The 54,193-nt window shown below is 61.1% G+C and carries 56 protein-coding genes, 1 other RNA gene and 1 other annotated feature (2 of these 58 only partly in view); of the genes, 28 read left to right on the top strand and 29 right to left on the bottom strand.

Annotated features, from left to right (window positions below; genetic code table 11):
- Positions 1 to 80, bottom strand: partial view of an SgrR family transcriptional regulator gene (locus PVE98_RS15025; RefSeq protein ID WP_096072700.1) — the start only. The gene continues 1,603 nt to the left of window position 1, outside the view; only the first 80 of its 1,683 coding nucleotides appear in the window; the start codon lies at positions 78 to 80; its stop codon lies beyond the left edge, outside the window.
- Positions 81 to 172: 92 nt separating this feature from the next.
- Here PVE98_RS15025 and cof point away from each other — a divergent pair, with 92 nt between their 5' ends.
- The gene (gene cof / locus PVE98_RS15020) at positions 173 to 994 is read left to right on the top strand and encodes an HMP-PP phosphatase (protein WP_313619228.1); all 822 of its coding nucleotides are present in this window, start codon (positions 173 to 175) and stop codon (positions 992 to 994) included.
- 34 nt (positions 995 to 1,028) lie between these two features.
- Here the strand turns inward: cof and PVE98_RS15015 are convergent, their stop codons facing one another.
- Positions 1,029 to 2,060: a PLP-dependent cysteine synthase family protein gene (locus PVE98_RS15015; RefSeq protein ID WP_222707485.1), complete on the bottom strand. Its 1,032-nt coding sequence runs from the start codon at positions 2,058 to 2,060 to the stop codon at positions 1,029 to 1,031.
- A gap of 115 nt (positions 2,061 to 2,175) precedes the next feature.
- On the opposite strand from PVE98_RS15015, the gene PVE98_RS15010 reads away from it, so the two are divergent.
- The 5 genes from PVE98_RS15010 to amtB all read left to right on the top strand — a co-directional run bounded on the left by PVE98_RS15010 (position 2,176) and on the right by amtB (position 8,115).
- Positions 2,176 to 2,637: an Lrp/AsnC family transcriptional regulator gene (locus PVE98_RS15010; RefSeq protein WP_033752695.1), complete on the top strand. Its 462-nt coding sequence runs from the start codon at positions 2,176 to 2,178 to the stop codon at positions 2,635 to 2,637.
- Between the two features lie 24 nt (positions 2,638 to 2,661).
- Positions 2,662 to 4,437, top strand: coding sequence for a SmdA family multidrug ABC transporter permease/ATP-binding protein (locus tag PVE98_RS15005; protein WP_096072703.1), 1,776 nt, complete (start codon positions 2,662 to 2,664; stop codon positions 4,435 to 4,437).
- Positions 4,424 to 6,199 carry a SmdB family multidrug efflux ABC transporter permease/ATP-binding protein gene (locus PVE98_RS15000; protein WP_096072704.1) on the top strand — a complete coding sequence of 592 codons (1,776 nt, stop codon included), beginning with the start codon at positions 4,424 to 4,426 and terminating at the stop codon, positions 6,197 to 6,199. Before PVE98_RS15005 ends, PVE98_RS15000 begins: the two co-directional genes overlap by 14 nt.
- A gap of 257 nt (positions 6,200 to 6,456) precedes the next feature.
- Entirely contained in the window at positions 6,457 to 6,795 is a 339-nt protein-coding gene (gene glnK, locus PVE98_RS14995; RefSeq protein WP_033752690.1) for a P-II family nitrogen regulator, read from the top strand.
- Between the two features lie 33 nt (positions 6,796 to 6,828).
- Positions 6,829 to 8,115 carry an ammonium transporter AmtB gene (gene amtB, locus PVE98_RS14990; RefSeq protein WP_096072705.1) on the top strand — a complete coding sequence of 429 codons (1,287 nt, stop codon included), beginning with the start codon at positions 6,829 to 6,831 and terminating at the stop codon, positions 8,113 to 8,115.
- Positions 8,116 to 8,210: 95 nt separating this feature from the next.
- Here the strand turns inward: amtB and tesB are convergent, their stop codons facing one another.
- Positions 8,211 to 9,074, bottom strand: coding sequence for an acyl-CoA thioesterase II (tesB, locus tag PVE98_RS14985; protein ID WP_096072706.1), 864 nt, complete (start codon positions 9,072 to 9,074; stop codon positions 8,211 to 8,213).
- 200 nt (positions 9,075 to 9,274) lie between these two features.
- Here tesB and PVE98_RS14980 point away from each other — a divergent pair, with 200 nt between their 5' ends.
- Positions 9,275 to 9,832 (top strand): YbaY family lipoprotein, encoded by a 558-nt coding sequence (locus PVE98_RS14980; protein ID WP_033788821.1) that lies wholly within the window; start codon positions 9,275 to 9,277, stop codon positions 9,830 to 9,832.
- 32 nt (positions 9,833 to 9,864) lie between these two features.
- Here the strand turns inward: PVE98_RS14980 and PVE98_RS14975 are convergent, their stop codons facing one another.
- The gene (locus PVE98_RS14975) at positions 9,865 to 10,176 is read right to left on the bottom strand and encodes an MGMT family protein (protein WP_033752684.1); all 312 of its coding nucleotides are present in this window, start codon (positions 10,174 to 10,176) and stop codon (positions 9,865 to 9,867) included.
- 166 nt (positions 10,177 to 10,342) lie between these two features.
- Here PVE98_RS14975 and ffs point away from each other — a divergent pair.
- Positions 10,343 to 10,439: signal recognition particle sRNA small type (gene ffs, locus PVE98_RS14970), an RNA gene on the top strand.
- A gap of 126 nt (positions 10,440 to 10,565) precedes the next feature.
- Here the strand turns inward: ffs and PVE98_RS14965 are convergent.
- From PVE98_RS14965 to PVE98_RS14955, 3 genes are all read right to left on the bottom strand, one after another.
- Positions 10,566 to 10,784 (bottom strand): HHA domain-containing protein, encoded by a 219-nt coding sequence (locus tag PVE98_RS14965; protein WP_033752683.1) that lies wholly within the window; start codon positions 10,782 to 10,784, stop codon positions 10,566 to 10,568.
- A gap of 23 nt (positions 10,785 to 10,807) precedes the next feature.
- The gene (tomB, locus tag PVE98_RS14960) at positions 10,808 to 11,185 is read right to left on the bottom strand and encodes an Hha toxicity modulator TomB (protein WP_033752682.1); all 378 of its coding nucleotides are present in this window, start codon (positions 11,183 to 11,185) and stop codon (positions 10,808 to 10,810) included.
- Positions 11,186 to 11,333: 148 nt separating this feature from the next.
- Entirely contained in the window at positions 11,334 to 11,687 is a 354-nt protein-coding gene (locus tag PVE98_RS14955; RefSeq protein ID WP_051905629.1) for a hypothetical protein, read from the bottom strand.
- A 348-nt stretch (positions 11,688 to 12,035) separates the two neighbouring features.
- Between PVE98_RS14955 and PVE98_RS14950 the strand changes: the two genes are divergently transcribed.
- Genes PVE98_RS14950 through PVE98_RS14940 form a run of 3 tightly spaced genes read left to right on the top strand, consistent with a single transcriptional unit; the run spans position 12,036 to position 14,431 of the window.
- Positions 12,036 to 12,704 (top strand): metal ABC transporter ATP-binding protein, encoded by a 669-nt coding sequence (locus tag PVE98_RS14950; protein ID WP_033752680.1) that lies wholly within the window; start codon positions 12,036 to 12,038, stop codon positions 12,702 to 12,704.
- Positions 12,701 to 13,540: a metal ABC transporter permease gene (locus PVE98_RS14945; protein ID WP_033752679.1), complete on the top strand. Its 840-nt coding sequence runs from the start codon at positions 12,701 to 12,703 to the stop codon at positions 13,538 to 13,540. Before PVE98_RS14950 ends, PVE98_RS14945 begins: the two co-directional genes overlap by 4 nt.
- A gap of 12 nt (positions 13,541 to 13,552) precedes the next feature.
- Positions 13,553 to 14,431, top strand: a complete 879-nt coding sequence (locus PVE98_RS14940; protein WP_333620459.1) for a metal ABC transporter substrate-binding protein — start codon at positions 13,553 to 13,555, stop codon at positions 14,429 to 14,431.
- Positions 14,432 to 14,472: 41 nt separating this feature from the next.
- Here the strand turns inward: PVE98_RS14940 and ykgO are convergent, their stop codons facing one another.
- The 4 genes from ykgO to PVE98_RS14920 form a co-directional block, all read right to left on the bottom strand.
- On the bottom strand, positions 14,473 to 14,613 hold the full coding sequence (gene ykgO / locus PVE98_RS14935) for a type B 50S ribosomal protein L36 (RefSeq protein ID WP_071997379.1): 141 nt from the start codon (positions 14,611 to 14,613) through the stop codon (positions 14,473 to 14,475).
- Positions 14,614 to 14,624: 11 nt separating this feature from the next.
- On the bottom strand, positions 14,625 to 14,876 hold the full coding sequence (locus PVE98_RS14930) for a type B 50S ribosomal protein L31 (protein WP_033752676.1): 252 nt from the start codon (positions 14,874 to 14,876) through the stop codon (positions 14,625 to 14,627).
- A 204-nt stretch (positions 14,877 to 15,080) separates the two neighbouring features.
- Positions 15,081 to 18,236, bottom strand: coding sequence for an efflux RND transporter permease subunit (locus tag PVE98_RS14925; protein ID WP_407568519.1), 3,156 nt, complete (start codon positions 18,234 to 18,236; stop codon positions 15,081 to 15,083).
- A gap of 16 nt (positions 18,237 to 18,252) precedes the next feature.
- Positions 18,253 to 19,455 carry an efflux RND transporter periplasmic adaptor subunit gene (locus PVE98_RS14920; protein ID WP_033752673.1) on the bottom strand — a complete coding sequence of 401 codons (1,203 nt, stop codon included), beginning with the start codon at positions 19,453 to 19,455 and terminating at the stop codon, positions 18,253 to 18,255.
- Positions 19,456 to 19,597: 142 nt separating this feature from the next.
- Between PVE98_RS14920 and acrR the strand changes: the two genes are divergently transcribed.
- Positions 19,598 to 20,242 (top strand): multidrug efflux transporter transcriptional repressor AcrR, encoded by a 645-nt coding sequence (gene acrR / locus PVE98_RS14915; RefSeq protein WP_407568518.1) that lies wholly within the window; start codon positions 19,598 to 19,600, stop codon positions 20,240 to 20,242.
- Here the strand turns inward: acrR and rsmS are convergent.
- The 3 genes from rsmS to priC are packed head-to-tail and all read right to left on the bottom strand — an operon-like array spanning position 20,233 to position 21,201.
- Entirely contained in the window at positions 20,233 to 20,388 is a 156-nt protein-coding gene (gene rsmS / locus PVE98_RS14910) for a pleiotropic regulatory protein RsmS (protein WP_084883987.1), read from the bottom strand. The two genes, acrR and rsmS, sit on opposite strands and share 10 nt — an antisense overlap.
- A gap of 9 nt (positions 20,389 to 20,397) precedes the next feature.
- Positions 20,398 to 20,643, bottom strand: a complete 246-nt coding sequence (locus PVE98_RS14905) for a GlsB/YeaQ/YmgE family stress response membrane protein (protein WP_096072710.1) — start codon at positions 20,641 to 20,643, stop codon at positions 20,398 to 20,400.
- A gap of 36 nt (positions 20,644 to 20,679) precedes the next feature.
- Positions 20,680 to 21,201, bottom strand: a complete 522-nt coding sequence (gene priC, locus PVE98_RS14900) for a primosomal replication protein PriC (protein WP_096072711.1) — start codon at positions 21,199 to 21,201, stop codon at positions 20,680 to 20,682.
- A 56-nt stretch (positions 21,202 to 21,257) separates the two neighbouring features.
- Between priC and PVE98_RS14895 the strand changes: the two genes are divergently transcribed.
- The 6 genes from PVE98_RS14895 (at position 21,258) to htpG (ending at position 27,434) form a co-directional block, all read left to right on the top strand.
- The gene (locus tag PVE98_RS14895) at positions 21,258 to 21,647 is read left to right on the top strand and encodes a DUF454 family protein (RefSeq protein WP_033752668.1); all 390 of its coding nucleotides are present in this window, start codon (positions 21,258 to 21,260) and stop codon (positions 21,645 to 21,647) included.
- A 141-nt stretch (positions 21,648 to 21,788) separates the two neighbouring features.
- A complete protein-coding gene (apt, locus tag PVE98_RS14890) occupies positions 21,789 to 22,340 on the top strand; it encodes an adenine phosphoribosyltransferase (RefSeq protein WP_048784550.1) in 552 nt (183 codons plus the stop codon).
- Positions 22,341 to 22,479: 139 nt separating this feature from the next.
- Positions 22,480 to 24,471 carry a DNA polymerase III subunit gamma/tau gene (gene dnaX, locus PVE98_RS14885; protein WP_096072712.1) on the top strand — a complete coding sequence of 664 codons (1,992 nt, stop codon included), beginning with the start codon at positions 22,480 to 22,482 and terminating at the stop codon, positions 24,469 to 24,471.
- Positions 23,819 to 23,880 (top strand) — a sequence feature (DnaX frameshifting element). (Overlaps the previous gene by 62 nt.)
- A 55-nt stretch (positions 24,472 to 24,526) precedes the next feature.
- Complete coding sequence (locus PVE98_RS14880; protein ID WP_033752664.1) at positions 24,527 to 24,856, top strand: YbaB/EbfC family nucleoid-associated protein; 330 nt, start codon at positions 24,527 to 24,529, stop codon at positions 24,854 to 24,856.
- Positions 24,856 to 25,461: a recombination mediator RecR gene (recR, locus tag PVE98_RS14875; protein ID WP_033752663.1), complete on the top strand. Its 606-nt coding sequence runs from the start codon at positions 24,856 to 24,858 to the stop codon at positions 25,459 to 25,461. Before PVE98_RS14880 ends, recR begins: the two co-directional genes overlap by 1 nt.
- A 98-nt stretch (positions 25,462 to 25,559) precedes the next feature.
- Positions 25,560 to 27,434 carry a molecular chaperone HtpG gene (gene htpG, locus PVE98_RS14870; protein WP_096072713.1) on the top strand — a complete coding sequence of 625 codons (1,875 nt, stop codon included), beginning with the start codon at positions 25,560 to 25,562 and terminating at the stop codon, positions 27,432 to 27,434.
- Between the two features lie 237 nt (positions 27,435 to 27,671).
- Here htpG and PVE98_RS14865 read toward each other — a convergent pair whose 3' ends face one another.
- Positions 27,672 to 28,541 (bottom strand): LysR substrate-binding domain-containing protein, encoded by an 870-nt coding sequence (locus PVE98_RS14865; RefSeq protein ID WP_048784546.1) that lies wholly within the window; start codon positions 28,539 to 28,541, stop codon positions 27,672 to 27,674.
- Positions 28,542 to 28,713: 172 nt separating this feature from the next.
- Here PVE98_RS14865 and PVE98_RS14860 point away from each other — a divergent pair, with 172 nt between their 5' ends.
- From PVE98_RS14860 to PVE98_RS14845, 4 genes are all read left to right on the top strand, one after another.
- Complete coding sequence (locus tag PVE98_RS14860; protein WP_096072714.1) at positions 28,714 to 29,559, top strand: DUF6024 family protein; 846 nt, start codon at positions 28,714 to 28,716, stop codon at positions 29,557 to 29,559.
- 143 nt (positions 29,560 to 29,702) lie between these two features.
- Complete coding sequence (gene adk, locus PVE98_RS14855) at positions 29,703 to 30,347, top strand: adenylate kinase (protein ID WP_033752657.1); 645 nt, start codon at positions 29,703 to 29,705, stop codon at positions 30,345 to 30,347.
- A 111-nt stretch (positions 30,348 to 30,458) separates the two neighbouring features.
- Positions 30,459 to 31,418, top strand: coding sequence for a ferrochelatase (gene hemH, locus PVE98_RS14850; protein ID WP_096072715.1), 960 nt, complete (start codon positions 30,459 to 30,461; stop codon positions 31,416 to 31,418).
- 56 nt (positions 31,419 to 31,474) lie between these two features.
- Positions 31,475 to 32,776 (top strand): inosine/guanosine kinase, encoded by a 1,302-nt coding sequence (locus tag PVE98_RS14845; protein WP_033752654.1) that lies wholly within the window; start codon positions 31,475 to 31,477, stop codon positions 32,774 to 32,776.
- A gap of 87 nt (positions 32,777 to 32,863) precedes the next feature.
- Here PVE98_RS14845 and ybaL read toward each other — a convergent pair whose 3' ends face one another.
- Positions 32,864 to 34,552 (bottom strand): YbaL family putative K(+) efflux transporter, encoded by a 1,689-nt coding sequence (ybaL, locus tag PVE98_RS14840; protein ID WP_096072716.1) that lies wholly within the window; start codon positions 34,550 to 34,552, stop codon positions 32,864 to 32,866.
- Between the two features lie 450 nt (positions 34,553 to 35,002).
- Here ybaL and ushA point away from each other — a divergent pair, with 450 nt between their 5' ends.
- A complete protein-coding gene (gene ushA / locus PVE98_RS14835) occupies positions 35,003 to 36,757 on the top strand; it encodes a bifunctional UDP-sugar hydrolase/5'-nucleotidase UshA (protein WP_096072717.1) in 1,755 nt (584 codons plus the stop codon).
- 82 nt (positions 36,758 to 36,839) lie between these two features.
- Here the strand turns inward: ushA and PVE98_RS14830 are convergent, their stop codons facing one another.
- The gene (locus tag PVE98_RS14830) at positions 36,840 to 37,274 is read right to left on the bottom strand and encodes a multidrug/biocide efflux PACE transporter (protein ID WP_033752650.1); all 435 of its coding nucleotides are present in this window, start codon (positions 37,272 to 37,274) and stop codon (positions 36,840 to 36,842) included.
- An 87-nt stretch (positions 37,275 to 37,361) separates the two neighbouring features.
- Between PVE98_RS14830 and PVE98_RS14825 the strand changes: the two genes are divergently transcribed.
- Entirely contained in the window at positions 37,362 to 38,231 is an 870-nt protein-coding gene (locus PVE98_RS14825; RefSeq protein ID WP_096073876.1) for a LysR family transcriptional regulator, read from the top strand.
- On the opposite strand, the gene ybaK is transcribed toward PVE98_RS14825, so the two are convergent.
- The 3 genes from ybaK to copA form a co-directional block, all read right to left on the bottom strand.
- Entirely contained in the window at positions 38,228 to 38,707 is a 480-nt protein-coding gene (gene ybaK, locus PVE98_RS14820; protein WP_033752649.1) for a Cys-tRNA(Pro)/Cys-tRNA(Cys) deacylase YbaK, read from the bottom strand. The genes PVE98_RS14825 and ybaK overlap by 4 nt on opposite strands.
- 174 nt (positions 38,708 to 38,881) lie before the next feature.
- Positions 38,882 to 39,682, bottom strand: coding sequence for a TraB/GumN family protein (locus PVE98_RS14815; RefSeq protein ID WP_096072718.1), 801 nt, complete (start codon positions 39,680 to 39,682; stop codon positions 38,882 to 38,884).
- Positions 39,683 to 39,750: 68 nt separating this feature from the next.
- Complete coding sequence (gene copA / locus PVE98_RS14810; RefSeq protein WP_096072719.1) at positions 39,751 to 42,264, bottom strand: copper-exporting P-type ATPase CopA; 2,514 nt, start codon at positions 42,262 to 42,264, stop codon at positions 39,751 to 39,753.
- Positions 42,265 to 42,399: 135 nt separating this feature from the next.
- Here copA and cueR point away from each other — a divergent pair, with 135 nt between their 5' ends.
- On the top strand, positions 42,400 to 42,810 hold the full coding sequence (gene cueR / locus PVE98_RS14805; protein WP_033752644.1) for a Cu(I)-responsive transcriptional regulator: 411 nt from the start codon (positions 42,400 to 42,402) through the stop codon (positions 42,808 to 42,810).
- Here cueR and PVE98_RS14800 read toward each other — a convergent pair.
- From PVE98_RS14800 to tesA, 5 genes are all read right to left on the bottom strand, one after another.
- Positions 42,807 to 43,253 carry an NfeD family protein gene (locus tag PVE98_RS14800; protein WP_048784536.1) on the bottom strand — a complete coding sequence of 149 codons (447 nt, stop codon included), beginning with the start codon at positions 43,251 to 43,253 and terminating at the stop codon, positions 42,807 to 42,809. The two genes, cueR and PVE98_RS14800, sit on opposite strands and share 4 nt — an antisense overlap.
- A complete protein-coding gene (locus tag PVE98_RS14795) occupies positions 43,253 to 44,167 on the bottom strand; it encodes an SPFH domain-containing protein (protein WP_033752642.1) in 915 nt (304 codons plus the stop codon). Before PVE98_RS14795 ends, PVE98_RS14800 begins: the two co-directional genes overlap by 1 nt.
- Positions 44,168 to 44,229: 62 nt before the next feature.
- Positions 44,230 to 45,087, bottom strand: coding sequence for a co-chaperone YbbN (locus tag PVE98_RS14790; RefSeq protein WP_096072720.1), 858 nt, complete (start codon positions 45,085 to 45,087; stop codon positions 44,230 to 44,232).
- Between the two features lie 68 nt (positions 45,088 to 45,155).
- Positions 45,156 to 45,929, bottom strand: coding sequence for an SDR family oxidoreductase (locus tag PVE98_RS14785; RefSeq protein WP_096073877.1), 774 nt, complete (start codon positions 45,927 to 45,929; stop codon positions 45,156 to 45,158).
- Positions 45,930 to 45,961: 32 nt separating this feature from the next.
- Positions 45,962 to 46,588: a multifunctional acyl-CoA thioesterase I/protease I/lysophospholipase L1 gene (tesA, locus tag PVE98_RS14780; RefSeq protein ID WP_147632220.1), complete on the bottom strand. Its 627-nt coding sequence runs from the start codon at positions 46,586 to 46,588 to the stop codon at positions 45,962 to 45,964.
- Here tesA and ybbA point away from each other — a divergent pair.
- Both ybbA and ybbP read left to right on the top strand, forming a co-directional pair.
- Positions 46,556 to 47,242: a putative ABC transporter ATP-binding protein YbbA gene (ybbA, locus tag PVE98_RS14775; protein WP_033788848.1), complete on the top strand. Its 687-nt coding sequence runs from the start codon at positions 46,556 to 46,558 to the stop codon at positions 47,240 to 47,242. The genes tesA and ybbA overlap by 33 nt on opposite strands.
- Positions 47,239 to 49,656, top strand: coding sequence for a putative ABC transporter permease subunit YbbP (gene ybbP, locus PVE98_RS14770; RefSeq protein WP_096072721.1), 2,418 nt, complete (start codon positions 47,239 to 47,241; stop codon positions 49,654 to 49,656). Before ybbA ends, ybbP begins: the two co-directional genes overlap by 4 nt.
- Positions 49,657 to 49,701: 45 nt before the next feature.
- Here ybbP and purK read toward each other — a convergent pair whose 3' ends face one another.
- From purK to ppiB, 4 genes are all read right to left on the bottom strand, one after another.
- A complete protein-coding gene (purK, locus tag PVE98_RS14765) occupies positions 49,702 to 50,766 on the bottom strand; it encodes a 5-(carboxyamino)imidazole ribonucleotide synthase (protein WP_033752636.1) in 1,065 nt (354 codons plus the stop codon).
- A complete protein-coding gene (gene purE / locus PVE98_RS14760) occupies positions 50,763 to 51,272 on the bottom strand; it encodes a 5-(carboxyamino)imidazole ribonucleotide mutase (RefSeq protein ID WP_096072722.1) in 510 nt (169 codons plus the stop codon). The genes purK and purE overlap by 4 nt, the downstream gene beginning before the upstream one ends.
- A 131-nt stretch (positions 51,273 to 51,403) precedes the next feature.
- Complete coding sequence (gene lpxH / locus PVE98_RS14755; protein ID WP_096072723.1) at positions 51,404 to 52,120, bottom strand: UDP-2,3-diacylglucosamine diphosphatase; 717 nt, start codon at positions 52,118 to 52,120, stop codon at positions 51,404 to 51,406.
- On the bottom strand, positions 52,120 to 52,614 hold the full coding sequence (ppiB, locus tag PVE98_RS14750) for a peptidylprolyl isomerase B (RefSeq protein ID WP_033752889.1): 495 nt from the start codon (positions 52,612 to 52,614) through the stop codon (positions 52,120 to 52,122). Before ppiB ends, lpxH begins: the two co-directional genes overlap by 1 nt.
- A 217-nt stretch (positions 52,615 to 52,831) precedes the next feature.
- Here ppiB and cysS point away from each other — a divergent pair, with 217 nt between their 5' ends.
- Positions 52,832 to 54,193, top strand: the 5' portion of a protein-coding gene (gene cysS / locus PVE98_RS14745) for a cysteine--tRNA ligase (RefSeq protein ID WP_096072724.1). It continues 24 nt past the right edge of the window; the window shows 1,362 of its 1,386 coding nt (coding positions 1–1,362); the start codon lies at positions 52,832 to 52,834; its stop codon lies off the right edge, out of view.

Raw genomic sequence — 54,193 nt, 5'->3', positions numbered from 1 at the left:
GCCACGCAGGTCTGTTGGGGGGCGCCCTGGCTCTGCTGCCACAGACGCTGAAACTGATTAAGGCGATTAAGCTGGCGCATAGAAAACCCGGAACAGTTTTCGAAAAGTATTCACTATTAGTTCCGGGATTGCCAGGCGATAGTGAATGCTGATTTATCAACGGGAGAGAGCAATGGCGCGACTTGCCGCATTCGATATGGACGGCACGCTGCTGCTGCCCAGCCATCAGCTGGGCCAGCAGACGTTAAGCATTTTGCTGGCGCTGCATCAGCGCGACGTACAGCTGGCCTTCGCCACCGGCCGTCACCTGCTGGAGATGCAGATCCTGCGGCAGCGCATCACGCTGCCCGCCTGGCTGATCACCGGCAACGGCACGCGCGTGCACGATCTGGACGGCAATCTGCTGTTCGCCAGCGATCTCTCGCCGTCGGTGGCAGAGGAGGTGCTGCACAGCCGCTGGGATAGCGCCGCCACGGTGCACGTTTTCAACGACGACGGCTGGTTTACCGACGTACCGGTGCCACAGATGCTGCAGGCGCACGCGCTGAGCGGCTTTCGCTATCAGCTGCGCGACCTGAAAAGCATTCCCGCGCACCAGGTCACCAAAATCTGCTTCGTCGAGAGTCACGACCGGCTTTGCCAGCTGAAAACGCAGCTGGAGGCGGCGCTCGGCGACCGCGCCCATATCTGTTTCTCGGCGCTCGACTGTCTGGAGGTGTTGCCGCTCAACTGCAACAAAGGCAGCGCGCTCGCCATGCTGTGTCAGCATCTTTCGCTGCCGCTGGCGGAGTGCATGGCCTTCGGCGACGCCATGAACGACCGCGAAATGCTGGGACTGGTGGGGAAAGGGTTTGTGATGGGCAACGCCATGAGCCAGCTCAAGTCCGCGCTGCCCCATTTGCCGGTTATCGGCCATTGCGAGACACAGGCGGTGTCTCACTATTTAGATCACTGGATGGCGACGCCGCACCTCGCGTATTCCCCCGAATGCTGAGGATTACAGTGAAGCGGACAGGGAGTCCGCGATTTTATTCCAGCTCGCGCTGCCAGCGGCTGATATCGCCAAACTGCCGCGTGACCCAGCTTTCATCGTAATAGCTGTCGGGATAGCGCTCGCCGCTGTCGCACATCAGCGTCACCAGCGCGCCCCGTTCGCCGTTCGCCCGCATCCGCTTCGCCACCTGCATCATGCCCCAGAAATTGGTGCCGGTTGAGGCGCCTGGCTTACGGCCGATAATGTGCGCCAGCTTCAGCATCGCCGCCAGCGTGGCGCCGTCCGGCACCTTCATCATTTCGTCAATCACGTCGGGCATAAAAGAGGGCTCGACGCGCGGACGACCGATGCCTTCGATCTGGCTGCCGCGCGGGCTGCGCAGCGTCGCGTCGCGGCTGTGCCAGTAATCGTAAAACACCGAGTGCTCGGGATCGACCACCAGCAGCCGCGTGGCAAAGCCCTGATAGCGAATATAGCGGCCCAGCGTCGCCGAGGTGCCGCCGGTGCCGGCGCCCATAATAAGCGTATGCGGCACGGGACAAGGCTCAAGCGCCATCTGGCGGAAAATACTCTCGGCGATGTTATTATTGCCGCGCCAGTCGGTGGCGCGCTCGGCGTAGGTAAACTGATCCATAAAATGGCCGTCCAGCTCGCGCGCCAGCTCCATTGAGGCGTTGTAAAGCTCGCACGGGTCGGCGACGAAGTGGCACTGGCCGCCATAGAACTCAATCTGCTCGATTTTGCGCTTCGCGGTGCTCGCTGGCATGACGGCGATAAAGGGCAGGCCGAGCAGCTGAGCGAAATAGGCTTCCGAGACCGCAGTGCTGCCGGAAGAGGCCTCGATCACCGGCCTGTTCTCGTTGATCCAGCCGTTCGCCAGCCCGTAAAGAAACAGCGAGCGCGCCAGCCGATGCTTCAGGCTGCCGCTGGGATGGGTGCTCTCATCTTTCAGATAGAAATCGATGCCGGGATAATCCGCCAGGCGAAAGCGAATCAGGTGGGTTTCGGCGGAGCGCTGAAAGTCCGCGTTGATTTCATTAATGGCGTGGCGAGTCCAGTTACTCATGATGCGATTCCGGCTAAAAAGATGGGCTGATTGTAAGGCACGCGCAGGAAAAAGAGTTGGCTTTATTCTCGCTATAATGGCGTATCTGGAGAAAAATATTCTCCCGAGGAGAGAAATGTTAGATAAAACTGACCGTCATTTACTTGATTTGCTGCAGCGGGACTGCACGCTATCGCTGCAGGCGCTGGCGGACGCCGTTAACCTCACCACCACGCCGTGCTGGAAGCGACTGAAAAAGCTGGAGGATGACGGTATCATCCGTGCACGCGTCGCGCTGCTGGATGCGGAAAAGCTCGGTCTCGCGCTGACCGCCTTTATGTTCGTTAAAACGCAGCAGCACAGCCGCGAATGGTATCAGCGCTTCGTCACGGCGGTGCAGGAGATGCCTGAGGTGCTGGCGTTCTACCGCACGGCGGGCGAGTTCGATTATCTGCTGCGCATTCAGGTTGCGGATATGAAACGCTACGACGACTTTTACAAGCGTCTGGTCAACAGCGTGCCGGGCCTGATCGACGTCACCTCCAGCTTCGCCATGGAGGAGATCAAATACACCACGGCGTTACCCGTTGCCCCCTGAGGCAAAAAGAAAGAGAAGAGCGTAGTGCGACTATTCAGCCAGTTAAGTTGGTATTTCATCCGCGAGTGGCGACGCTATCTGGGCGCGATCACTCTCCTGATCGTTATCGCTATCCTGCAGCTGCTGCCGCCGCATCTGGTAGGCGTGATCGTCGATGGCGTCACGCATCACACCATGAGCGGGCGCACTATTATGATGTGGATCGGCGTGATGCTGGTCACCGCCGTGGCGACCTACCTGCTGCGCTACGTCTGGCGCGTGCTGCTGTTCGGCGCCTCCTATCAGCTTGCCGTCGAACTGCGCGAAGATTTCTATCGCCAGCTCAGCCGTCAGCATCCCGCTTTTTACCTGCGTCATCGCACCGGCGATCTTATCGCACGCGCCACTAACGACGTGGATCGCGTGGTGTTCGCCGCCGGCGAAGGGGTGCTGACGCTGGTGGATTCGCTGGTGATGGGCTGCGTGGTGCTGCTGGTGATGAGCCTGCAGATCAGCTGGCAGCTGACGCTGCTGTCGCTGGTGCCGATGCCGATCATGGCGCTGTTTATCCACCGCTACGGCAACCAGCTGCATGACCGTTTTAAGCTGGCGCAGGCGGCTTTCTCCAGCCTGAACGACCAGACGCAGGAGAGCCTGACCAGCATCCGCATGATTAAGGCGTTTGGCCTGGAGTCGCACCAGTCGGATCAGTTCTCCGCTATTGCGCGCGATACCGGCGCGAAAAACCTGCGTGTGGCGCGCGTCGACGCCCGTTTCGACCCGACCATCTATATCGCTATCGGCTTCTCGAACCTGCTGGCGATTGGCGGCGGCAGCTGGATGGTGTGGCACGATCAGCTGACGCTCGGTCAGCTCACCAGCTTTGTGATGTATCTCGGCCTGATGATCTGGCCGATGCTGGCGCTGGCATGGATGTTCAACATCGTCGAGCGCGGCAGCGCCGCCTGGAGCCGCATCGGCGCGCTGCTGGCGGAAGCGCCTGCGGTCGAGGATGGCGAAAGGGAGCCGCCGGCGGAAGCGGGCGTGCTGCAGGCTTCGATCCGCGAGTTTCGCTATCCGGCCAGCGCCGCGCCGGTGCTGCGCAACCTCAACTTTGCGCTGAAGCCCGGACAGATGCTGGGCCTGTGCGGCCCAACCGGCAGCGGAAAAAGCACGCTGCTCAGCCTGCTGCAGCGCCATTTCGATATCGACCAGGGGGATATTCGCTACCACGACATTCCCCTGACGCAGCTGCGCATCGACAGCTGGCGCAGCCGGCTGGCGGTCGTCAGTCAGACGCCATTCCTCTTCTCCGACAGCGTGGCGAGCAATATCGCGCTGGGCAAGCCCGACGCCACTCAGGAGGAGATTGAGCGCGCGGCGAAGCTGGCCTGCGTGCATGAGGATATCCTGCGGCTGCCGCAGGGTTACGCCACCGAAGTGGGCGAACGCGGCGTGATGCTTTCGGGCGGCCAGAAGCAGCGGCTATCAATTGCGCGCGCGCTGCTGCTCGACGCGGAGATCCTGATCCTCGACGACGCCCTGTCGGCGGTCGACGGCCGCACCGAGCACGATATTCTGCATAACCTGCGCCTCTGGGGCCGGGGCCGCACCCTGATTATCAGCGCGCATCGCCTGTCGGCGCTGGCGGAAGCGAACGAAATTCTGGTGCTGCAGCAGGGCGAGATCGCCCAGCGCGGCGATCATGACGCGCTGGCGGCGCAGCCGGGCTGGTATCGCGATATGTATCGCTATCAACAGCTTGAGGCGGCGCTGGACGAAGACGAATCGGCAAAAGGAGCGCTCGATGGCGACCTCTAAACGCTTATGGCCAACGCTGAAGCGGCTGCTCGCCTACGGCAGGCCGTGGCGCAAATCGCTGAGCCTGGCGGTCGGTCTGCTCTGGATCGCCGCCGCGGCCGAGGTGACCGGACCGGTGCTGGTCAGTTACTTTATCGATAACCTGGTGGCGAAGCACCAGATGCCCTGGGGCATCGTCGCCGGGCTGGTGACGGGCTTTATTCTCCTCCAGCTGCTGGCGGCAGGGCTGCACTATTTCCAGGCGCTGCTGTTTAACCGCGCGGCGATCGGCGTGGTGCAGCAGCTGCGCAGCGACGTTATGGACGCGGCGCTGCGTCAGCCGCTCAGCGCCTTCGACACCCAGCCGGTTGGACAGATTATCTCGCGCGTCACCAACGATACCGAAGTGATCAGGGATCTTTACGTGACGGTGGTGGCCACGGTGCTGCGCAGCGCGGCGCTGATCGGCGCGATGATGGTGGCGATGTTCAGCCTCGACTGGCGCATGGCGCTGGTGGCGATGGCGATCTTCCCGCTGGTACTGACGGTGATGCTGATTTATCAGCGCTACAGCACGCCCATCGCGCGCCGCGTGCGCAGCTATCTGGCGGATATCAACAACGGCTTTAACGAAGTGATCAACGGTATGAGCGTGATCCAGCAGTTTCGCCAGCAGGCGCGCTTCGGCGAGCGCATGAGCCAGGCCAGCCGCTCGCACTATCAGGCGCGCATGCAGACGCTGCGGCTCGACGGTTTTCTGCTGCGTCCGCTGCTCAGCCTGTTTTCGGCGATGATCCTCTGCGGGCTGCTGATGCTGTTCAGCTTCTCCTCGCCGGGCATTTTCGAAGTCGGCGTGCTCTATGCCTTTATCACCTATCTTGGCCGTCTCAACGAACCGCTGATCGAACTCACGACACAGCAGTCGATGCTGCAGCAGGCGGTGGTGTCGGGCGAACGCATTTTCGAGCTGATGGATGCCACGCAGCAGCGCTACGGCAGCGACGATCGTCCACTGACTTCGGGACGCATCTCGCTGCGTCAGCTGAGTTTCGCCTATCGCGCCGATCGCGAGGTGCTGAGCGATATCAACCTTGAGGTGCCGGCGCGCAGTTTCGTGGCGCTGGTCGGCCATACCGGCAGCGGTAAAAGCACCCTCGCGAATTTGCTGATGGGCTACTATCCGGCGACGCGCGGCGAAATCTGGCTGGACGATCGTCCCATTGGTCAGCTCAGCCATCAGACGCTGCGTCGCGGCATCGCCATGGTGCAGCAGGATCCGGTGGTGCTGGCGGACAGCCTGCTGGCTAACGTGCGCCTCGGTCGCGATATCAGCGAAGAGGCAGTCTGGCAGGCGCTGGAGCAGGTGCAGCTCGCATCGCTGGCGCATGCGTTGCCAGACGGCATTCATACACGACTCGGCGAACAGGGCAATAACCTGTCGGTCGGGCAGAAGCAGCTGCTGGCGCTGGCGCGCGTGCTGGTGGAGATGCCGCAGATTCTTATCCTCGACGAGGCGACCGCCAATATCGACTCCGGCACCGAGCAGGCGATTCAGCAGACGCTGAGCAGACTGCGCCAGCACACGACGCTGGTGGTGATCGCCCATCGTCTGTCGACCATTACCGAGGCCGACACTATTCTGGTGCTGCATCGTGGTCAGGTGGTAGAGCAGGGCGATCACGCCGCGCTGCTGGCGCGACAGGGGCGCTACTGGCAGATGTATCAGCTGCAGCAGGCGGGCGATGAACTCGCGTCGGGCAAGGCGGTCGCTACCGTAGAGTAAATTGCACCTTTTTTGCGCGCATTTATCAGAATGTTCTCACTCTTTGCACTTCTTTGAGGCCACAAGCACCAAAGAAGTGCAGTTTATTTAGCTTCTGGTTTCGCTTTTCTTTTTCCACTCTCTTCTTTTGCCAATTCAGGCCAGGCCGGGCTGCATTTATGCCGCGCCGCCTGCGCGTTTTCATTCCTGGCACAGCCTTTGCTTCTGTCTCTGCGTGTCTGAGGCGACTCACTTGTCTATTACCCGGAGGGGATGCAATGAAGCTGGTTACCGTGGTCATCAAACCGTTCAAACTGGAGGATGTGCGCGAAGCTCTCTCCTCTATCGGCATTCAGGGGCTGACCGTCTCTGAAGTTAAAGGGTTCGGTCGCCAGAAAGGCCATGCAGAGCTCTATCGCGGCGCCGAGTACAGCGTGAACTTTCTGCCCAAGGTCAAGATCGACGTCGCGATCGCCGACGACCAGCTCGACGAAGTGGTGGATGTGATCAGCAAAGCGGCCTATACCGGCAAGATCGGTGACGGCAAAATTTTTGTCGCCGAGCTGCAGCGCGTTATTCGTATTCGTACCGGTGAAACCGACGAAGCAGCGCTCTAATTTCGGCTACGTTATCTGATGGGATGGAAAAAAATGAATAAAGCACTCACCTTGTTGGGCCTCATCAGCCTGTCGCTGTTACCGTCGCTGGCGATGGCTGCGCCTGCCGTAGCGGATAAGGCCGACAACGCATTTATGATGATTTGCACCGCGCTGGTGCTGTTTATGACGATTCCAGGGATCGCGCTGTTTTACGGCGGTCTGATTCGCGGCAAAAACGTGCTCTCTATGCTGACGCAGGTGGCGGTGACTTTTGCACTGGTCTGCATGCTGTGGATCGTGTACGGCTATTCGCTGGCCTTTAGCGAAGGCAACGCCTTCTTCGGCAGCTTCCAGTGGGCGATGCTGAAAAACATCGAGCTGAAAGCGGTAATGGGCAGTTTCTATCAGTATATCCACGTGGCGTTCCAGGCGTCGTTCGCCTGTATCACCGTGGGTCTGATCGTCGGCGCCATCGCCGAGCGTATTCGCTTCTCCGCCGTGCTGATTTTTGTCGGCGTGTGGGTAACGCTGGCCTATCTGCCGATTGCGCACATGGTCTGGGCGGGCGGTTTTCTTGCGCAGGATGGCGCGCTGGACTTCGCCGGCGGCACCGTGGTGCATATTAACGCCGCTATCGCGGGTCTGGTCGGCGCCTATCTGGTGGGCAAACGCGCCGGCTTCGGCAAAGAGGCGTTCAAACCGCATAATCTGCCGATGGTCTTCACCGGCACGGCGATCCTCTATGTGGGCTGGTTCGGCTTCAACGCCGGCTCCGCCTCCGCCGCTAACGAAATTGCCGCGCTGGCCTTCCTGAACACTGTGGTAGCGACCGCAGGCGCGGTGCTGTCATGGACCTTCGGCGAATGGGCGGTGCGCGGTAAACCGTCACTGTTGGGCGCCTGTTCGGGCTTTATCGCCGGCCTGGTGGCCATTACTCCGGCCTGCGGCTATGTGGGCGTCGGCGGCGCGCTGATTATCGGCCTGGTGGGCGGTCTGGCCGGGCTGTGGGGCGTGACCTCGCTGAAGAAAATGCTGCGCGTGGACGACCCGTGCGACGTCTTCGGCGTGCACGGCGTGTGCGGCATCGTCGGCTGTATCCTGACCGGCGTATTCGCCTCTTCTTCGCTGGGCGGCGTCGGCTATGCGGAAGGCGTCACCATGGGCCATCAGGTATGGGTGCAGCTGTTCAGCGTCGGCGTAACGATCGTCTGGTCTGCGGTGGTCGCCTTTATCGGCTTTAAGCTGGCGGATATGATTGTCGGCCTGCGCGTGCCGGAAGAGCAGGAGCGCGAAGGTCTGGACGTCAACAGCCACGGCGAGAACGCTTACAACCAGTAAGCTGCTGGGCAAGAAAAGCAGTGCGCTAAAAACAGAAAAAACAAAAAGGGGCGACGATTCGCCCCTTATTTTTTGCTTTTGCGCGGCCTGATAGCTTATACGCTGCGCTGACGCATCACGCCTTCCTGCACGGTCGAGGCGACCAGCACGCCCTGCTGGTTATAGAACTCGCCGCGCACAAAACCGCGCGCTCCGGAGGCCGAGGTGCTCACCACGCTGTAGAGCAGCCAGTCGCTGAAGTTGAACGGGCGGTGAAACCACATCGAATGGTCGATGGTAGCGACCTGCATATCTGCCTCAAGAAATCCTTTGCCGTGCGGCTGCAGCGCCACCGGCAGAAAGTTGAGATCGGAGGCGTAGCCCAGCAGGTACTGGTGAATGCGCAAATCGGCAGGCAGCCCGCCGTTGGCGCGGATCCAGACCTGACGTACCGGCTCGTCGACGCGGCCTTTCAGCGGATTGTGGATCTGAACCGGGCGTATCTCCAGCGGCCGCTCGGCGATAAACTTCTCCCGCACCTTTTCCGGCAGCAGATGCGCCATCTTTTGCGCCAGATCCTGCTCCGACGCCAGCGTCTCCGGGCCGGGCACTTCAGGCATCGCGTTTTGATGCTCGAAGCCGCTCTCGGGCGCCTGGAAAGAGGCGGTCATATAGAAAATAGGCTGCCCGTTCTGTACCGCGCTGACGCGGCGCGCGCTAAAGCTTTTGCCGTCGCGCAGGGTTTCCACATCGTAAATAATGCCTTTCTTGCTGTCGCCCGGCCGTAAAAAGTAGCTGTGGAAAGAGTGGATAATACGCTCTTCCGGCACGGTCTGTTTCGCCGCGTAGAGCGCCTGGCCGACCACCTGACCGCCAAACACCTGACGCAGTCCTAAATCCTCGCTCTGGCCGCGAAAGAGACCCTCTTCCAGCTTTTCCAGATTTAATAAATTCAGCAGATTTTGCAGCGCCTGGCTCATAGTGCAATCCTCACAAAGTTAACCCGCTCAGTGTGAAAGATCCGACCAGTTGCCGTCAATCAAAGAGTGCAGCGGACGCCACGCGGGGAGAGAGAGGAAATATCTGGATTTTATGCCAGGATTAACCACATAAGGCGAATGAAACCCCAGGCGATAAATTCGCAGCCGATAATCATAGTGATCAGATGGAGACGACATCAATGAAACTCTGGCAAGTGGTAAGTGGTATTACCTTGATTGCAGCTGCCGCAGGCTGTGCCGATCACAGCAAGCCGGTACCGGTACCGACGCTGGGCGCCAGCGCGGCAGGGCAACAGGCGGCGATTGCGCAGCCTAACGTGAGCGGTTCGGTCTATATTCGTCAGCGGATCGCATTGCCGCCTGACGCGGTGCTGACGGTCACGCTCTCCGACGCGACAGTAGCGAACGCGCCGTCGAAAGTGCTGTCGCAGCGCGCCGTACACACACAGGGCAAGCAGGCGCCGTTCCAGTTCGTGCTGCCGTTTAACCCGGCGGATATCCAGCCCAACGCGCGTATTCTGCTGAGCGCGGCTATTACCATCGACGGCAAGCTGGCCTTTATCACCGATTCGGTGAAACCGGTCATCAACCAGGGCGGCACCAAAGCGGAACTGCTGCTGGTGCCAGTACCGCAAACCGCGCTGCCTACGCAGCCCGGCGCGGTCAGCACTGTGCCCTCGACCTCGCCGACTCAGGTCACGCCATCTTCCGCCGTGCCTGCACCAACCAGTCTGTAATCATCTCAGAGCGGGGCGGTTTCGCCCCGCTGTCAGGGCTGCCAGCGATAAACATCCAGCGCGACGCGCCCGTCGTCACTTATTTCAATGCCTTCCGCCGCCAGCGCGTCGCGTTGTCTTAACAAATCGTCGCCCTGTAGCGAAATGGTGCCGTGACGGTTAATGACGCGATGCCACGGCAGCCGACTGCCGACGGGCAAACGACGCAGTACGCCACCCACCTGACGCGCCGCACGCGGCGAACCCGCCAGCCGGGCGATATCGCCATAGGTAGCGACTTTGCCTGGCGGAATAGCGGCCACGATGTGCCATATGCGCTGCTGAAAACTCTCTTGCGGATCCATAACGACCTTGCGCAGAAGCAAAAACGCTACTGTAGCACAGCCATGCGGCCCTCTGGCGAGACGCATTGTTCAAGAAAACAACGGTCATCCGGTCGGCGCTTGCAATTGCCGGGGGCTTCCCTGATAATGCCCCCGCCTTCGAAAGAGGGCTTGTCAATGGAGGCTCTGTTGGTCCTCCCGCAATGCTAACTTGTGAACTCGGTCAGGTCCGGAAGGAAGCAGCCGCAGCAGGCGACGCGTGTGCCGGGATGTGGCTGGCAGGGCCTCCACCACTTTCTCCTCTCGGAAAATCCCCAGACGTCTCTCATAACCGCCACTCCATGGCCAGTTAAAGATTTATTCAGAATAAAGCGGGTGTGTTGTAGCTAAGAGGAAGGAAAAACAGTGTGTTAACGCACAAACTTCCATACCGAGCCAGGAACTTTATCGTAAAGCTTATTCATCGTCAGTTCAGCCAGACGATGATCGGCAGCGGAGTAAAATACCGCCAGTTCGTCATCGGATAATTCGTACTTATTCTTTTCAATCACGCGTTCGAGCGTATCGATCGAGCGGCAGCGTCTCAGCCGCATCAAATAATCAGTTTTAGTCAGATTTTTATCGTTCATAAATAAACCGGTCTCGTGTTTACCTAAATGGAGTGACTGGGTTGCTGAAGGAAAGCGCACTCTTCGCTAAAAAGATTAAATAAGCGTCGGGCGGAACGCTGCCACCGATTCAGATCCTGGGCATTGATACCGTAATTAGTGAATAGCATAAAGGTATCGTCAAGATAGTCGTCGATTTGCGTTATCAGATCTTCATCTTCAGCATGCTTAATTTTGTAATTCATCGTGAAAGAAGCAATGTGCTCAATCAAATCATTAAGCTGTAAATTGTTCTCAGAAGTCGGGTCGTTAACCCAGCCGTGATGGCTGTCGGTCAGCGTCGCCATGCTTTCGTCAAACAGGCTCTCACACAGGAATTTAAGCTGGGCAATATCATGCCGTTTCGGTGAGTACTCGTCCATCTTTTTCCCCTCCATAGCTTGCACGGATACCGCAACGCGGCGAGTTAAGGTTAAGCGGCCAGGAAGTGATTACGAATAGCGGTCAGAGCTTGGGATACATTAAATATAAAACACAATCATTAGATTTGCTCACCTCAATTACCAAATATTACAATTCGTCAGCGGGTGAAGGTTGCTGGCTCTCTATGAGCTCAAACTCAAGTCTGCCGGGAAGAACCTGAAACAGAACCTGTTCTTCGCGAGTAAAAACTTCATTTAAATCCAGGCAAGGACTAAATATATGTCCATCGAATTGATAAAGCATTTTAAAACGATTGCTGGCTAACTTTTCTACAGACTTTATTTTAAAACTCTCTGGAACTAACTGCGCGTGCGGTGAATACCATTGCAAATCACCTGCCAGAGGTTGCGCTATTTTGGGAATATTCCGTTGGATAAACGCCGTTAATTCTGGGACGGACGGGTTATCCGGGTTGATATTGCTTTCAAGCTGCAGAGACATTTCATTTACCGCTCAATAGATTGTTAAACCGATCATTAGACTTGTGCAACCACTTTGCAACTCCTCTCTTAACGACAAAACCTATTGTTATTATTCGTAAAGCTTTTTTCCTCGCTGAATCAGATAAATGGCATCTCCTTTTAAGAAGACGTACAGAACTGCTGATACCTTTTGAAACATATTGCATGCACACCTCGCGCTAAAACCAGGATAGATTATTGTTATGTTATAACATAATGAGTGAGTTATGAATCAGAGCGGAATGCTGCTTTCACTGGGCGGACGAGTCGCTGTCGCCTTGTTCATCGTCGTCCTGCTGGCGCTGGCGATAAAGTGGGGAGTCGCATCATGATGCGCTTCGCCCAGCTGCAGGCTGGCTATCAGAACAGGGCAGTAACGCCGGTCATTAATGCCGAATTAACCTTTGGCAGCATGACGGCGCTGGTCGGCGCCAACGGCAGCGGCAAATCAACGCTGCTAAAAACCATCGCCGGACTGATAAAACCGGTTGCCGGAAAGTGCGAGCTGCAACTTCCCCGCAAGGCTATCGGCTGGATGCCGCAGCGCAGCGAGCTGGAGACGCGCTTTCCGTTAACCGTTTTTGAACTGGTGTCGATCGGCTGCTGGCCGCGCTGCGGCTGGTTTGGCGGCATCAGCCGCAGCATGCGCCGGGAGATCGAGCAAGCGCTGGATGCGGTGCAGATGCGCGATTTCGCCAGCGCGCAGCCCGCCACGCTGTCGGGCGGTCAGCTGCAGCGCGTGCTGTTCGCCCGGCTGCTGCTGCAGCGCAGCGCGCTGTGGCTGCTGGATGAGCCTTTTAACGGCATCGACAGCAAAACCGTGACGCTGCTGATGTCGATCCTGCAACAGCAGCGACAGGCGGGCACCACGCTGCTGGTGGTGCTGCACGACCGCCCGCTGGTAGAGCGCTATTTCAGCGAGGTGCTGTCGCTGGACGATGCTGGCGAACACTCTGCCAGAGAGGCGTCGGTCGCATTGCGGAGCCCGGCTTTATGACGCTGATTCAGCCTTTTATCGAATTCGGCTTTATGCGGCGCGCGCTGATCGCCTGCGTGGCGCTGGCGGTCAGCGCCACGCCGCTCGGCGTCTTTTTGTCGCTGCGTCGCATGAGCCTGATTGGCGACGCGCTGTCGCACGCGGTTTTGCCGGGCGCGGCCATCGGCTATCTGATATCGGGCCTGTCGCTGGTGGCGATGGGCGTTGGCGGGCTTATCGCCGGGCTGGCGGTGGCGCTGCTCTCCGGCGCGGTAAGTCGCTACACGCCGCTGAAAGAGGACGCCAGCTTTGCCGGTTTCTACCTGGGCTCGCTGGCGCTCGGCGTGACGCTGGTATCGCTGCGCGGCTCGAGCGTCGATCTGCTGCATGTGCTGTTCGGCTCGCTGCTGGCGGTGGATAAGCCGGCGCTGCTGCTGGTCGGCGCTATTGCCGCCTTTACCCTGCTGATGCTGGCGGCGATCTACCGGCCGCTGGTGATTGACGCTTTCGATCCCGATTTTCTGCGCGCGCAGGGCAAATGGAGCGCGCCGCTGGTGCACGGCCTGTTTCTGCTATTAGTGGTGCTGAATCTGGTGGCGGGCTTTCAGGTGCTCGGCACGCTGATGTCGGTCGGGCTGATGATGCTGCCCGCCGCCAGCGCCCGATTCTGGAGCCGGCATCTGGCATGGATGCTCGCCGCTGCGATGGGGCTGGCGATCGCCGCGGCCGTTATCGGACTGATGCTCTCCTGGCGCTTCTCGCTGCCGGCGGGCCCGGCGGTGGTGCTAAGCGCCGCGCTGCTCTTTTTTCTTTCTATTCTGGCAGGTCCATGCGGCGGCCTTCTGCGCCGTCATTAAACAGGGGTATTTATGAAGAAGTTACCGTTAAGCCTGGCGATCGGCGCGCTGCTGATCAGCCCGCTATCCATGGCGAAAACCGTGAATGTCGTCGCCAGTTTTACCGTACTGGCGGATATCGTGAAGCAGGTAGGCGGCGAACACGTGAACGTAAAATCGCTGGTCGGACCGAATGGCGATCCCCATACCTTTGAGCCGACGCCGCAGGATAGTCAGGCGCTGGCCAGCGCGGATCTGGTCATCGTCAGCGGTCTGGGACTGGAGGGATGGATGGATCGTCTGGTGAGCGCTTCGGGCTATAAAGGCGACGCCGTGGTGGCCTCGCGCGGGATAGCGACGCGCACGATGGAAGAGGAGGGGAAAACCATGGCCGATCCCCACGCGTGGAATAGCATGCACAACGGCGTCATCTACGCCGCCAACGTGATGAACGCGCTAATTAAGGCGGATCCGCAAGACGCCGATGCGATTCGCCGCAGCGGCGAAAAGTATATTCAGCAGCTGCAGACGCTGGACGGCTGGGCAAAAACCGCCTTTGCGGCGATACCGGCGGCGAAGCGCAAGGTGCTGACCAGCCACGACGCGTTTGGCTATTTCGGGCAGCGCTACGGCGTGACCTTTCTGGCGCCGGTCGGCTTCTCTACCGAAGCGGAAGCGAGCGCCAGCCAGGTCGGTGGGCTGATCCAGCAGCTCAAGGCTGAGCATATCCATAGCTATTTTATTGAAAATCAAACCGACCCACGCCTGGTGAAGCAGATCGCCAGCGCAACCGGCGCGCAGCCGGGCGGCGAGCTCTATCCAGAAGCGCTGTCGCAGCCTTCCGGTCCTGCGCCCACCTATGTCGCGGCGTTCCGTCACAATGTCGAAGCGATGATCCGCAGCATGAAATAAAAAAGGCCGGGGATTTCCCCGGCCAGCTGTCACGACACTCACTAACGTTTCTTCTTTCTTCCCTGCACCGCTTTAAAGCGCGGATTCGATTTGCAAATCACAAAAACGCGTCCGTGACGGCGCACGATCTTGCAATCCTTATGGCGCTTTTTGGCCGACGCCAGTGAACTCAATACCTGCATCTGTAGCGTCCTTATTTATTAAGAAAACGGCCGAAGCGCTGGTTGAAGCGTGCGGCGCTCCCCTCTTTGGCGAACTCTTTCTGCTTGCCGGTGTAGTAGGGGTGGGAAGCAGACGAGACGTCCAGCGTCATATAGGGCAGGGTTTCGCCTTCAAAATCGATGGTACGCTCGGTTTTAATGGTGGAGCCGATTTTGAAATATTTATCGACGGTTGTGTCGTGGAACACCACAGGACGATAGTCAGGATGAATAGTCGGTTTCATAACGCCTCGCAAATGTTATGTTATAAAGTAACAATATTATGGCGCGCGTTGGCGATAAATGCAACCTGTGTCGGCTACGATGGCGAAAAGATCCCTGAGCGATCTTTTGAGGGATTACTCGCGGGTAAGCGAGTGAAGAGGGGCGAACAGGCGCGCCAGCAATAAAAAAGGCCGCTTGCGCGGCCTTTTGTCATTCAGCAAAGATTAATGCTGATGGCTCTGTTCGGTTGGGTGACCTTTTTCCAGCTCCGCTTTGTTCTTGCCGAAGCGGCGGCGCACCACCACGAAGAAGACCGGAACGAAGAAGATCGCCAGCGCGGTCGCCGTCACCATCCCGCCCATTACGCCGGTACCGACGGCGTTCTGCGCGCCGGAACCTGCGCCGGTGCTGATCGCCAGCGGCAACACGCCGAGGATAAAGGCGAGCGAGGTCATCAGAATCGGACGCAGACGCATACGACAGGCTTCCAGCGTCGCCTCTACCAGACCTTTGCCCTCTTTCTCCATCAAATCCTTGGCGAATTCGACGATCAGAATGGCGTTCTTCGCCGATAGCCCGACGGTGGTCAACAGACCCACCACGAAGTAAACGTCGTTGCTTAGTCCGCGCAGCGTGGTAAAGATCAGCGCGCCGATAACCCCGAGCGGCACCACCAGCATGACCGAGAACGGAATCGACCAGCTCTCATAGAGCGCCGCCAGACAGAGGAAGACCACAATCAGCGAGATCGCATAGAGCGCAGGCGCCTGGTTGCCGGAGAGGCGTTCCTGATAGGACATGCCGGTCCAGTCATAGCCGATGCCCGCAGGCAGTTTCGAGGCCAGCTCTTCCATCAGGTTCATGGCGTCGCCAGAACTCTTGCCTGGCGCAGCCTGGCCCAGAATCTCCATTGACGGCAGACCGTTATAGCGCTCCAGACGCGGCGAACCGTACTGCCACTTCGCCGACGAGAAGGCGGAGAAGGGCACCATGTTGCCGCTGCTGTTGCGCACGTACCATTTGCTGATATCGTCAGGCAGCATACGATCTTTGGCTTCGCCCATCACGTAGACCTTCTTCACGCGGCCGCGATCGATAAAGTCATTGACGTAAGAGCCGCCCCAGGCGGAACCGAGCGTGGTGTTAATATCGGAAAGCGATACCCCCAGCGCCTGCGCTTTTTCCTGATCGATAGTCAGCTTGTACTGCGGCGTATCTTCCAGGCCGTTGGGACGCACGCCCACCAGCGTATCGGAGTGTTGCGCCACCATACCCAGCAGCTGGTTACGCGCTTCGGTCAGTTTTTCATGGCCAAGGTTGTTCTGGTCGATCAGCTCAAAGTCGAAGCCGGTGGCGTTACCCAGTTCGATAATCGCCGGCAGGTTGAACGGGAACACCATCGCATCTTTGATCTGGCCCAGCGCGCCCATAGCGCGACCGGCGATAGCCGGCACCTTCAGATCGCTGCTGCTGCGTTCATCCCAGGGTTTCAGACTGACGAAGGCGATACCGGTGTTCTGACCGCGGCCGGAGAAGCCGAAGCCGTTAACGGTAAACACCGACTTCACGCTGTCCTTCTCTTTATTCAGGAAGTAGTCCGTGATCTGATCCATAACCTTCTGCGTACGCTCCTGCGTCGCGCCCGCAGGCAGCTGCGCCTGAGCGAGCAGCTGGCCCTGATCCTCTTCCGGCAGGAAGGAGGAGGGGAGACGCAGGAACAGATACGCCATGCCCACCACGATCACCAGATAGATCAACAGATAGCGACCGGTGCTGCGCACGATATGGTTGACGCTGTCGACGTAATGGTTGGTGCTCTTGTCGAACAGGCGGTTAAACCAGCCGAAGAAACCGGTGGTTTTGCCGTGATCGCCTTTCTTGATCGGCTTCAGCATTGTGGCGCAGAGCGCCGGCGTCAGGATCAACGCCACCAGCACCGACAGCGCCATCGCAGAAACGATGGTAATAGAGAATTGACGGTAGATAACGCCGGTTGAGCCGCCGAAGAAGGCCATCGGGATAAAGACCGCCGCGAGCACCAGCGCGATACCGACCAGCGCGCCCTGAATCTGCTCCATTGAGACCTTGGTCGCCTCTTTCGGCGGCAGGCCATCTTCGGCCATCACGCGCTCAACGTTCTCCACGACCACGATGGCGTCATCCACCAGCAGGCCGATGGCGAGCACCATACCGAACATCGTCAGCGTGTTTATCGAGTAGCCGAAGGCGCTGATGATAGCGAAGGTGCCGAGCAGCACCACCGGCACCGCGATAGTCGGGATCAGCGTGGCGCGGAAGTTCTGCAGGAAGAGATACATGACCAGGAACACCAGCACGATCGCTTCAAACAGGGTTTTCACCACTTCGAAGATCGAGATCTTAACGAACGGCGTGGTGTCATAGGGGTAAACCACTTTCAGGCCGGCCGGGAAGGTCGACTGAAGTTTGCCCAGCTCCGCCTTCACCGCGTTGGCGGTATCCAGCGCGTTCGCGCCGGTCGCCAGTTTGATACCGATACCGGAAGCCGGTTTGCCGTTATAGCGCGCGATAACCTCGTAGTTCTCGCCGCCCAGCTCGATTTTCGCTACGTCGCGCAGGCGAACCTGCGAGCCGTCGGTATTCACCTTCAGCAGGATCTTGCCGAATTCGTCGGTCGAGGTGAGACGCGTCTGGGCGATAATCGAGGCGTTGAGCTGCTGGTTCGGTGCGGCAGGCGCGCCGCCAAGCTGACCCGCCGCGACCTGGGCGTTCTGCGTATTGATGGCGCTAATGACGTCGACCGGCGTCAGCTGGTAGTTATTCAGCTTGGCCGGGTCCATCCAGATACGCATCGCATACTGCGCACCGAAGATCTGGGTATCGCCCACGCCGGTGGTACGGCTGATGGGGTCCTTGATATTCGATGCGACGAAGTCGGAGATATCGTTCTGGGTCATTGAGCCGTCATCGCTGACGAAACCCGCCACCATCAGGAAGCTGCTGGAGGATTTCTGCACCTGAATACCCTGCTGCTGCACTTCCTGCGGCAGCAGCGGCATCGCCAGCTGCAGTTTGTTCTGCACCTGGACCTGCGCGATATCGGGATCGGTGCCGGATTCAAAGCTCAGGGTCAGCTGCAGGTTACCGGAAGAATCACTGTTTGATGAGAAGTACATCAGCCCATCAATACCGTTCATATTCTGTTCGATAACCTGCGTCACGGAGTCCTGCAGCGTTTTCGCATCGGCGCCCGGATAGGCGGCACGAATCTGCACGGCCGGCGGAGCAACGTTGGGATATTGCTCGATCGGCAGCTTAAGAATCGATAGCGCACCCGCCAGCATCACGATGATGGCGATTACCCACGCAAAGATGGGGCGATCGATAAAGAACTTAGCCATGTATCAACGGCTCCTGTTAAGACGAAGTTTTTTCAGACTGGGTCTGAGATTGCGCGTTCGCGTCAGATTTCTGCTCGGCAGAGACTTCCTGCGGCGTCACCTGAGCGCCTGGCTTCGCGCGCTGCGTGCCGACGCTGATCACGCGTTCACCCTCTTTCAGACCAGAGGTCACCAGCCATTTGTCGCCGATCGCCTGCGCGGCGTTGACGCTGCGCACTTCAACCTTGTTGTCCGCGCCAACCACCATCACGGTCGCCTGACCGGTCGGGGTGCGGGCGACGGCCTGCTGCGGAACCAGCAGCGCATTCGGGTTGGTGCCTTCCTCCAGACGGGCGCGGACGAACATGCCCGGCAGCAGTTTGTGATCCGGGTTCGGCACGATAGCGCGCAGGGTGATAGAGCCGGTGGTTTCGTCAACCGTGACGTCGGAAAACTCCAGCGTGCCTTTCTGCGGCGATTCGCTGCCGTCCTGCATCAGCAGGGTAACGGTCGCTTTGCCGTCGACCTGTTTCAACTGGCCAGATTCCAGCTCCGCGCGCAGGCGCATAAATTCGTCGCTGGACTGGGTGACGTCGACATACATCGGATCGAGCTGCTGCACAGTGGCCAGCGCGGTGGTCTGCGCACTCTGCACCAGCGCCCCTTCGGTCACGGACGATTTGCCGATACGACCGCTGATAGGCGAGGTCACTTTGGTGTAGGCCAGATTAATACGGGCGGTTTCGACGTTCGCTTTCGCAACCTGCACCGCAGCGGCGTTCTGCGCGGCGGTAGCGACGGCGTTATCGTAATCCTGCTGGCTGATATATTTAGTGCCGAGCAGCGGCTTGTAGCGGTTAACCGTCAGCTGCGCGATGCGGGCGTTGGCTTCTGCCTGCGCCAGATCGCCTTTCGCGCTGTCGTAGCTTGCCTGGTAGGTGGCAGGATCGATCTGATAAAGCGATTCGCCCGCTTTAATATCGCTGCCTTCCACAAAATTACGCTTCAGAATGATACCGGAAACCTGAGGGCGCACTTCAGCCACGCGATAGGCAGAGGTACGGCCCGGCAGCTCCGTGGTGATCTTCAGGGGTTCGCTTTTAAGGGTGACAACGCCCACTTCCGGCGGGTGCTGCTGGGCGGCTTGCTGGGATTTATTATCATCACATCCTGTTAACACAAAGCTGCCTGAAAGCATCAGGACGGCCGCCAGAGGCGCTAATCCTCTGTTTTTATTCATAAATAAACCTCTAGTGTCCGATATCAATTGATCAATGGATCACAAACCGATAAACCCATTGCTGCGCTAAAACCCGGGTCGTGCTATGGTACATACATTCACAAATGTATGTAAACTTGCCAGTTTGTAAAAAAAGCTCCCTATGGCACGAAAAACCAAAGCCCAAGCACTTGAAACGCGTCATCAAATTCTTGATGCCGTCCTTGCGTTATTTTCCTGCCAGGGCGTTTCCGCCACCTCGCTTGCGGATATTGCCGCAGCGGCTGGCGTAACGCGGGGCGCAATTTACTGGCACTTTAAAAATAAAGCCGATGTGTTACACGAAATCTGGCTGCGCACCGACGCTGGGCTTGATGATGTGGAACTTGAGTATCAGACAAAATACCCTGGCGATCCACTTTCTGTATTGCGCGCGATGCTGATCTATATCTTTGAAGCAACAGCAAAGGATCCGCAGCGCCGCGCGCTGATGGAGATCATCTTCCATAAGTGCGAGTTCGTCGGCGAAATGGCCGCACTGCAAATCATGCAGCAAAGCCTGCTGTCAGAGTGCTATGACAAAATAGAAGATGTTTTGAAAGAGTGCATTGAGGCAGGGCAATTACCCGTCACGCTCAATACTCGCCAGGCGGCGCTGCTGATGCGGGGCTACGTCAACGGCATGATGGAGAGCTGGCTGTTTACGCCGGAGAGCTTCGACCTGGCCGCGAGCGCGCCGCAAATCGTCGAAGCCTTTATCGATATGCTGCGTCTGAGCCCGACGTTAACCGCGTCGCATCAGGCCTGACGCTCCGCGTCGCGCTTTTTCTCGAAGTCGCGCTGCACGATCGCCAGCGCCGCCAGCACGGTGTCGGCTGGCAAGCGGTTCTCTTCCAGCAGCTGAATCAAATCTACCGCCAGTTTTATCTCGTCAGGCGCGTTTTCCAGTGACATTCTCATTCCTTATATACGCAGTTTCGCCGCTACCAGCAGCATAAGTAACGCGCCGGTCAGCGCGATGCCGAGTGCGGCGGGATGCAGCGTGGCCAGCGAGCCAAGCTCGAAATAGCTGGCGATGTAGCCGCCGACCAGCGCGCCGATTACCGCCAGCACCAGCGTGGCGACAAGGCCGCCGGGGCGTCCGGGGAAAAAGCGTCGCTTCAGCCAGCCCGCGACCGCTCCCGTGATAATCCAGGCGATGATTCCCATTTCAGGCTCCTGAACAGATGGCGCTAAGTATAGGCGTCAGAGAGCGTCGCCGCGCAGCGAAAGCGCCCAGTTCACCGCATGAATCGCCTGACGACAGCGCGCCATGCGGCCCTCCAGCACCTCGAGATCCTGCTTCAACTGCTGCTGCGCCGCCAGGCTCTCCGCCAGCGCCAGCCGCTGTTCGCGCTGGTCGATCATCGCCTGCAGCCGCCGCTCATACTCGCGATATTCTGCCAGCTTCTGCTGGCGCGGCGTCGCCGCGGGCCGTTCGCGGCGCGGGCGCAGCTGCTGCGTGTTCGCTTCGCGCTGCAGGGCGGCAATCTGATTCACCAGCTTCTCCGCCAGCCAGACGCGCTCTTGCGCATTCGACGAGGCGCAGAGCAGCTGCAGATTGCGTTCAATCTCCTGCAGATAGTCCGCCAGCCGCGTGCCGCTGGCGGTAAACAGCTGGCGGTCGAAGCGCGGCGTGCGGCAGTGGCCGTCGGGATGGCGCGCGATCTGCGTTTTAAGCGCCGCCAGGCAGGCGGCCAGGCGCTGTTGTGTGGTGGCGTCCGCCATTATCTTTTCCTTATCTGTGCTAACGTAGCGCGCATGCAAAGGATTCAGGCAAGGCTATGCAACGTATTTTACTGCTGACTCTCGGCTGGCTGGCTATCATACTCGGCGCGCTGGGCATTGTATTACCATTATTACCGACCACGCCATTCGTGCTGCTGGCGGCCTGGTGCTTCGCCCGATCGTCGCCGCGCTTTCATCACTGGCTGCTATGGCGCTCGCCGTTTGGCCGCTATCTGCGCCATTGGCAGCGCCACCGCGCGATGCCGCCGGGCGCGAAAGGGCGCGCCATGGCGCTGACGCTGGTGACCTTTTGCGTTTCGATCTGGCTGGTGAAAATTCTGTGGGTGCGCCTTTTTCTTGGCGTAATGCTCTGCTTTTTGCTGTTGATGATGTGGCGTATTCCTGTGGTGGCCGAATCGCCCGACGATCGCGCGCCGCCGCGATAAGGTTGCATTTAGCCGGCCATTTGCTTAGATTTGGGCATCTTCGTGCGTGGCTTCCCTTTTTTTACTCTCTGCGTCTGATTCATTTTGGAATCTGACGCTATGGAAGCTGCGCGATATAAAGTTTTTACCAGGCGTAACATTATGACCGCAACTGCGCAGCAGCTTGAATTCATTAAAGAGAGCATTAAAAGCATTCCGGATTACCCGAAACCCGGGATCCTCTTCCGCGACGTCACCAGCCTACTGGAAGATCCGCAAGCCTACGCCGCGACCATCGCGCTGCTCGTTGAGCGCTACCGCGATCGTGGCATTACCAAAGTCGTCGGCACCGAAGCGCGCGGTTTCCTGTTCGGCGCGCCGGTCGCGCTGGGATTAGGCGTCGGCTTCGTGCCGGTGCGCAAACCTGGCAAACTGCCACGCGAGACCTTCAGCGAATCCTACGAGCTGGAATATGGCACCGATGCGCTCGAGCTGCATAAAGACGCCATTAAGCCTGGCGACGTGGTACTGGTGGTAGACGATCTGCTGGCGACCGGCGGCACCATCGAAGCCACGGTCAAGCTGATCCGCCGCGCAGGCGGCGAGGTCAAAGACGCCGCGTTCGTGATTAACCTCTTCGATCTGACCGGCGAATCTCGCCTGAAAGCGCTGGGCGTCAACTGCTACAGCCTGGTCAACTTCCCGGGTCACTAAGTGACGATGGCCTCGCCGCGCGCGAGGCCAGCAAGTGATAGGCAATGCCCGCCGTCGCTGTTAAACTACTGCAACGATATACAGGGGTTGCAGCGCGTCTGCGCTCATCTTTCCAACCACATCCAGTGATCGAATCCACATGAGCTATCAGGTACTTGCGCGAAAATGGCGTCCTCAGGCATTTGCTGACGTTGTCGGTCAGGAACATGTCCTGACCGCGCTGGCGAATGGACTGTCACTGGGACGTCTCCATCATGCTTATCTCTTCTCCGGCACGCGCGGCGTGGGCAAAACCACCATCGCGCGCCTGCTGGCGAAGGGACTCAACTGCGAAACCGGCATCACCGCCACGCCGTGCGGCCAGTGCGACAACTGTCGCGAGATCGAACAGGGCCGCTTCGTCGATCTGATCGAGATCGACGCCGCCTCGCGCACCAAGGTGGAAGACACGCGCGATCTGCTGGACAACGTGCAGTATGCCCCCGCGCGCGGCCGTTTTAAGGTCTATCTGATCGACGAAGTGCATATGCTGTCGCGCCACAGCTTCAACGCGCTGCTGAAAACGCTCGAAGAGCCGCCGTCGCACGTTAAATTCCTGCTGGCTACCACCGATCCGCAAAAGCTGCCGGTGACGATCCTCTCCCGCTGCCTGCAGTTTCATCTCAAGGCGCTGGACGTCGAACTGATCCGCAAGCAGCTCGACTATGTGCTGCAGCAGGAGCAGATCGAAAACGAACCGCGCGCGCTGCAGCTGCTGGCGCGCGCCGCTGACGGCAGCATGCGCGACGCGCTTAGCCTGGCCGATCAGGCGATCGCGATGGGGCAGGGCGTAGTCAGCAGCGTCGTGGTCAGCCAGATGCTCGGCACGCTGGACGATGAGCAGCCGCTGGGCCTGATCGAGGCGCTGGTAGACGGCAGCGGCGAGCAGGTGATGACGCTGCTCAACCAGGCCGCGTCGCGCGGCGTGGAGTGGGAAGCGCTGCTGGTGGAGATGCTGCGTCTGCTGCACCGCATCGCCATGGTGCAGCTGCTGCCCGGCTCGATCAGCGATGAAGAAGAGAGCCACGCGCCGCGCCTGCGCGAACTGGCGCGCGTGGTGCCGCCCGCCGACGTTCAGCTCTACTATCAGACGCTGCTGATGGGGCGCAAAGATCTGCCGCTGGCACCCGACCGCCGCATGGGCGTCGAAATGACCCTGCTGCGCGCGCTGGCGTTCCATCCGCAAACGGCGATTGCCGAACCGGCAGCGCGCCCAACCATGACGCCGCAGGCGGAGCCGTCCGCCGCAGTCGCGCCGCCGCAGACGCACGCCGTCGCGCCGCAGCAGCATGTCGCCGCCGCGCAGCCGCAGATGGCGCCGCCCGCGCCGCCACAGGAACGGGTCGCGCCGCCGGTCGCGGCACCGCCGGCCGCCGCGCCTGACGGCTCGTTTTCCGATACCACCAGCCAGCTCCTGCAGGCGCGCACCCAGCTGCTGCGCCAGGGGGCCAGCAAACCAAAAAAGAGTGAGCCGGCAGCGTCCCTGACGCGGCCGGCTACCTCCGCGCTGGAGCGCCTGGCCTCCGTCACCGAACGCGCGCAGGCGGCGCGTCCGCGCGAGACGGCGCCGGCGAAAAAAGAGGCGTATCGCTGGAAAGCGCAGTCGCCGGTCGAGGCGGCGCCCGAACCGGTGGCGACGCCAAAAGCCTTGCGTTCGGCGCTTGAGCATGAGAAAACCCCTGAGCTGGCGGCGCGCCTGATGGAAGAAGCGCAGCAGCGCGATCCCTGGGCGGCGGAAATCGCCGCGCTGCCGCTGCCGAAGCTGGTGCAGCAGCTGGCGCTGAACGCCTGGAAAGAGCGCACGGAGCAGGGCGTCTGCCTGCATTTGCGCTCCACGCAGCGTCACCTGAACTCCGCGTCGGCGCAGCAGGTGCTGGCGGCCGCGCTGAGCGACGCCGCCGGTCAGTCCGTTGAATTGACTATCATTGAAGATGATAATCCTGCGGTATTGACGCCACTCGAGTGGCGACAGGCCATTTATGAAGAGAAGCTGGCGCAGGCGCGCCAGTCTATCATTAGTGATACCCACATCCAGACGCTGCGCCGGTTCTTCGACGCCGATCTGGATGAAGAGAGTATCCGACCCGTTTGACCACGCTGCCGCTGTCTTATGGATAGCGATGCGGCCTTAGCTGAGAGAGAAAACTATGTTTGGTAAAGGCGGACTGGGCAACCTGATGAAGCAGGCCCAGCAGATGCAAGACAAAATGGCCAAAGTGCAGGAAGAGATCGCCGCGCTGGAAGTGACCGGCGAATCGGGCGCGGGCCTGGTGAAAGTCACCATCAACGGCGCGCACAACTGCCGCCGCGTGGAGATCGATCCCAGCCTGCTGGAAGATGACAAAGATATGCTGGAAGATCTGGTCGCCGCCGCATTCAACGATGCCGCTCGCCGTATCGACGAAACGCAGAAAGAGAAAATGGCCTCTGTTTCCTCGGGCATGCAGCTGCCGCCCGGCTTCAAGATGCCGTTCTGATGCAAACCAGTCCACTGCTTGAATCTCTGATGGAGGCGCTGCGCTGCCTGCCCGGCGTTGGGCCGAAGTCGGCGCAGCGCATGGCGTTTCAGCTGCTGCAGCGCGATCGCAGCGGTGGCATGCGGCTGGCGCAGGCGTTAACGCGCGCCATGTCCGAAATCGGCCACTGCGCCGACTGCCGCACCTTCACCGAGCAGGAAATTTGCACCATTTGCGCCAATCCCCGGCGTCAGCAGAATGGGCTAATCTGCGTGGTGGAGAGCCCGGCGGATATTCACGCCATCGAGCAGACCGGCCAGTTCGCCGGTCGCTACTTTGTGCTGATGGGCCATCTTTCCCCGCTGGACGGCATCGGCCCGCAGGATATCGGGCTGGATCGACTTGAGCAGCGGCTGGAGAAAGAGCCCCTGAAAGAGGTGATCCTCGCCACCAACCCTACGGTTGAGGGCGAAGCGACCGCCAACTATATCGCCGAGCTCTGCGGCCAGTACGGCGTCGAAGCCAGCCGCATCGCTCACGGCGTGCCGGTTGGCGGCGAGCTGGAGATGGTAGACGGCACCACGCTCTCCCACTCGCTGGCGGGACGCCACAAGATTACTTTCTGAACGCTTGCCGACGTCGTTAACGACGTCGGCTTGAAATTTTCCGCACCATCCCCACATCAACCTCAACGTTCGTTCAACCTGATTCCGTTGAGGTAACAATGACCATGAAAGGACAAGAGACGCGTGGCTTTCAGTCAGAGGTAAAACAGCTTCTGCATCTGATGATCCATTCCCTCTATTCAAACAAAGAGATTTTCCTGCGCGAGCTGATTTCCAACGCCTCGGACGCCGCCGACAAGCTGCGCTTCCGCGCGCTGTCGGACGCCAGCCTCTATGAAGGCGACGGCGAGCTGCGCGTGCGTCTCTCTGTGGATAAGGACAAACGCACCCTGACGCTGTCGGACAACGGTATCGGCATGCGTCGCGACGAGGTGATTGAGAACCTGGGCACCATCGCCAAATCCGGCACCAAATCTTTCCTTGAATCGCTGGGCTCAGACCAGGCGAAAGACAGCCAGCTGATCGGCCAGTTCGGCGTCGGTTTCTACTCGGCGTTCATCGTGGCGGACAAAGTGTCGGTGCGCACCCGTGCGGCCGGCGCGGCGGCTGATGAAGGCGTATTCTGGGAGTCGGCGGGCCAAGGCGAATATACCATCGCCGATATCACCAAAGCCGATCGCGGCACCGAGATTACGCTGCATCTGCGCGAAGGCGAAGATGAGTTCCTCGACGCCTGGCGCGTGCGCAGCATTATCGGCAAATATTCCGATCACATCGCGCTGCCGGTAGAGATTGAAAGCAAAGACGAAGAGAACGACACCACCACCTGGGAGAAGATCAACAAAGCCCAGGCGCTGTGGACGCGCAACAAGTCTGACATCAGCGACGAAGAGTACAACGAGTTCTATAAGCATATCGCGCACGACTTTAGCGATCCCGCCATCTGGAGCCACAACCGCGTCGAGGGCAAGCAGGAGTACACCAGCCTGCTCTATATCCCGTCGCGCGCGCCGTTCGATATGTGGAATCGCGATCACAAGCACGGCCTGAAGCTCTATGTGCAGCGCGTCTTTATTATGGATGACGCCGAGCAGTTTATGCCGAACTACCTGCGCTTCGTGCGCGGCCTGATCGATTCCAGCGATCTGCCGCTGAACGTGTCGCGCGAGATCCTGCAGGACAGCCGCGTCACCCAGACCCTGCGCGGCGCGCTGACGAAGCGCACGCTGCAGATGCTGGAGAAGCTGGCCAAAGACGACGCCGAGAAATACCAGACCTTCTGGAAAGAGTTTGGTCTGGTGCTGAAAGAGGGCCCGGCGGAAGACAGCGCCAATCAGGAAGCGATCGCGAAGCTGCTGCGCTTTGCCTCGACGCACAACGACAGCGCCGAGCAGAATGTGTCGCTGGAGGCGTACGTGAGCCGCATGGTGGAAGGTCAGGAGAAGATCTACTACATCACCGCCGACAGCTACGCCGCCGCGAAGAGCAGCCCGCATCTGGAGCTGTTCCGCAAGAAAGGCATCGAGGTGCTGCTGCTCTCCGATCGCATCGACGAGTGGATGATGAGCTATCTTACCGAGTTCGACGGCAAGGCGTTCCAGTCGGTCAGCAAGGCAGACGAGTCGCTGAGCAAGCTGGCGGATGAAGAGAGCGAAGAGCAGAAAGAGGCGGAGAAGGCGCTGGAGCCGTTCGTGGATCGTGTGAAAACGCTGCTGGGTGACCGCGTGAAAGAGGTGCGTCTGACGCATCGTCTGACCGATACGCCCGCTATCGTTACCACCGACGCCAACGAGATGAGTACCCAGATGGCGAAACTGTTCGCCGCGGCGGGCCAGGCGGTGCCGGAAGTGAAGTATATCTTCGAGATCAACCCGGACCACCAGCTGGTGAAACGCGTGGCGGATACCCAGGACGACGCGCGCTTCGGCGAATGGGTCGAGCTGCTGCTGGATCAGGCGCTGCTGGCTGAACGCGGCACGCTGGACGATCCTAACCAGTTTATCCGTCGAATGAATCAGCTGCTGACGGCTTAAGTAACGCTCAATGTCTGATTATTCCAGACGACGCGTCTGCTAAAACGCAGGTAGCGCTGACCGAAGAGCAAAGCGTCCCGCGACAAGGATGTCGCGGGCCGAGCGGCAGGGATGCGAATAGCGACTTTGCGATCGGTCAGCGCTATCTGCGTAAGCTCGCAGCTACAGACATGAAGGCCGGTGCGTATGCATCGGCCTTTTTTTACAGCGATGCGGTCGCGGGTGGCCTGTATGATCTTACTGCTGCGCCGCCTCGCGCAGCCAGTCGCGAAACAGCGTAATCTCCCCGTCGTTGCGCCGCGACTCCTTGGTCATCATCCAGGTCGCGCGATCGGCGCGCACAAAGCCGAGCGGGGCGATCAGCGTTCCCTCTTCAAGCTCTTTGCGCACCAGAAGCCGCGGCGCCACAATCACGCCCAGTCCGTTTTTCGCCGCCTGAATGCCGAGCGTCAAATTGTCGAAATGCTTACCCGACCAGAAATTGCCGCGCACCTCGGCGTTTTTCGCCCACTCCGCCCAGGCGTGCAGGCGCGTATCGACGTGCAGCAGGGGAAGCGCAGCGAGATCCTGCGCGCAGCGAAAGCGCGAGGCGAACAGCGGCGCGCAGAGTGGCCCAAGATAGTCGTCGCCGATCAGCGTCGCGTCGATATCCCCTTCGGGCGGCTGCTCATAGCTGAGGATCAGCACGTCGATATGCTCGCTGCGCAGCTGGCTTAGCTCCATCTGCCCCTGAAAGTGGATCTCGATATCGGGATAGCGCTGATAAAAGGTGCTGATGCGCGGGATCAGCCACTGCGACAAAAAGCTCGGCGCGCAGGAAAGGCTGAGATGATGGCGCATACCGGTGCGAATGCTGGCGCAGGTGGTGGAGAGTTCGCTAAAGGCTTTTTGACAGCTGAGCAGCAGACGCTCGCCGTGCGAGGTTAACTTCACGCGTCCATTGGTGCGCACGAAAAGCGGCTTGCCCATCCAGCTCTCCAGCTGACGAATCTGATGGCTTACGGCGCTGTGCGTAACGTGCAGGTGCTCGGCCGCCACGCTAAAGCTGCTATGCAGCGCCGCCTGGTGAAAATGGTGCAGCGCCCTTAGCGGAGGTAGCCGGGTCATACTCATCCCCTGTGTAAAAACCTAACAGGGATTGTCAGTTTATATCATTTTAAAGTCCAGCCGCATTCCGCTAACCTGGCCCGCTGATTATAGCGGGTTGACTGCCAGGCAAAGCTATGCCTGGTCTGCTGTTGCCGCCATCACCTGACCGATAAAAGAGAACCACGACGCGATGGCATTTCATCCCTGGGCCGATCGACCTTCCGAGGCGCGAGACCGGTTACGCACCCTGTTGTCACGGCATTACCGGCTGGAGCAGTATGATCTGTTCTTCGCCCCTTCGCTGCATGTGGCGCGCATCCTGCTTTCCCAGCTGTTTCTGCGTCAGGAGCAGGCGCGCAACCAGACGCGCTACGCTACCCACTATCCCGTGACGGAGCTGAACGTTTTGCCTGCCGTGCCGCTGATGGCCGGGAATATCAGTTTCGTTGCCCACGTCGCGCTGCCGCAAGGCCGCGTGCGGCCGCTGCAAGCGGCCATGCAGCAGGGCGTGGTCGACGCCAGCGAAAGCTTCGCCAGCGTGCTGCATGAAGTGGTGATCGCTCACGCCGGCCTCTTCGTGGCGCGTCTCGACCGCCATGCCGATCTGCCGGGCGGCCTGGTGCTGGTGGCGCTGCGCACCGCCGACTTCAGCACCCTGGTACGCAGCGAGCTGCGCCTGTTCGAACAGGGCCTGCCGCTGGCGGCGCCGGTGCTGGCCGCGCTGGGCCGTCTGCGCGAGCAGGGCTGGCGTCCTTACAATCACGCCAGCGTCGAGGCGATCAGTCTTAATGCGCCGCAGCCGCTCATCTCCAGCCATACGCCGGGCATGCCGTTCGCCAGCTTTTCGCTGCCGCCGAGGCTGCTGGCCGCGCTAAGTCCCGCCAGCGATCTGGAGCTGTGGCCGCAGCAGGGCTATCTGCTGGTGCGCGCCACCCAGCGCGGCGGCGCGCGCAAGCAAACCAACCTGACGCCGCACATCCTCAGGCGCGTTCAGGCGCTGTTCAATCCTGGCGGCGAATCTGAAAAAAGCGAGTAGCCGTGCCTGCCCGTCGCCGTTTATGGAGAAACGGGCTGCCGTTGCCGGCAAGGAAGCCGCGCCTTTCTTGTGGTGAGCGGGTCATAATGGTATGGTCTTCGCCTTCTAGATTGATCAATGCGATTCGCAAGGGGATTTACGCAATGCGTATTATTCTGCTCGGTGCTCCGGGCGCAGGTAAGGGCACTCAGGCTCAGTTCATCATGGAGAAATACGGCATTCCGCAAATCTCCACGGGCGATATGTTGCGTGCGGCGGTTAAAGCCGGCACCGAGCTCGGCAACCAGGCGAAAGCCATCATGGACGCCGGTAAACTGGTCACTGACGAGCTGGTTATCGCGCTGGTAAAAGAGCGTATCGCGCAGGAAGACTGCAAAAACGGTTTTCTGCTGGACGGTTTCCCACGCACCATCCCGCAGGCGGACGCGATGAAAGAAGCGGGCATCAAAATTGACAGCGTGCTGGAGTTCGCGGTGCCTGACGAGCTGATCGTCGATCGCATCGTCGGCCGCCGCGTGCATGCGCCGTCGGGCCGCGTTTATCACGTAAAATACAATCCGCCGAAGGTGGAAGGTCAGGACGACGTCACCGGCGAAGAGCTGACCACGCGTAAAGACGATCAGGAAGAGACCGTGCGCAAGCGTCTGGTGGAATACCATCAGCTGACCGCGCCGCTGATCGCCTACTACAGCAAAGAAGCGGAAGCGGGCAACACCGCTTACCACAAAATCGACGGCACCCAGCCGGTCGCCGAGGTCAGCAAGCAGCTGGCGCGCATTCTCGGCTAACGCCGTTGGGGCTGGCAGTGCCAGCCCCTTTTGCAGTAATTGCTTTTCCCTCTCCCGCTTTCCGCTACAATTCCTCCTGTTTTCACGCATCTCCGCTATCAAGGAATAACAATGAGGCAAGACAAGCCCGGCGTGTTACTGGTTAATCTCGGTACGCCAGACGCCCCCACAACTCCCGCTGTAAAGCGCTATCTGAAACAGTTTCTCAGCGATCCTCGCGTCGTCGATACGCCGCGCTGGCTCTGGTGGCCGATCCTCAATGGCGTCATTCTGCCGTTTCGCTCGCCGCGCGTGTCGAAGCTCTACGCCTCTGTCTGGATGGAGGGCGGCTCGCCGCTGATGGTCTATAGCAAGCAGCAGCGCGAGGCGCTGGCGGCGCGCGTCGATATGCCGGTGGCGCTGGGCATGAGCTACGGCAACCCCAGCCTGCAGAGCGCGGTGGACAGCCTGATGGCGCAGGGCGTCACGCGCCTGATCGTGCTGCCGCTCTACCCGCAGTTCTCCTGCTCCACGGTGGCGGCGGTGTGGGATGGTCTCTACAGCGCCTTCAAAACCGCGCGTACCCTGCCGGATATCAACTTTATTCGCGACTACGCCGAACATCCGGCCTATATCGCCGCGCTGAAAGAGTCTGTCGAGCGCTCTTTCGCGGCCCACGGCCAGCCGGACCTGCTGGTGCTCTCCTATCACGGCATTCCGCAGCGCTTCGCCAGAGAGGGCGACGACTACCCGCTGCGCTGCGCCGATACCACGGCGCTGCTGCAGCAGGCGCTGGGCCTGCGCGACGACCAAATTATGATGACCTTCCAGTCGCGCTTTGGCCGCGAACCCTGGCTGCAGCCCTACACTGACGAAACCATGCAGGGTCTGGCGAAAAAGGGCATTAAGCATGTGCAGGTGATGAGTCCGGGCTTCGCCTCTGACTGCCTGGAAACGCTGGAGGAGATCAACGAGCAGAACCGCGAGTTCTTCCTGCATGGCGGCGGCGAAAAGTTCGAATATATCCCGGCGCTCAACGCCGACGCGGCCCACATCGAGATGATGGTGCAGTTGGTCAACGCGCGTCGTTAAAGCCGCGGCGGAGAATGTGCTATCATCCTCCGCCTGTTTTTCTGACGGCGCCCATCATGAAATTTCCCGGCAAACGCAAATCCAAACACTATTTTCCCGTTAGCGCTCGCGATCCCTTGCTGCACGCCGCCTCGCAGGAGGTGGAAGAAGGCAGCTGGGTCGTGGGAATCGATCAGACGCTGGTGGATATCGAAGCCAAAGTCGATGACGCCTTTCTGGTTCGCTACGGCCTGAGCGCCGGGCACTCCTTAGTGATCGCCGACGACGTTGCCGAAGCGCTCTACCACGAGCTGCTGCGCGATAACCTGATTAGCCATCAGTTCGCCGGCGGCACCATCGGCAATACGCTGCACAACTACTCGGTGCTGGCCGATGACCGGTCGGTGCTGCTCGGCGTGATGTGCAGCAATATTCAGATCGGCGGTTACGCCTATCGCTACCTCTGCAACACCTCCAGCCGGGTCGATCTCAACTATCTGCAGGGCGTCGACGGCGCCATTGGCCGCTGCTTTACCCTGATCGGCGAGCAGGGCGAACGTACCTTCGCCATCAGTCCCGGGCAGATGAACCAGCTGCGCGCCGAAAGCATTCCCGAAGCGGTCATCGCCGGCGCGTCGGCGCTGGTGCTCACCTCTTACCTGGTGCGCTGCGGCGAAGGCGAGCCGATGCCGCAGGCCACCCTGCAGGCGATTGAGTACGCGAAACGCCACAACGTGCCGGTGGTGCTGACGCTGGGCACGAAGTATGTCATCGGCGACAACCCGCAGTTCTGGCGCGACTTTCTGCGCGACCACGTCACCATTGTGGCGATGAACGAAGAGGAGGCGCTGGCGCTGACCGGGGAATCGGATCCGCTGCGCGCGGCCGATATGGCGCTGGAGTGGGTCGATCTGGTGCTCTGCACCGCCGGTCCGACCGGCCTCTATATGGCGGGCTACACCGAGGAAGCGTTCAAGCGCAAAACCAATCATCCGCTGCTGCCTGGCGCGATCGCGGAGTTCAACCAGTATGAGTTCAGCCGCGCCATGCGTCAGCAGGAGTGCGAGCAGCCGCTGCGCATCTTCTCCCATATTGCGCCCTATATGGGCGGACCGGAGAAAATCATGAACACCAACGGCGCGGGCGACGGCGCGCTGGCGGCGCTGCTGCACGACATCACGGCGAATAACTACCATCGGCAAAAAGTGCCGAATTCCAGCAAGCATGCGCGCGAATACCTGACCTATTCGTCGCTGGCGCAGGTGTGCAAGTACGCCAACCGCGTCAGCTATCAGGTGCTTAACCAGCATTCGCCGCGTCTGACGCGCGGCCTGCCGGAGCGCGAAGACAGCCTGGAAGAGTCCTACTGGGATCGTTAAGCCTTGCAGGAAGAGGGCAGGCGCCTGCCGGAGCCTGCTTTCTTTCCGCGCGGGCGTCGTGGTAAAACGGCGCTCTGCCTCTGCAGCTTAAATCGGGCACTCGCGTACGATAGGGCGCTCGGCGATCTCCGCCTCCAGCATATGCAGCATGCTGCTGGCGATCTCGCGCTCGCCCATCACGACGCGCGTGGCGCCGCGCGCCATAATGTATTCCACTTCATCGTCGTAGTGCGCGCGCGCGATAATCTCGATGTCGTTAAACTTCTCGCGCGCGGTGGTGACGATCTCGCCCGACTCGAAGCCGTTGGGAATGGTCAGCAGCAGCCAGCGCGCGCAGTCGAGCCGCGCCAGCTCCATGGTCTCGGCGCGCACCGCATTGCCGAGCACCGCGCGAATGCCCTGTTCGCGCAGCGCCTCGACGCGCGCGCGCGAGTTCTCCACGACGACGAAAGGCACGTCCGCCTCCAGCAGCTTCTGGCCCAGCAGGCTGCCGACCCGGCCATAGCCGACGATGACCGCGTGATGGCAGATATCCACCGGAATCTGCTTCTCCTCCTCAACCGCCTCTTCCTGCGCCTGCGCCTGACGACTTTCGCTCCTCGCCAGGAATCGCTCCAGCAGGCTGAACAAGATAGGGTTGAGCATAATCGAGAGGATCGCCGCCGCCAGCACCAGGTTACGCCCCTCGCTGCTGAGCAGGTTGAGGGAGATGCCGAGTCCGGCCAGAATAAAGGCGAATTCGCCGATCTGCGCCAGGCTGACAGAGATAGTCAGCGCGGTGCGGCGCGAATGGCCCAGCAGCGTCACCAGCAGCCAGGCGGCGACAGATTTGCCCAGCACCACAATCACCAGCGCGCCCAGCACCGCCAGCGGCTGCTCCACCAGGATCATCGGATCAAACAGCATGCCTACCGAGACGAAAAAGAGCACCGCGAAGGCGTCGCGCAGCGGCAGCGTATCGTGGGCGGCACGATGGCTCAGCTCTGACTCGTTCAGCACCATGCCGGCGAAGAAAGCGCCGAGGGCAAAAGAGACGTCGAAAAACTCCACTGCGCCGAAGGCGATGCCGAGCGCCAGCGCCAGCACTGCCAGGGTGAAGAGCTCGCGCGAGCCGGTGGCGGCGCTTTTCGCCAGGATCCATGGCACTACGCGGCGGCCCACCACCATCATCAGCACCATAAAGGCGGCGACCTTGCCGATGGTGAGCAGCAGATCCCACGCCAGCAGCTGCGGGCTGGGGTTGCCCTGTTCCAGCATGCCGGCAATAGCGGGCAGCAGCACCAGCGTCAACACCATCACCAGATCCTCAACAATCAGCCAGCCGATAGCGATCTGGCCGCGCTGGCTGTCAATCAGCTGACGCTCTTCCAGCGCGCGCAGCAGCACCACGGTACTGGCGGTGGAGAGACAAAGACCGAACACCAGTCCGGTCATCAGCGACCAGCCCAGCCATGCGGAGAGGCCCATTCCCAGCAGCGTGGCGACGGCGATCTGCGCCACCGCGCCGGGAATGGCGATACTCTTTACCGCCATTAAGTCCTTCAGCGAAAAGTGCAGCCCGACGCCGAACATCAGTAGAATAACGCCCAGCTCCGCCAGCTCCGGCGCAAGATTGGTATCGGCGACAAAGCCCGGCGTAAAAGGTCCAGCCAGCACGCCCGCCAGCAAATAGCCGACCAGCGGCGAAATGCGTAGCCGCTGTGCGAGCATGCCAAGGAGAAACGCCAGGACCAGCCCCCCGACGATGGTGGTGATCAGCGGTGTGGTGTGATGCATGCCTGTCTCCTTGTGTGCAAATGTATCTGCCTGTAACAATTAAGTTTAAGGCAATGTGCTAATTTTCGCTGTGCTATTTGCGGGATAATAAGAAAAAAGTTTGAAAATAAGAGGAAAGCGGAGTCGAATCGCTGTTTTTCTCTGTTTTCGTCAATCTGAGCCGTAAAGAAGCAAGATTGCGCGGCGCGTAATAACAATATCCTCCTGAAAAATGGCGTTCTGATGACCACTATCGCGCTGGAATGCGTCCCGAAGGGCGCCAGCCGACCTCAGGCAGAGCTTTGCGCCAGCTTTAGCGCTTCGATTCTTCTTTGGCGATGAGTGTTAAAAGAAATTCAGTGCCAGCGATAGCGGCGTTTCATCTTGAGTTAAACAGTGGAATATGCGACACAGTGGGTCAGCATGCTGACACCACCCGGAACGGGACTGCTTAAAATAAGGAGACAGGCTTTGCTGTTATCACGATGGGCTACCACCGGCCTTGCGCTGCTGGCGCTGACCCCCCTGCTTTCTCAGGCTGCCGAGCCGGATCGCACTTACCGCTTTAGCGTTCTCCACACCAACGACCAGCACGGTCATTTCTGGTACAGCGCGCAGGGCGAATATGGCCTGGCGGCGCAAAAGACCTTAATGGATACGCTGCGCTACGACGTGCAGGCCAAAGGCGGCGGCGCGCTGATCCTCTCGGCGGGCGACGTCAACACCGGCGTGCCAGAGTCGGACGCGCTGGAGGCGGAGCCCGATATTCGCGGCATGAACCTGATCGGCTATGACGCTATGGCGCTCGGCAATCACGAGTTCGACCATCCGCTCGAGGTGCTGCGCAAGCAGGAGAGCTGGGCGCGTTTTCCTTTTCTCGCCGCTAACCTCTACCAGAAAAGCACCGGCCAGCGGCTCTTCAAACCCTGGGCGATTTTCAATCGTATGGGGCTGAAGATCGCCGTGCTGGGCCTGGCGACGCCCGATACCGCTAAGCTGGCGAATCCGGCGCATCTGCGCGATATCGAGTTCCGCGATCCGGTGAGCGAAACGGAAAAAGCGGTGGCGGAGCTACGCGCAGGCGAGAAGCCTGACGTTATCGTGGTGCTGAGCCATCTCGGCTATGACGACAACGGCGAGCATGGCAGCAACGCCCCTGGCGACGTGACGCTGGCGCGCAGCCTGCCGCCCGGCACCGTCGCGATGATCGTTGGCGGCCATTCGCACGATACGCTTTGCATGGCGAAAGAGAACGAACGGGTAAAGGCCTGGCAGCCAGGCGCGGCCTGCCAGCCAGACAAGCAGAACGGCGTCTGGATCATGCAGGCGGGGCAGTGGGGCGAATATGTGGGACGCGGAGATTTTACCTGGCGCAACGGCGAGGTGGCGCTGGAGTCCTACGCGCTGGTGCCGGTCAACCTCAAGCATCAGATCAAAAACGCTGACGGCAGCGAGACCTGGCTGACGTATCAGCAGGAGATCCCGAAAAATACCGCCATGATGAAGCTGCTGATGCCTTATCAGAAACGGGCCGAGGCACATCTGAACGTCGCCGTCGGCAGCGCGGCGGGGCCGTTTGACGGCGAGCGCGAGCAGGTGCGTTTTACCCAGACCAATCTCGGACAGCTGATTCTGCGCGCGCAGATGGCGAAAACCCAGGCGGACTTCGCGGTGATGAGCGGCGGCGGCATTCGCGCCTCGCTGCCGGCAGGCAAGCTGAGCTGGCGCGATCTGCTGCAGGTGCAGCCGTTCGGCAATCAGGTGGTGTCGGTGACGCTAACCGGCGCCGAGGTGAAGAAATATCTCGACGTGGTGGCGAACATCAAGCCTGATACGGGCGGCTTTGCGCAGTTTGCGCACGTCAGCCTGGTGGCGGACGGCAGCACGGTAAGCGATGTGCGGATAAACGGCCAGCCGCTGCAGGAGGATAAAACCTACCGCATGGCGACCAACAGCTTTAACGCCGCAGGCGGCGACGGCTATCCGCGCCTCGATACCCATCCGGGCTATCAGAATCCGGGAGATATCGACGCCGAGGTGCTGCGCGACTATGTCAAAGCCCATTCGCCGCTAAAAGCCACCGACTATGCGCCAACGGATGCGATCCACAGGCTCACGGAAGCGGAGAAAAAGGCGCGTGAAAAGTCGCATAAGCGCAGCTATCCGCAGATGATTCTGGCGTGGCTCTGGCCATGGGGACGGGAAACGGCGCATAACGCGCCGTAACCCCTGGCGATATCCCTGTCGCGGGACGCTTTGCTCCTCGGTCCATACTACCCGCTGTTTGATATTGTAGCCGCCTGAGAGGTCATGCCTCGCAGGCGCTACGCCCAAACCAGCGCGGACGCAGCCTGTCCCACACCCAGTTGTACGCCATGGTGTAGGGCAGGAAAAACAGGAAAAAGGCCACCTCCAGCAGAAACGCCTGCCACAGCGAAATGCCGAGCATCCACGCAGCAATCGGCAAACCGATCAAAATAAAGCCGCCTTCAAACAGCAGCGCGTGCAGGACGCGGATCAGCACGCCGCGATGAACCCTGCCTGGCGGACAGATACGGTCGAAAATGGCGTTGTAAATCATATTCCACAGCATCGCGACGGTTGAGAGCATCAGCGCCAGCGCGCCCATCTCAAACAGCGGCTTATCCATTGCCCAGGCAGCCAGCGGCGAAACGGTGAGGATCGCCAGAGTTTCAAACCCCAGCGCATGTAAAAAGCGTTCTTTCAGCGAACGGGTACGCATTATCAACCTCCAACAGTAAGGCGCGCATTCTGTCATCTCCGGGTGATAAGATAAAATGATGACCTATCGATAAAAGCGATGGATGAAATGCGTTACTCACCGGAATCCTTAGAGGCTTTTGTGCAGACCGTCAGCAGCGGCTCCTTTTCCGCTGCGGCGCGCGCGCTGGGCAAAAGCCAGTCAACTATCAGCACGGCGGTTGCCGGGCTGGAGGACGATCTCGGCTTTAAGCTGTTCGATCGCAGCGGACGTCAGCCGATCCTGACCGATCAGGGCAGGGGCGCGCTGGCGCAGGTGCAGCAGATCCTGGCTGCCAGCGAGCGGCTCGACGCGCTGGCTATCCGTCTGGCGCAGGGAATCGAGCCGCGCCTCAGCTTCGCCGTATCGGACTTCTGGCAGACCCAACACCATGAGCAGCTATTGAAACAGTTCGACGCGCGTTTCCCGGAGATCGAACTGGAGTGCATGATCGCCGAAGATGAAGACGTGCTGGATCTGCTACAGGCGGGACGGGTACATCTGGGCGTGGTGCGCGCCCAGCCCGCGCTGCCGCCCGATATCGCCGTCGCGCGGCTGCAGGTCAATGCGGAAATGGCCATCTATATTCATCGCGATCATCCGCTGGCGCAGCACACTGGCCTGACGGAAAGCGCGCTGGAGCAGGTGCGCCAGCTGCGGCTCAACACCTGGGTCGAGCCGCACGCGATTGCGCCGCCGGGACGCGTCTGGTCGGCGCCGACCTATTTGCTGCTGCTGGAAATGGCGGAGCAGGGATTTGGCTGGAGCGTTCTGCCGCGCTGGCTGGTTACGCAGTTTGGTCATGGGCTACTGCAGGAGCTTGCGCTGCCGGGCTGGCCGCAGCAAATCGCGGTAGAGGCGATCTGGTCGCGCCGCAATCCGCCGGGACCGGCGGGACGCTGGATGATCGACCAGCTCTGCGCCCAGCCGCGCAGCTAGTCGCGTCGCGCGATATCCGCCAGCGGCGCGTCGAGCAGGCGCGCCAGATCCTGCGCTGCCAGCTCCAGATCCAGGCCGCGCTTGCCGCCGGAAACGAAAATCGTGGCGAAGTCGGCGGCGGAGCGGTCGATCACCGTCGGCAGCCGCTTTTTCTGGCCCAGCGGGCTGATGCCGCCGACCAGATAGCCGGTCACGCGCTGCGCCAGCTGCGGATCGGCCATATCCGCTTTCTTCGCGCCTAACGCTTTCGCCACCTTTTTCAAATCGAGCTGGCTGGCGACCGGCGTAACCGCCACCGCCAGATGTTTCGCGTCGCCGTTAAGCGCCACCAGCAGCGTTTTATAGACCTGCCGCGCGTCCAGATTAAGTTTGCGCACTGCTTCGTCGCCAAAACTGGTTTCCTGGCTGTCATGCTCATAAGGATGAAGAGTAAAGGGGACCTTTTGTTTTTCCAGCAGTTTTACGGCAGGCGTCATAAACTTCTCCTTATAGGAAAAATCCCATTCCTAAATTAAATAAATTAATGGTGGCGAAAGTTTGTGCTTTGCGTGAGAATGGTTCCCGCGCCAGCCGAAAGGCTGAGCGATAACCAAAATCATAAACAAATTCCTCTTTGACGGGCCGATAGCAATACCGGCCTGCTTTTTTTTCTAGCGCCGTAAAAGCTGAGGCAGATTCTCGTCGCCATAGAGATGCAGCGCGCCCACCGCCACCACGTAATGCCCCGCCGGCAAGGCTTGCAGCCGCTCGCACCACTGCGCGTTGCGCTGCGCGATCAGCGTATCGTTGAGCGCCGTGCTGAAGGTCGAGGGCAAAACGATGCGCGGCTCACGCGGCGGCGTATCCAGCCACCAGCTCACCATCATCTGCAGCAGCCGCGCGTTGGTATGCCAGTGCGTCAGCGTATCTTTCAGCAGCGCCATGCCGTCATCCGGCAGGGACTTGAGCAGCGCGATTTGCGTCTCCGCACCTTCCAGCTCAATGACCGGCTTATTCAACGTTTTCGCCGCCTGCAGCAGCTGGAAGTCGATGCCGTAATCGGGACGCAGACCCAGCCGCTGCGCCTGCTGCGCCTGCAGCATCAGCGCGATTTGCCAGGCGGGGAGGGCGTCGAACATCGTCAGCGACAGGTGCAGTTCGCCGCACAGCGCCGCCAGCCGCGCCTGCTCGTCCGGCGCCAGGCGCGTCTCCAGCGGATCGCGCAGGTCGATATCGTCGAACGGCGAGCCGCCCTGCGTAATATCCGCCTCGACAATCAAGGCATCCGCTTTATCCAGCTGCCGCAGCAGACGCGCGGGCAGCGGCTGCATATCGCGCGTGCCCATATGAATGCTGCCGACCAGATGCAGCAGGCGATCGTCCAGCCGAATATCCTGGGCTGGCCAGCGATAGCTGGCGGGAAAAAGTCTGCCTGCCAGCCCCTGCACACTGCGCCATATGCTGCCTGTCATGCCCCGTCCTTACTGAGTCAAAACGCCATGCTAGCGATTCCCGCCGCTGAAAAACAGGGCATTAGCGGCTATTGTCGCGTCGTCGGGCGAAAGCGCAGCAGCCGGTTGGCGTTGCCGACCACGGTAATCGACGACAGCGCCATCGCCGCGCCCGCCACTACCGGACTGAGCAGTGCGCCGGTCAGCGGATAGAGCACGCCTGCCGCCAGCGGAATGCCCAGGCTGTTGTAGATAAAGGCGCCCAGCAAATTCTGACGAATATTACGCAGCGTCGCGCTGGAGAGCGCCAGCGCGTCGGCGACGCTGTTAAGATCGGCGCGCATCAGGGTAATGGGCGCGGTTTCCACCGCCACGTCGCTGCCGCCGCCCATGGCGATGCCGACATCCGCCTGCGCCAGCGCCGGGGCGTCGTTGATGCCGTCGCCGACCATGGCGACGCGGCGTCCCTGCTGCTGCAGCGCGGCGATAGTTTGCGCCTTCGCTTCCGGCAGCACGCCGGCGATCACCTCGTCGATGCCCGCCTCCTGCGCAATGGCGCGCGCGGTTTCTTCGCGATCGCCGGTCAGCATCATCAGGCGGTAGCCCGCCTGACGCAGCCGCGCCAGCGCCGCTTTGCTCTCGGGACGCAGCTGGTCGCGCAGCGCAATCAGGCCGACAAGCTCGCCGTCCTGCGCCAGCAGCACCGGCGTCGCGCCCTGACGCGACAGCCGCTCGATATCCGGCTGCGCCTGTTGCAGCGCGACAGCGTTATCCTGCATCAGCGCCGCATTGCCCAGCAGCAGCGGCTTGCCGTCGAGTATGCCGCTGACGCCTTTGCCGCGTATTGTACGAAATTGCGCTATTTCGCCCGTGGCCGCCGCGCCCGCTGCGTTGGTAATCGCCTGCGCCAGCGGGTGGCTGGCGTTCTGCTCCAGCGCGGCGGCGGTCTGCACCACCGCCTCGCGCGACCAGCCGTGCCACGTCAGCACCTCGTCGAGCTGCGGCGTGCCGGCCGTCAGCGTGCCGGTTTTATCAAAGACCAGCGTATCGATGCGGCTGGCGCGCTGCAGCGCGTCGGCGTCGCGCACCAGCACGCCCAGCTCGGCGGCGCGCCCGACCCCCGCGATAATCGACATCGGCGTCGCCAGACCCAGCGCGCAGGGACAGGCGATAATCAGCACCGTAGTGGCGATGACCAGCGTATAGGCGATTTGCGGCTGCGGACCGAACAGATACCAGATGGCGGCGCTAATCAGGGCGATGGCGACCACCACCGGCACGAAGACCGCCGAGATACGGTCGGCAAGGCGACCCACGTCCGGCTTGCTGCTCTGCGCCTGACGCACCAGATGAATAATGCGCGACAGCGCGGTGTGCTGGCCGGTGGCGCGCGCCACGAAGCGCACCGCGCCGTCCTGCACCAGCGTCCCGGCGTAGACTTTGTCGCCAGCGCGTTTGCCCTGCGGCACCGCTTCGCCGGTCAGCATCGCCTCGTCAAGCCAGGCTTCGCCCTCGGTAATCTCGCCGTCCACCGGCACGCGATCGCCCGTAGTCAGGCGCAGCGTCATGCCCGGCTGCACCGCGCTGAGCGGCACCAGCATTTCGCCCTGCTCGCTAACGAGGCGCGCCTGCGCGGGCGTCAAATCGAGCAGCCGCTCAAGCGCTTTAGAGGAGCGCTGGCGCGCGCGCTGCTCCAGCGCGTGGCCGAGATTAATCAGGCCGATAATCATCACGCTGGCTTCGAAATAGAGATGTCGCGCCTGGGCGGGGAAAAAGGCGGGCCAGAGGGCGACGCTGATGGAGTAGATCCAGGCGGCGGCGGTGCCGAGCGCTACCAGCGTATCCATTGTGGCGCTGCCGTTGCGCAGGCTGCGCCACGCGCTGCGGTAGAAGTGGCCGCCAGCGACCGCCATAATCAGCAGCGTGACGGCGCCGATAGCGAGCCAGAGCGTGCGGTTGGCGTCGCTGAGCATCATATTGTCGCCGAGCATGCCCCAGAACATCAGGGGCACGCCGAACGCCAGCGCCAGCGCCGCCTGCCAGCTAAAGCGGCGCATCGCCTTGCGCGCGCTGCTCTGCTGCCTGTCGCGCCGCTCCTGTTCATCCTGCACCGGCTGAGCGTGGTAGCCCGCCGCGTCGACCGCCTCGACCAGCTGCTGCGCAGAGGCGTCGCCCATCACCAGCGCGCTGCGTTCGCCAAGGTTGACGCGCGCCTGGGTCACGCCAGGCACTTTTTCCAGCGCCTTCTCAACCCGGCTGACGCAGCTGGCGCAGCTCATGCCTTCGATAAGCAGAAACTGCGCGCTTTCATGCTGCTGTGCCGGTTCGGTTTCCACCACCGTTGTCAGCGCCTCCGGCGGCGGCTCTGAAGCTGTCAACGGCTCAGGCTTTGGGTGGCTGTCGCCGCTGAGCGTAGCGTGATAGCCCGCTTCTTCCACCGTTGCGATCAGCGCGGCGGCGTCGGCGCTGCCGACGACCTGCGCTTCCTGCTGCGTGACGCTGGCCTGTTCGACATCGTCGCGCTGTTCGAGCGCTTCTTTAACGCGTTTGACGCAGTGGCCGCAGGAAAGGCCTTCCAGCGCCAGCGAGATAGTGTGAGACATAGCGTTCTCCTGTTGTGTCGACGTTAACAATGCGAGCTTTTTATCACTCGTGATACAGGCTAAACCTTCCATCAAGGGGAAGGTCAAACTATTTTTACAGAGACTGGCCGCGATCGATTTTTAAGGGGGAGCAGGGTGAACATCAGCGATGTCGCGAAAAAAACCGGGTTGACCAGCAAGGCGATCCGTTTCTATGAAGAGAAGGGCGTGGTGACGCCGCCGTTGCGCAGCGACAATGGCTATCGTCGCTACAGCGCGCATCATCTCGATGAGCTTAATCTGCTGCGCCAGGCGCGTCAGGTGGGCTTTACGCTCGACGAGTGCCGCGAGCTGGTGGCGCTGTTCAACGATCCAGCGCGCCACAGCGCCGACGTGAAAGCGCGCACCCTGCAGAAAGCGGCGGAGATCGCCGTCCATATCGAAGAGCTACAGGCGATGCGCATGCGGCTGCTGGCGCTGGCCGACGCCTGTCCGGGGGACGAAGGGGCGGAGTGCCCGATTATCAATAATCTGGCGGGATGCTGCGGCCATAGCCAGCCCGATTAACGCGGCCTGATGTGCAGCGTAATGCCCTCAACGCCCGTCACGACGACCTGAGCGCCCGCGGGCAGATCCCGATCGGCCTGCACGCGCCAGCTGCTGTCGCCCAGCCGCACGTGACCGATGCCGTTGACCAGCGGCGCATCCAGCGTCAGAAGCGTGCCGATCAGCTGATTGCCGCGCTGGTTAAGGGAGTTGGGCTGCTGATGGCGCTCGCGATGGCGCATCCAGCGATACCAGAGATAAACGCAGACCAGCGTCAGCAGAGCGAACAGCGAGCCCTGCGCCGTCCAGCTGAAGGGCGCCAGCCACTCTACAATGCCTACCAGCACCGCCGCGATGCCGCTCCACAGCAGATAGCCGCTGGTGCCGAGCATCTCCGCCGCCAGCAGCAGCCCGCCGAGCGTCAGCCAGAACCAGTGCGGATGGGCGATGATCTCCATTAACATCAGCGTTTCGACTCTGAAGCGGCGCCTTTAAGCAGCTCGCTGATGCCCGCCACCGAGCCGAGCAGGCTGCTGGCGTCCAGCGGCATCATGACCACCTTGCTGTTGCTGGCTTCGCCAATTTTTTGCAGCGCGTCGGTATATTTCTGCGCCACGAAGTAGTTCACCGCCTGAATGTCGCCCGCCGCGATCGCTTCGGAGACCATTTTCGTGGCGCGCGCTTCAGCTTCCGCCTGACGTTCGCGCGCCTCTGCCTGCAGGAACGCCGAGGTGCGTTCGCCTTCGGCCTTCAGAATGCGCGACTGCTTGTCGCCCTCGGCGCGCAGAATCGCCGCCTGGCGCACGCCTTCCGCCGCGAGGATGTCGGCGCGCTTGGTGCGCTCCGCCTTCATCTGCGCGTTCATGGCGGCGATCAGCTCCTGCGGCGGACGCACGTCGCGGATTTCGATGCGGGTGATTTTCACGCCCCAGGGATTGGTCGCCTCGTCGACGATGTGCAGCAATCGGGTATTGATGTTATCGCGCTGCGACAGCATCTCATCCAGCTCCATGCCGCCGAGCACGGTACGGATGTTGGTCATGGTGAGATTGATGATCGCCAGTTCGAGATTGCTGACCTCATAGGCGGCGCGCGCCGGATCCACCGCCTGAATAAAACAGACGGCGTCGATGGTGACGTTGGCGTTGTCTTTGGAGATGACTTCCTGCGAGGGGATATCAAGCACCCGCTCCATCATATTGATCTTGCGACCAATACGATCCATAAAGGGCACCACCAGGCTCAGCCCGGGCTGCAGCGTGCGGGTGTAGCGGCCGAAGCGCTCCACGGTCCACTGATAGCCCTGCGGCACGATCTTGACGCCCGCCCACACCGTGACCAGCGCCAGCACGATCAGCGCGGGAATGACTGTTAACATATAACCTCCCGATTGTTAATTTACGGGCCGAGTCGCTTCGGCCCGGATGTCGCCCCGCCGGCTTAGTAGAGCAGCGAGTAGAGCTGGCGACGGTAGCGGGCCGCGAGCGCGTCGCCGGTGCCGAGCGCCGCAAGGATCTCCTGCAGCATTTTGCGCACCTGGCCGTCCGCCGCGTTCATATCGCGCTTCAGGAAGCCGAGCAGCAGCTCCAGCGCCTCTTCGTTACGGCCTACCTGATGCAGCTGTAACGAGAGCTTAGCAGCCAGCTCGGCATTCGCGGGGTCGCTCTCCAGCTGCGCCTGCAGCTGCTGGATTTCCGGCGTATCGGCCGCCTGCTTCAGCAGATCGATCTGCGCCATCAGGCTCTGATAGCGGGTATCCTGATCCTGCAGCGGCACCTTCGCCAGCACCTCTTCCGCTTCGTCGCTGCGGTTCAGGCCGATCAGTACTTCCGCCAGCAAAAAGCCGATTTCGCTCGCCTGATGGCTGAGCTGCCAGGCCTCTTTCAACAGCGGCAGCGCCTCCAGCGGTTTGCCTTCTTCCATCAGCGCCAGCGCCTGCTGCGCCTTCAGTTCCTCTTCGCGCGGCAGCACTTTTTCCAGCAGCGCGCGAACCGCCTCTTCCGGCTGCGGCCCCTGGAAGCCGTCGACCGGCTGGCCGTTCTGGAACAGATAGACCGTCGGGATCGAGCGCAGGCCGAACTGCGACGCCACCATTTGCTCTTTGTCGCAGTCGAGCTTCGCCAGAATAAACTGGCCGGCGTACTCCTGCGCCAGACGCTCCAGCAGCGGCGTCAGCTGCTGGCAATGTTGGCTGCGATCCGACCAGAAATAGAACAGCACCGGGATCTGCATGGACTGTTCCAGCGTCTGATGCAGGTTGGATTCGTTAATGTCGATAATCGAAGCTTGTGGTGACATGACTAAGTCTCTTGGCAGAAAGTGTTTAAAGAATATGGGGCCGGACAGCCCCGCTTCAAGATGAATTCTCAGCGGCTGCTTAAAATGCGATCCAGCATCCAGCCTGGCAGCACTCTTTTCAGGATGCTCATCGCATGTGCGACTAGCGTCACCGGATAGCGCAGGCGCGGATGGGGGCTCTCCAGCGCGTGCCGCAGCTTCGGCAGAATCGCCTCCGGCGGCAGGGTAAAGCGCGCGGCGATGCCAGGGTTGCGCACCGGCTGGTCCGGCTCGCCCTGGGTCACGTTATCGGTAAAACGGGTGTGAATAGGCCCCGGCTCGATCAGGCTGACGCGCACGCCGCTGCGGCGCAGCTCAAGGCGCAGCGCGTCGCTCCATGCCTCCAGCGCGTATTTGCTGGCGGCGTAGGCGCCGCGGCCCGGCGTGGAGATCAGCCCGAGCACGGAGCTGGTGTTGACGATGCGCGCGTCGCCGTGCGCTTCCAGCGCGGGCAGCAGCCGCATCGTCAGCTGATGGGCGCCGAAGAAGTTGGTAGAGAACTGCTGCTCCAGCTGCTGGCGCGACAGCGTGCGCAGCGGGCCGTAGAGGCCGAAGCCGCCGTTGTTGAACAGCGCGAACAGACGATGCGCCGTCAGCGCCAGAATTTCATCGGCGGCGCGATCGATGCTCGCCGCGTCGTCGAGATCGAGCGTGACGGCGACAAAGCCCTGCGCGCGCATCCGCTCGACATCCTCAGGCTTGCGGCAGGCGGCAATCACGCGATAGCCGCGCGCCAGCAGATACTGCGCCGCTACCAGGCCGATACCGCTGGAACAGCCGGTAATTACAACGGTTTTTTGCATATCTTTACCCATAAAAAGCGCGTCGCCCCAGGTTACTCATGCTTAACTAAAGGGGCCAGTTCTTTCGCCATCAGCTCGGCGATAAAGGGCTGCGCATCGGGGTTCGGGTGGATGCCGTCCTGCTGCATCCATTCAGGTTTCAGGTAGACCTGCTCCATAAAAAAGGGCACCAGAGGAATGTTGTACTGCTGTGCCAGTCTGGGATAGATCCCGCTGAACGCTTCCGTATAACGCCGCCCGTAATTAGCGGGCAGACGCACCTGCATCAGCAGCGGCTCGGCGTTCGCCGCCTTTACGTCGTCGATGATTTTACGCAGATCCTGCTCGATAGCCTGCGGCGGAAAGCCGCGCAGGCCGTCATTACCGCCCAGTTCGATTAACACCCACTGCGGCTGATGCTGTTTTAATAACGCCGGCAAGCGCGCCAGACCCTGCGCGGCGGTGTCGCCGCTGATGCTGGCGTTGACCACTTTTGGCCGCTGCTGCCAGCTGCCGTTCAGCAGGCTCGGCCAGGCGGCGCTGGCCGACATACGATAGCCAGCGCTCAGGCTGTCGCCTAACACTAACAGGGTGTTCGCAGCGGCCAGATGCGATGCCAGCAGAAGAACGAAAAACAGGAAAGAGTAATGCCAGCGGAAAACATTCTTGAAGTTCATCATCTTACAAAGTCCGTCGGTCAGGGGGAACACCAGTTGTCCATCCTTACCGGAGTTGACTTCATTGTCAAACGGGCTGAAACCATCGCGCTAATCGGCGAGTCCGGCTCCGGCAAGTCGACGCTGCTGGGCATTCTGGCGGGCCTCGACGACGGCAGCAGCGGCGAGGTCAGGCTGCTGGGACAGCCTCTGCACCTGCTTGACGAAGAGCAGCGCGCCGCGCTGCGGGCGACGCAGGTCGGCTTCGTTTTTCAGTCTTTTATGCTGGTGCCTACGCTGAACGCGCTGGAAAACGTGCAGCTGCCCGCGCTGCTGCGCGGCGAGAGCGACCGCCGGAGCCGCGAGCAGGCGCGCGAGCTATTAACCCAGCTGGGGCTGGGGGAGCGCCTGACGCATCTGCCCGCGCAGCTCTCCGGCGGCGAGCAGCAGCGCGTGGCGCTGGCGCGCGCCTTTAACGGGCAGCCCGGCCTGCTGTTCGCCGATGAGCCTACCGGCAATCTGGACCGGAAAACCGGCGACCGTATCGCCGATCTGCTTTTCTCGCTCAACCGCGACTACGCCACCACGCTGATTCTGGTGACGCATGACGAACAGCTGGCGGCGCGCTGCGACCGCCGCCTGCGGCTGCGCGACGGCAAAGTGTGGGAGGAGCGATGATCTGGCGCTGGTTCTGGCGCGAGTGGCGCTCGCCCTCGCTGCTGATCGTCTGGGTGGCGCTGACGCTGTCGGTGGCCTGCGTGCTGGCGCTGGGCGCCATCGGCGACCGCATGGAGAAAGGGCTCAGCCAGCAGAGCCGCGACTTTATGGCGGGCGACCGCACGCTGCGCAGCAGCGCGGCGGTGCCGGACGCCTGGCTGGCGAAAGCGCGGGAAGAGGGGTTAAGCGTCAGCGGGCAGCTCATCTTTATGACCATGACCTTCGCCGGCGAGACGCCGCAGCTGGCGGCGGTCAAGGCGGTCGATAACCGCTATCCGATGTTCGGCGATCTGCAGACCGATCCGCCGGGCCTGAAACCCGCGCCCGGCACGGCGCTGGCTGCGCCGCGGCTGATGGCGCTGCTTAACCTCAAGGTGGGTGACAGGCTGGATGTCGGCGACGCCAGCCTGCGCATCGCGGGCGAGGTGATTCAGGAGCCGGACGGCGGCTTTAATCCCTTTCAGATGGCGCCGCGCCTGCTGATCAACCTCGACGACGCGCAAAAGACCGGCGCGATCCAGCCGGGCAGCCGCCTGACCTGGCGTTATAAGTTCGCCGGCGAGCCGCAGCAGCTGGCGCGCTACGATCGCTGGATCCAGCCGCAGCTGAAGGCGGATCAGCGCTGGATCAGCGTAGAGAATTCCGAAGACGCGCTGGGGCGCTCGATGCAGCGCGCCCAGCAGTTTCTGCTGCTCTCCGCCTTGCTGACCCTGATGCTGGCCATCGCCGCCGTCGCGGTGGCGATGAGCCACTACTGCCGCAGCCGTTACGATCTGGTGGCGGTGCTGAAAACGCTGGGGGCGACGCGGGGCGCGCTGCGACGGCTTATCGTCGGCCAGTGGCTGGCGGTGCTGCTGCTGGCGGCGCTGTGCGGCGGGGCGCTCGGCCTGGGCGTCGAGGCGCTGCTGATGCAGATGCTGAAGCCGGTGCTGCCCGCGACCCTGCCGCCCGCCAGCGGCTGGCCGTGGCTCTGGGCGATCGGCTCGCTGTTCGTGATTTCGCTGCTGGTGGGGCTGCGTCCCTACCGGCTGCTGCTGGCGACCCAGCCGCTGCGCGTGCTGCGTCGCGACGCAGTGGCCGATATCTGGCCGCTGAAGCGCTATATCCCGGCGATGAGCGTGGTGGTGATTGCGCTGCTGGCGCTGCTGGTGGGCGGCAGCAAGATGCTGTGGGCGCTGCTGGCGGGCGTGGCGGCGCTGGCGGGCGTGCTGGCGCTGCTGGGCTGGGGCACGCTGTTGCTGCTGCGGCGGCTGGTGGTGCGCAGCCTGGCGCTGCGGCTGGCGATCAACCGTCTGCTGCGTCAGCCGGGCATGACGCTGAGCCAGCTGGCGGCGTTTTCGCTCTCTTTTATGCTGCTGGCGCTGCTGCTGGTGATGCGCGGCGATCTGCTGGACCGCTGGCAGCAGCAGCTGCCGCCAGACAGCCCAAACTATTTCCTGCTCAATATCACCCAGGATCAGGTGCCGCAGGTGCGCGCTTTCCTCGCCTCGCATCAGGTGAAGCCGGAAACCTTCTATCCCGTGGCGCGGGCGCGTCTGACCGATCTGAACGGCAAAGAGGCCGATCCAAAGCTGGATAACGCCCTGAACCGCGAGCTGAACCTGACGTGGACGGGCGAGCGGCCCGATCACAATCCGCTGACGGCGGGCAGCTGGCCGCCGCAGCCGGGTGAAGTGTCGATGGAGGCGGAACTCGCCGGCCGTCTGGGGGTGAAGCTGGGCGATACGCTGACCTTTACCGGCGATACCCAGACCTTTAGCGCAAAAATTACCAGCCTGCGCAAGGTGGACTGGGAGAGCCTGCGGCCTAACTTCTTTTTTATCTTTCCGCCCGGCGCGCTGGATGCGCAGCCGCAAACCTGGCTGACCAGCTTCAGGCTGAATAACGATCCGGCGCTGCTGGCGCAGCTCAACCGCGCCTTTCCGACGCTAAGCCTGCTCGATATCGGCAGCATTATGCGGCAGATCGGCCTGGTGCTGACGCAGGTGAGTCAGGCGCTGGAGATTATGGTGGTGCTGGTGACCTTCTGCGGCGTGCTGCTGCTGCTGGCGCAGATTCAGGTCGGGATGCATCAGCGGCGCCAGGAGCTGGTGGTCTGCCGCACGCTGGGCGCCAGCAAGAGGTTGCTGCGTGGGACGCTGTGGTGCGAGTTCGCGCTGCTCGGCGTAGTTTCCGGCGTGGCGGCGGCGCTGGGGGCCGAAGCGGCGCTCTGGGCGCTGCAGCGCAAAATCTTCGACTTCCCGTGGCAGCCCGACTGGACGCTGTGGCTGGCGCTGCCGCTGGGCGGCGCGCTGCTGCTCTCGCTGTGCGGCGGCTGGCTGGGGGCGCGGCTGCTGCGCGGCAAGGCGCTGTTCCGGCGCGCGGAGTCAGCATAAAAAAAGCGGGCCTGGGGCCCGCTTGTAGGCTTTAGCGCTGACTAATCAGAACTTCGCTACGGCCCAGGCGATGCCGCTGGCGTACTCCGGCGGCAGCATCGGCACCAGCGCCGCTAGCGCCGCGGTCAGCCGTGCGCTGTCGCTGTCGGTCAGGTTGAGGTGTCCAACCTTGCGGCCCGGGCGCACCTCTTTGTCATACCAGTGCAGATGCACCAGCGGCTGCTGCAGCCAGTCGCTGTTCAGCGCGGTGCCGATCAGATTGACCATCACCGATGGCGCGAACACCACCGGCTGCGGCAGCGCCAGGCCCAGCACGGCGCGCAGATGCAGCTCGAACTGGCTGATGGAGGCGCCGTTCTGCGTCCAGTGCCCGCTGTTGTGCACGCGCGGCGCCAGTTCGTTAATCAGCAGCCCTTCCGGCGTAACGAAACACTCCATCGCCATCACACCGACATAGTTCAGCTCCTGCATAATGGCGCCGAGCATCGCTTCCGCCTGCGTCTGCTGCGCGGCGTCCGCCTGCGGGAAGGCGACGCTGGTGCGCAGAATGCCCTCCTGATGCAGGTTGTGAGTCAGCGGGTAGAACACGGTACGGCCATCCTGACCGCGCGCGCCCACCAGCGACACCTCGCCGGAAAAATTAATGCCCTGTTCGACGATGCACTCGCCGTAGCACTCATCCGGCAGCGTATCGGTTTCATCTGCACGCAGCCGCCACTGGCCGCGGCCGTCGTAGCCGCCGGTGCGGCGCTTAACAATCGCCAGCTCGCCCAGCGAGGCGAACACCTGCGGCCATTCGCTTTTATCGGCCAGCAGCTGCCAGGGCGCGGTGGCGAGATGCAGCTGATCGAGCAGCTGCTTCTGCGTCAGACGATCCGCCAGACGCGGAAAAATATCGCGGTTCACAAAGGCGGGATGCACCGCCAGTTCGCGCGTCAGCGCGGTCTCCGGCCAGCGCTCGATTTCAGCAGTGATCACGCTCTGCGCAATCGGCAGGGCGTCCGGTTCGGCGTCGAGGCCGACCGGGTAGACGGCGATGCCCAGCGGCTCGCCCGCCTGGCGCAGCATACGGCCCAGCTGACCGTTGCCCAGTACGCAAACCGGCTTCATGCATCCTCCCGCGGATCCGGGTTATTCAGCACCTCGTCGGTCTGCGTCTGGCGCCAGGCGCCGAGGCGCGCGGCCAGCGCCGCGTCGTGGATCGCCAGGATCTGCGCCGCCAGCAGCGCGGCGTTGGCCGCGCCCGCTTTGCCGATCGCCAGAGTGCCGACCGGAATGCCGCGCGGCATCTGCACGATAGAGTAGAGGCTGTCGACGCCGCTCAGCGCCGCGCTCTGCACCGGCACGCCCAGCACCGGCACCAGGGTTTTCGCCGCCAGCATGCCCGGCAGATGCGCCGCGCCGCCCGCGCCCGCGATAATCACCTGATAGCCGTTATCGGCGGCCGTTTCGGCGAAGCTGAACAGCTTGTCCGGGGTGCGATGCGCGGAGACCACTTCAACGTGGAAGGGCACGTCCAGGCTGGTGAGGATTTCCGCAGCGAACTGCATGGTGGACCAGTCACTTCTGGAGCCCATTACAATAGCAATGCGGGCCGGGGCGGCGTTGGATGACATGCGGTCAACTCCTGTGAATAAACAAACGAACCTGGCCGGTCGGGCAGGTAAAGAAGGGCACAGAGAATAGCATGAGAAAGGCGGAAGGAAAACGGTTGCGTCGCCGCCTTTCCGGCACGTTGAGCGCCGTTTTAAAAGTCGAATTCGATAAGGCTGATGCCGCTGGCATCCAGTTGGATCATCGAGCCGCGCTCGTGCCACGCGCCTAACACTGCGCGCTCGGCAGGTTCTCCCTGCAACCTGAAGCGATGGATCGCCGGACGATGGGTGTGGCCGTGGATCATCAGGCGCGTCTGCTGGCGCACCATCGCCGCCTCAACCGCGTCGGCGTTGACGTCCATAATGGTGAGCGACTTATGCTGGTTCGCCTGTTTGCTGCCGTCGCGCATGCGCGCGGCGATGCGCTGGCGAATAAACAGCGGCAGGGCGAGAAAAAGGCGTTGCAGCCAGCGCTGATGCACTTTGGCGCGAAAACGCTGATAGCCCGCGTCGTCGGTGCAGAGCGTATCGCCGTGCAGGATCAGCACGCGGTGACCGTAGCAGGTCAGCACCTGCTCTTCCGGCAGCAGCGTCATGCCGCTGGCGCGGCCGTAAGCCTTGCCGAGCAGGAAATCGCGGTTGCCATGAATAAAGTAGACCGGTACTGGCAGCGCGCGCAGCGCGTCGGCGACCTGCTGGTGCAGCGGGTTGGGATCGTCATCGCCAATCCAGGCTTCAAACAGATCGCCAAGGATATAGAGCGCGTCGCAGCGCGGCGCTTCACGCGCCAGAAAACGCAGAAAACCGGCGGTGATCGCCGGTTCTTCCTGACACAGATGCAAATCTGCGATAAACAGGGTGCGCGACATTACTCGCTGACGGTAACTTTCTGGATGACGACGTCATCTTTCGGTACGTCCTGGTGCATGCCGCTGCGGCCGGTAGAAACCGCTTTGATTTTGTCGACCACGTCCATGCCTTCCACTACTTCTGCGAACACGCAATAACCCCAGCCCTGCAGGCTTTCGTCGCGGAAGTTCAGGAAGTCGTTGTCGGCGACGTTGATAAAGAACTGCGCGGTAGCGGAATGCGGAGCGGAGGTACGCGCCATCGCCAGAGTGCCGCGGGTGTTTTTCAGGCCGTTGTTCGCTTCGTTGCGAATTTCAGCTTTGGTCTCTTTCTGCTTCATGCCCGGCTCAAAACCGCCGCCCTGGATCATAAAGCCGTTGATAACACGGTGGAAAATGGTGTTGTCGTAAAAACCTTCACGGCAGTATTCGAGGAAGTTTTGCACGGTAGCGGGGGCTTTATCGTCGAAGGTTTTAATTACGATGTCGCCGTGGTTGGTCTGGAAAGTAACCATCATTCTCGTCCTGTAAAGGTTGTCGTCAGCTGTCTGGCCGCCGCAAAACGCGCTGGCCATTTTTGTCGACGCCTCTTATATCATAAATTCCAATGACGCGTCAGCACGCCCGCGGCGCTCTCGGCACGCTGCCGTCGCGCAAGCGCGAAAAATACGGCACAATAACTGAATAACCTGATAAAAGTGTTTACCGCACTCGTCTAAACGGAACTGTTCAATGCTAAAGATTTATAACACCCTGAGTCGACAGAAAGAGGAATTCAAACCTATCCATGCTGGTGAAATCGGCATGTACGTGTGCGGTATCACGGTGTACGACCTCTGTCATATCGGCCATGGGCGCACCTTCGTGGCGTTCGACGTGGTTGCTCGCTACCTGCGCTACAGCGGTTATCGTCTGAACTACGTACGCAACATTACTGATATCGACGATAAGATCATTCGACGCGCCAATGAAAACGGCGAAAGCATCGAAACCCTCACCAACCGCATGATTGGCGAGATGCATAAGGATTTCGCCGCGCTGGGCATTTTGCCGCCGGATCAGGAGCCGCGTGCCACGCGCCATATCGCTGAGATTATCGAGCTGGTGGAGCGTCTAATCGAACGAGGCCACGCCTACGTCGCCGACAACGGCGACGTGATGTTTGACGTGCCGAGCGATGCCGATTACGGCGCGCTGTCGCGTCAGGACCTGGAGCAGCTGCAGGCGGGCGCGCGCGTGGAAGTGGCCGAAGTGAAGCGCAACCCGATGGATTTCGTACTGTGGAAAATGTCGAAAGCGGACGAGCCCGCCTGGCCTTCGCCCTGGGGCAACGGCCGTCCCGGCTGGCATATCGAGTGCTCGGCGATGAACTGCAAACAGCTCGGCGCGCACTTCGACATTCACGGCGGCGGCTCGGATCTGATGTTCCCGCACCATGAAAACGAGATTGCCCAGTCGACCTGCGCCCATGACGGCCCCTACGTTAACTACTGGATGCACTCCGGCATGGTGATGGTGGATCGCGAGAAGATGTCGAAATCGCTCGGCAACTTCTTCACCGTGCGCGACGTGCTGCAGCACTACGATGCCGAAACGGTGCGCTACTTTCTGATGTCGGGCCACTACCGCAGCCAGCTTAACTACGGCGAAGAGAACCTTAACCAGGCGCGCGCGGCGCTGGAGCGCCTCTACACCGCGCTGCGCCACACCGATCGCAACGTCGCGCCGGCAGGCGGCGAAGAGTTTGACGCACGCTTCCGCGCGGCGATGGACGACGACTTCAACACGCCGGAAGCCTACTCGGTGCTGTTCGATATGGCGCGCGAGGTCAATCGTCTGAAAGGCGAAAACAGCGATGCAGCCAGTGCGCTGGCGGCGAAGCTGCGCGAGATCGCCAACGTGCTGGGCATTCTGCAACAGGATCCCGAGCAGTTCCTGCAGAGCGGGGCGCAGGCCAACGCCGACGACGTCGCCGAGATCGAGCGCTGGGTGCAGGCCCGCGCCGACGCGCGCAGAGAGAAAAACTGGGCGCAGGCCGATATCGCGCGCGACAAGCTGAACGAGCTGGGCGTGATTGTCGAAGACGGGCCGCAG

This window comes from Pantoea sp. GABEPS69 (genome assembly GCF_045780835.1).
Lineage (GTDB): Bacteria > Pseudomonadota > Gammaproteobacteria > Enterobacterales > Enterobacteriaceae > Pantoea > Pantoea septica.
This window is presented reverse-complemented; position numbering and strand designations above follow the sequence as displayed.

What these genes read in the sequence shown, in the direction of transcription:
- cof (WP_313619228.1), top strand. Translation starts at nt 173, where the DNA reads ATGGCGCGACTTGCCGCATTCGATATGGACGGCACGCTGCTGCTGCCC.
- PVE98_RS15015 (WP_222707485.1), bottom strand. Translation starts at nt 2,060, where the DNA reads ATGAGTAACTGGACTCGCCACGCCATTAATGAAATCAACGCGGACTTT.
- PVE98_RS15010 (WP_033752695.1), top strand. Translation starts at nt 2,176, where the DNA reads ATGTTAGATAAAACTGACCGTCATTTACTTGATTTGCTGCAGCGGGAC.
- PVE98_RS15000 (WP_096072704.1), top strand. Translation starts at nt 4,424, where the DNA reads ATGGCGACCTCTAAACGCTTATGGCCAACGCTGAAGCGGCTGCTCGCC.
- glnK (WP_033752690.1), top strand. Translation starts at nt 6,457, where the DNA reads ATGAAGCTGGTTACCGTGGTCATCAAACCGTTCAAACTGGAGGATGTG.
- amtB (WP_096072705.1), top strand. Translation starts at nt 6,829, where the DNA reads ATGAATAAAGCACTCACCTTGTTGGGCCTCATCAGCCTGTCGCTGTTA.
- tesB (WP_096072706.1), bottom strand. Translation starts at nt 9,074, where the DNA reads ATGAGCCAGGCGCTGCAAAATCTGCTGAATTTATTAAATCTGGAAAAG.
- PVE98_RS14980 (WP_033788821.1), top strand. Translation starts at nt 9,275, where the DNA reads ATGAAACTCTGGCAAGTGGTAAGTGGTATTACCTTGATTGCAGCTGCC.
- PVE98_RS14975 (WP_033752684.1), bottom strand. Translation starts at nt 10,176, where the DNA reads ATGGATCCGCAAGAGAGTTTTCAGCAGCGCATATGGCACATCGTGGCC.
- PVE98_RS14965 (WP_033752683.1), bottom strand. Translation starts at nt 10,784, where the DNA reads ATGAACGATAAAAATCTGACTAAAACTGATTATTTGATGCGGCTGAGA.
- tomB (WP_033752682.1), bottom strand. Translation starts at nt 11,185, where the DNA reads ATGGACGAGTACTCACCGAAACGGCATGATATTGCCCAGCTTAAATTC.
- PVE98_RS14955 (WP_051905629.1), bottom strand. Translation starts at nt 11,687, where the DNA reads ATGTCTCTGCAGCTTGAAAGCAATATCAACCCGGATAACCCGTCCGTC.
- PVE98_RS14950 (WP_033752680.1), top strand. Translation starts at nt 12,036, where the DNA reads ATGATGCGCTTCGCCCAGCTGCAGGCTGGCTATCAGAACAGGGCAGTA.
- PVE98_RS14945 (WP_033752679.1), top strand. Translation starts at nt 12,701, where the DNA reads ATGACGCTGATTCAGCCTTTTATCGAATTCGGCTTTATGCGGCGCGCG.
- PVE98_RS14940 (WP_333620459.1), top strand. Translation starts at nt 13,553, where the DNA reads ATGAAGAAGTTACCGTTAAGCCTGGCGATCGGCGCGCTGCTGATCAGC.
- ykgO (WP_071997379.1), bottom strand. Translation starts at nt 14,613, where the DNA reads ATGCAGGTATTGAGTTCACTGGCGTCGGCCAAAAAGCGCCATAAGGAT.
- PVE98_RS14930 (WP_033752676.1), bottom strand. Translation starts at nt 14,876, where the DNA reads ATGAAACCGACTATTCATCCTGACTATCGTCCTGTGGTGTTCCACGAC.
- PVE98_RS14925 (WP_407568519.1), bottom strand. Translation starts at nt 18,236, where the DNA reads ATGGCTAAGTTCTTTATCGATCGCCCCATCTTTGCGTGGGTAATCGCC.
- PVE98_RS14920 (WP_033752673.1), bottom strand. Translation starts at nt 19,455, where the DNA reads ATGAATAAAAACAGAGGATTAGCGCCTCTGGCGGCCGTCCTGATGCTT.
- acrR (WP_407568518.1), top strand. Translation starts at nt 19,598, where the DNA reads ATGGCACGAAAAACCAAAGCCCAAGCACTTGAAACGCGTCATCAAATT.
- rsmS (WP_084883987.1), bottom strand. Translation starts at nt 20,388, where the DNA reads ATGTCACTGGAAAACGCGCCTGACGAGATAAAACTGGCGGTAGATTTG.
- PVE98_RS14905 (WP_096072710.1), bottom strand. Translation starts at nt 20,643, where the DNA reads ATGGGAATCATCGCCTGGATTATCACGGGAGCGGTCGCGGGCTGGCTG.
- priC (WP_096072711.1), bottom strand. Translation starts at nt 21,201, where the DNA reads ATGGCGGACGCCACCACACAACAGCGCCTGGCCGCCTGCCTGGCGGCG.
- PVE98_RS14895 (WP_033752668.1), top strand. Translation starts at nt 21,258, where the DNA reads ATGCAACGTATTTTACTGCTGACTCTCGGCTGGCTGGCTATCATACTC.
- apt (WP_048784550.1), top strand. Translation starts at nt 21,789, where the DNA reads ATGACCGCAACTGCGCAGCAGCTTGAATTCATTAAAGAGAGCATTAAA.
- dnaX (WP_096072712.1), top strand. Translation starts at nt 22,480, where the DNA reads ATGAGCTATCAGGTACTTGCGCGAAAATGGCGTCCTCAGGCATTTGCT.
- PVE98_RS14880 (WP_033752664.1), top strand. Translation starts at nt 24,527, where the DNA reads ATGTTTGGTAAAGGCGGACTGGGCAACCTGATGAAGCAGGCCCAGCAG.
- recR (WP_033752663.1), top strand. Translation starts at nt 24,856, where the DNA reads ATGCAAACCAGTCCACTGCTTGAATCTCTGATGGAGGCGCTGCGCTGC.
- htpG (WP_096072713.1), top strand. Translation starts at nt 25,560, where the DNA reads ATGACCATGAAAGGACAAGAGACGCGTGGCTTTCAGTCAGAGGTAAAA.
- PVE98_RS14865 (WP_048784546.1), bottom strand. Translation starts at nt 28,541, where the DNA reads ATGACCCGGCTACCTCCGCTAAGGGCGCTGCACCATTTTCACCAGGCG.
- PVE98_RS14860 (WP_096072714.1), top strand. Translation starts at nt 28,714, where the DNA reads ATGGCATTTCATCCCTGGGCCGATCGACCTTCCGAGGCGCGAGACCGG.
- adk (WP_033752657.1), top strand. Translation starts at nt 29,703, where the DNA reads ATGCGTATTATTCTGCTCGGTGCTCCGGGCGCAGGTAAGGGCACTCAG.
- hemH (WP_096072715.1), top strand. Translation starts at nt 30,459, where the DNA reads ATGAGGCAAGACAAGCCCGGCGTGTTACTGGTTAATCTCGGTACGCCA.
- PVE98_RS14845 (WP_033752654.1), top strand. Translation starts at nt 31,475, where the DNA reads ATGAAATTTCCCGGCAAACGCAAATCCAAACACTATTTTCCCGTTAGC.
- ybaL (WP_096072716.1), bottom strand. Translation starts at nt 34,552, where the DNA reads ATGCATCACACCACACCGCTGATCACCACCATCGTCGGGGGGCTGGTC.
- PVE98_RS14830 (WP_033752650.1), bottom strand. Translation starts at nt 37,274, where the DNA reads ATGCGTACCCGTTCGCTGAAAGAACGCTTTTTACATGCGCTGGGGTTT.
- PVE98_RS14825 (WP_096073876.1), top strand. Translation starts at nt 37,362, where the DNA reads ATGCGTTACTCACCGGAATCCTTAGAGGCTTTTGTGCAGACCGTCAGC.
- ybaK (WP_033752649.1), bottom strand. Translation starts at nt 38,707, where the DNA reads ATGACGCCTGCCGTAAAACTGCTGGAAAAACAAAAGGTCCCCTTTACT.
- PVE98_RS14815 (WP_096072718.1), bottom strand. Translation starts at nt 39,682, where the DNA reads ATGACAGGCAGCATATGGCGCAGTGTGCAGGGGCTGGCAGGCAGACTT.
- copA (WP_096072719.1), bottom strand. Translation starts at nt 42,264, where the DNA reads ATGTCTCACACTATCTCGCTGGCGCTGGAAGGCCTTTCCTGCGGCCAC.
- PVE98_RS14800 (WP_048784536.1), bottom strand. Translation starts at nt 43,253, where the DNA reads ATGTTAATGGAGATCATCGCCCATCCGCACTGGTTCTGGCTGACGCTC.
- PVE98_RS14795 (WP_033752642.1), bottom strand. Translation starts at nt 44,167, where the DNA reads ATGTTAACAGTCATTCCCGCGCTGATCGTGCTGGCGCTGGTCACGGTG.
- PVE98_RS14790 (WP_096072720.1), bottom strand. Translation starts at nt 45,087, where the DNA reads ATGTCACCACAAGCTTCGATTATCGACATTAACGAATCCAACCTGCAT.
- PVE98_RS14785 (WP_096073877.1), bottom strand. Translation starts at nt 45,929, where the DNA reads ATGCAAAAAACCGTTGTAATTACCGGCTGTTCCAGCGGTATCGGCCTG.
- ybbA (WP_033788848.1), top strand. Translation starts at nt 46,556, where the DNA reads ATGCCAGCGGAAAACATTCTTGAAGTTCATCATCTTACAAAGTCCGTC.
- tesA (WP_147632220.1), bottom strand. Translation starts at nt 46,588, where the DNA reads ATGATGAACTTCAAGAATGTTTTCCGCTGGCATTACTCTTTCCTGTTT.
- ybbP (WP_096072721.1), top strand. Translation starts at nt 47,239, where the DNA reads ATGATCTGGCGCTGGTTCTGGCGCGAGTGGCGCTCGCCCTCGCTGCTG.
- purK (WP_033752636.1), bottom strand. Translation starts at nt 50,766, where the DNA reads ATGAAGCCGGTTTGCGTACTGGGCAACGGTCAGCTGGGCCGTATGCTG.
- purE (WP_096072722.1), bottom strand. Translation starts at nt 51,272, where the DNA reads ATGTCATCCAACGCCGCCCCGGCCCGCATTGCTATTGTAATGGGCTCC.
- lpxH (WP_096072723.1), bottom strand. Translation starts at nt 52,120, where the DNA reads ATGTCGCGCACCCTGTTTATCGCAGATTTGCATCTGTGTCAGGAAGAA.
- ppiB (WP_033752889.1), bottom strand. Translation starts at nt 52,614, where the DNA reads ATGGTTACTTTCCAGACCAACCACGGCGACATCGTAATTAAAACCTTC.